The 57,671-nt window shown below is 43.6% G+C and carries 51 protein-coding genes and 2 pseudogenes (1 of these 53 running past the window's edge); 43 read left to right on the top strand and 10 right to left on the bottom strand.

Annotation, left to right across the window (positions count from 1 at the left end; translation table 11 throughout):
- The 5 genes from pulA to J7E78_RS00720 all read left to right on the top strand — a co-directional run.
- A protein-coding gene (gene pulA, locus J7E78_RS00740; protein ID WP_215074486.1) for a type I pullulanase crosses the window boundary here: on the top strand, positions 1–1,224 show its end. 1,653 nt of this gene lie to the left of the window's left edge; the window shows 1,224 of its 2,877 coding nt (coding positions 1,654–2,877); its start codon lies beyond the left edge, outside the window; the stop codon is at positions 1,222–1,224.
- Positions 1,225–1,503: 279 nt separating this feature from the next.
- On the top strand, positions 1,504–2,133 hold the full coding sequence (locus J7E78_RS00735; protein WP_211082555.1) for a 50S ribosomal protein L25: 630 nt from the start codon (positions 1,504–1,506) through the stop codon (positions 2,131–2,133).
- A 158-nt stretch (positions 2,134–2,291) separates the two neighbouring features.
- Positions 2,292–2,810 (top strand): hypothetical protein, encoded by a 519-nt coding sequence (locus J7E78_RS00730; protein WP_215074485.1) that lies wholly within the window; start codon positions 2,292–2,294, stop codon positions 2,808–2,810.
- A 276-nt stretch (positions 2,811–3,086) separates the two neighbouring features.
- On the top strand, positions 3,087–4,067 hold the full coding sequence (locus J7E78_RS00725) for a helix-turn-helix transcriptional regulator (protein ID WP_215074484.1): 981 nt from the start codon (positions 3,087–3,089) through the stop codon (positions 4,065–4,067).
- Between the two features lie 33 nt (positions 4,068–4,100).
- Positions 4,101–4,463, top strand: coding sequence for an HIRAN domain-containing protein (locus tag J7E78_RS00720; RefSeq protein WP_215074483.1), 363 nt, complete (start codon positions 4,101–4,103; stop codon positions 4,461–4,463).
- 56 nt (positions 4,464–4,519) lie between these two features.
- Here J7E78_RS00720 and J7E78_RS00715 read toward each other — a convergent pair whose 3' ends face one another.
- On the bottom strand, positions 4,520–5,623 hold the full coding sequence (locus J7E78_RS00715) for a glycosyltransferase family 4 protein (RefSeq protein ID WP_215074482.1): 1,104 nt from the start codon (positions 5,621–5,623) through the stop codon (positions 4,520–4,522).
- A gap of 211 nt (positions 5,624–5,834) precedes the next feature.
- Between J7E78_RS00715 and J7E78_RS00710 the strand changes: the two genes are divergently transcribed.
- From J7E78_RS00710 to msrA, 6 genes are all read left to right on the top strand, one after another.
- Positions 5,835–6,146, top strand: coding sequence for a DUF3817 domain-containing protein (locus J7E78_RS00710; RefSeq protein ID WP_215074481.1), 312 nt, complete (start codon positions 5,835–5,837; stop codon positions 6,144–6,146).
- A 276-nt stretch (positions 6,147–6,422) separates the two neighbouring features.
- Positions 6,423–7,241 carry a TerC family protein gene (locus J7E78_RS00705; RefSeq protein ID WP_215074559.1) on the top strand — a complete coding sequence of 273 codons (819 nt, stop codon included), beginning with the start codon at positions 6,423–6,425 and terminating at the stop codon, positions 7,239–7,241.
- A gap of 502 nt (positions 7,242–7,743) precedes the next feature.
- A complete protein-coding gene (locus J7E78_RS00700) occupies positions 7,744–9,207 on the top strand; it encodes an RtcB family protein (protein WP_215074480.1) in 1,464 nt (487 codons plus the stop codon).
- Entirely contained in the window at positions 9,207–10,511 is a 1,305-nt protein-coding gene (locus J7E78_RS00695) for an AAA family ATPase (RefSeq protein ID WP_215074479.1), read from the top strand. The genes J7E78_RS00700 and J7E78_RS00695 overlap by 1 nt, the downstream gene beginning before the upstream one ends.
- Positions 10,512–10,846: 335 nt before the next feature.
- Complete coding sequence (locus tag J7E78_RS00690; protein WP_017686880.1) at positions 10,847–11,104, top strand: GlsB/YeaQ/YmgE family stress response membrane protein; 258 nt, start codon at positions 10,847–10,849, stop codon at positions 11,102–11,104.
- Positions 11,105–11,478: 374 nt separating this feature from the next.
- Positions 11,479–11,994, top strand: coding sequence for a peptide-methionine (S)-S-oxide reductase MsrA (gene msrA / locus J7E78_RS00685; protein WP_215074478.1), 516 nt, complete (start codon positions 11,479–11,481; stop codon positions 11,992–11,994).
- 78 nt (positions 11,995–12,072) lie between these two features.
- Here msrA and J7E78_RS00680 read toward each other — a convergent pair whose 3' ends face one another.
- Positions 12,073–13,344 carry an outer membrane protein assembly factor BamB family protein gene (locus tag J7E78_RS00680; protein ID WP_215074477.1) on the bottom strand — a complete coding sequence of 424 codons (1,272 nt, stop codon included), beginning with the start codon at positions 13,342–13,344 and terminating at the stop codon, positions 12,073–12,075.
- Positions 13,345–13,605: 261 nt separating this feature from the next.
- On the opposite strand from J7E78_RS00680, the gene J7E78_RS00675 reads away from it, so the two are divergent.
- The 3 genes from J7E78_RS00675 (at position 13,606) to J7E78_RS00665 (ending at position 14,773) form a co-directional block, all read left to right on the top strand.
- A complete protein-coding gene (locus J7E78_RS00675) occupies positions 13,606–14,202 on the top strand; it encodes a restriction endonuclease (protein ID WP_215074476.1) in 597 nt (198 codons plus the stop codon).
- Between the two features lie 119 nt (positions 14,203–14,321).
- Positions 14,322–14,543, top strand: a complete 222-nt coding sequence (locus J7E78_RS00670; protein ID WP_215074475.1) for a hypothetical protein — start codon at positions 14,322–14,324, stop codon at positions 14,541–14,543.
- A complete protein-coding gene (locus J7E78_RS00665) occupies positions 14,540–14,773 on the top strand; it encodes a hypothetical protein (RefSeq protein ID WP_215074474.1) in 234 nt (77 codons plus the stop codon). Before J7E78_RS00670 ends, J7E78_RS00665 begins: the two co-directional genes overlap by 4 nt.
- Positions 14,774–14,964: 191 nt before the next feature.
- On the opposite strand, the gene fabV is transcribed toward J7E78_RS00665, so the two are convergent.
- Positions 14,965–16,158 carry an enoyl-ACP reductase FabV gene (gene fabV, locus J7E78_RS00660; protein WP_215074473.1) on the bottom strand — a complete coding sequence of 398 codons (1,194 nt, stop codon included), beginning with the start codon at positions 16,156–16,158 and terminating at the stop codon, positions 14,965–14,967.
- A 263-nt stretch (positions 16,159–16,421) separates the two neighbouring features.
- On the opposite strand from fabV, the gene J7E78_RS00655 reads away from it, so the two are divergent.
- Positions 16,422–17,642, top strand: a complete 1,221-nt coding sequence (locus J7E78_RS00655; protein WP_251034734.1) for an XRE family transcriptional regulator — start codon at positions 16,422–16,424, stop codon at positions 17,640–17,642.
- A 277-nt stretch (positions 17,643–17,919) separates the two neighbouring features.
- The gene (locus tag J7E78_RS00650) at positions 17,920–18,714 is read left to right on the top strand and encodes a hypothetical protein (protein WP_215074472.1); all 795 of its coding nucleotides are present in this window, start codon (positions 17,920–17,922) and stop codon (positions 18,712–18,714) included.
- Positions 18,715–18,813: 99 nt separating this feature from the next.
- Here J7E78_RS00650 and J7E78_RS00645 read toward each other — a convergent pair whose 3' ends face one another.
- Positions 18,814–19,629, bottom strand: a complete 816-nt coding sequence (locus J7E78_RS00645; protein WP_215074471.1) for a class I SAM-dependent methyltransferase — start codon at positions 19,627–19,629, stop codon at positions 18,814–18,816.
- 73 nt (positions 19,630–19,702) lie between these two features.
- A complete protein-coding gene (locus tag J7E78_RS00640; RefSeq protein ID WP_251034733.1) occupies positions 19,703–20,644 on the bottom strand; it encodes a helix-turn-helix transcriptional regulator in 942 nt (313 codons plus the stop codon).
- 88 nt (positions 20,645–20,732) lie between these two features.
- On the opposite strand from J7E78_RS00640, the gene J7E78_RS00635 reads away from it, so the two are divergent.
- Both J7E78_RS00635 and J7E78_RS00630 read left to right on the top strand, forming a co-directional pair.
- Positions 20,733–22,166: a glycoside hydrolase family 1 protein gene (locus tag J7E78_RS00635; protein ID WP_285229336.1), complete on the top strand. Its 1,434-nt coding sequence runs from the start codon at positions 20,733–20,735 to the stop codon at positions 22,164–22,166.
- Positions 22,167–22,511: 345 nt separating this feature from the next.
- Positions 22,512–23,084 (top strand): hypothetical protein, encoded by a 573-nt coding sequence (locus J7E78_RS00630; protein ID WP_215074469.1) that lies wholly within the window; start codon positions 22,512–22,514, stop codon positions 23,082–23,084.
- Between the two features lie 118 nt (positions 23,085–23,202).
- Here the strand turns inward: J7E78_RS00630 and J7E78_RS00625 are convergent, their stop codons facing one another.
- The gene (locus tag J7E78_RS00625; protein ID WP_215074468.1) at positions 23,203–23,433 is read right to left on the bottom strand and encodes a LysE family translocator; all 231 of its coding nucleotides are present in this window, start codon (positions 23,431–23,433) and stop codon (positions 23,203–23,205) included.
- 345 nt (positions 23,434–23,778) lie between these two features.
- Here J7E78_RS00625 and J7E78_RS00620 point away from each other — a divergent pair, with 345 nt between their 5' ends.
- The 6 genes from J7E78_RS00620 (at position 23,779) to mmsB (ending at position 32,175) form a co-directional block, all read left to right on the top strand.
- Positions 23,779–24,786, top strand: coding sequence for a substrate-binding domain-containing protein (locus tag J7E78_RS00620; protein ID WP_215074467.1), 1,008 nt, complete (start codon positions 23,779–23,781; stop codon positions 24,784–24,786).
- 91 nt (positions 24,787–24,877) lie between these two features.
- A complete protein-coding gene (locus J7E78_RS00615) occupies positions 24,878–26,746 on the top strand; it encodes a cache domain-containing sensor histidine kinase (RefSeq protein ID WP_215074557.1) in 1,869 nt (622 codons plus the stop codon).
- Positions 26,731–28,053, top strand: a complete 1,323-nt coding sequence (locus J7E78_RS00610) for a response regulator (protein WP_251034732.1) — start codon at positions 26,731–26,733, stop codon at positions 28,051–28,053. The genes J7E78_RS00615 and J7E78_RS00610 overlap by 16 nt, the downstream gene beginning before the upstream one ends.
- Before the next feature lie 317 nt (positions 28,054–28,370).
- Positions 28,371–29,456, top strand: coding sequence for a multiple monosaccharide ABC transporter substrate-binding protein (gene chvE, locus J7E78_RS00605; protein WP_215074466.1), 1,086 nt, complete (start codon positions 28,371–28,373; stop codon positions 29,454–29,456).
- Between the two features lie 21 nt (positions 29,457–29,477).
- Positions 29,478–31,043 (top strand): multiple monosaccharide ABC transporter ATP-binding protein, encoded by a 1,566-nt coding sequence (gene mmsA, locus J7E78_RS00600; protein ID WP_215074465.1) that lies wholly within the window; start codon positions 29,478–29,480, stop codon positions 31,041–31,043.
- Positions 31,012–32,175, top strand: coding sequence for a multiple monosaccharide ABC transporter permease (gene mmsB / locus J7E78_RS00595; protein ID WP_036674453.1), 1,164 nt, complete (start codon positions 31,012–31,014; stop codon positions 32,173–32,175). Before mmsA ends, mmsB begins: the two co-directional genes overlap by 32 nt.
- 69 nt (positions 32,176–32,244) lie before the next feature.
- On the opposite strand, the pseudogene J7E78_RS29940 reads toward mmsB, so the two are convergent.
- Positions 32,245–32,421, bottom strand: a pseudogene (locus J7E78_RS29940) (magnesium transporter); the annotation flags it as partial.
- On the bottom strand, positions 32,391–33,050 hold the full coding sequence (locus tag J7E78_RS00585) for a magnesium transporter MgtE N-terminal domain-containing protein (RefSeq protein ID WP_215074464.1): 660 nt from the start codon (positions 33,048–33,050) through the stop codon (positions 32,391–32,393). The gene J7E78_RS00585 and the pseudogene J7E78_RS29940, both read right to left, overlap by 31 nt.
- Before the next feature lie 189 nt (positions 33,051–33,239).
- Here J7E78_RS00585 and J7E78_RS00580 point away from each other — a divergent pair, with 189 nt between their 5' ends.
- From J7E78_RS00580 to J7E78_RS00545, 8 genes are all read left to right on the top strand, one after another.
- The gene (locus J7E78_RS00580) at positions 33,240–33,944 is read left to right on the top strand and encodes a DNA alkylation repair protein (protein WP_215074463.1); all 705 of its coding nucleotides are present in this window, start codon (positions 33,240–33,242) and stop codon (positions 33,942–33,944) included.
- 42 nt (positions 33,945–33,986) lie between these two features.
- Complete coding sequence (locus tag J7E78_RS00575; RefSeq protein ID WP_215074462.1) at positions 33,987–34,541, top strand: methylated-DNA--[protein]-cysteine S-methyltransferase; 555 nt, start codon at positions 33,987–33,989, stop codon at positions 34,539–34,541.
- A 219-nt stretch (positions 34,542–34,760) separates the two neighbouring features.
- The gene (locus J7E78_RS00570; protein WP_215074554.1) at positions 34,761–35,987 is read left to right on the top strand and encodes an amidohydrolase; all 1,227 of its coding nucleotides are present in this window, start codon (positions 34,761–34,763) and stop codon (positions 35,985–35,987) included.
- Positions 35,988–36,116: 129 nt separating this feature from the next.
- The gene (locus tag J7E78_RS00565) at positions 36,117–36,527 is read left to right on the top strand and encodes a GNAT family N-acetyltransferase (RefSeq protein WP_215074461.1); all 411 of its coding nucleotides are present in this window, start codon (positions 36,117–36,119) and stop codon (positions 36,525–36,527) included.
- Positions 36,528–36,555: 28 nt separating this feature from the next.
- Complete coding sequence (locus tag J7E78_RS00560) at positions 36,556–36,984, top strand: GNAT family N-acetyltransferase (protein ID WP_215074460.1); 429 nt, start codon at positions 36,556–36,558, stop codon at positions 36,982–36,984.
- 41 nt (positions 36,985–37,025) lie between these two features.
- Positions 37,026–37,727, top strand: coding sequence for a DUF1361 domain-containing protein (locus J7E78_RS00555; protein ID WP_215074459.1), 702 nt, complete (start codon positions 37,026–37,028; stop codon positions 37,725–37,727).
- A gap of 118 nt (positions 37,728–37,845) precedes the next feature.
- Complete coding sequence (locus tag J7E78_RS00550; RefSeq protein ID WP_215074458.1) at positions 37,846–38,790, top strand: GNAT family N-acetyltransferase; 945 nt, start codon at positions 37,846–37,848, stop codon at positions 38,788–38,790.
- Positions 38,787–39,518, top strand: a complete 732-nt coding sequence (locus tag J7E78_RS00545) for a metallophosphoesterase family protein (protein ID WP_215074457.1) — start codon at positions 38,787–38,789, stop codon at positions 39,516–39,518. Before J7E78_RS00550 ends, J7E78_RS00545 begins: the two co-directional genes overlap by 4 nt.
- Before the next feature lie 200 nt (positions 39,519–39,718).
- Here the strand turns inward: J7E78_RS00545 and J7E78_RS29935 are convergent.
- A pseudogene (locus J7E78_RS29935) lies at positions 39,719–39,841 on the bottom strand (transposase); the annotation flags it as partial.
- Positions 39,842–40,149: 308 nt separating this feature from the next.
- On the opposite strand from J7E78_RS29935, the gene J7E78_RS00540 reads away from it, so the two are divergent.
- The 7 genes from J7E78_RS00540 to J7E78_RS00510 all read left to right on the top strand — a co-directional run bounded on the left by J7E78_RS00540 (position 40,150) and on the right by J7E78_RS00510 (position 52,767).
- Positions 40,150–40,845, top strand: coding sequence for an S-layer homology domain-containing protein (locus J7E78_RS00540; RefSeq protein WP_215074456.1), 696 nt, complete (start codon positions 40,150–40,152; stop codon positions 40,843–40,845).
- A gap of 68 nt (positions 40,846–40,913) precedes the next feature.
- Positions 40,914–43,844 (top strand): glycosyltransferase, encoded by a 2,931-nt coding sequence (locus J7E78_RS00535; protein ID WP_215074455.1) that lies wholly within the window; start codon positions 40,914–40,916, stop codon positions 43,842–43,844.
- 17 nt (positions 43,845–43,861) lie between these two features.
- Entirely contained in the window at positions 43,862–44,725 is an 864-nt protein-coding gene (locus J7E78_RS00530) for a hypothetical protein (protein ID WP_215074454.1), read from the top strand.
- The gene (locus tag J7E78_RS00525) at positions 44,712–47,468 is read left to right on the top strand and encodes a glycosyltransferase (RefSeq protein ID WP_215074453.1); all 2,757 of its coding nucleotides are present in this window, start codon (positions 44,712–44,714) and stop codon (positions 47,466–47,468) included. Before J7E78_RS00530 ends, J7E78_RS00525 begins: the two co-directional genes overlap by 14 nt.
- A 108-nt stretch (positions 47,469–47,576) precedes the next feature.
- Positions 47,577–50,153, top strand: a complete 2,577-nt coding sequence (locus J7E78_RS00520; protein ID WP_215074452.1) for a sulfatase-like hydrolase/transferase — start codon at positions 47,577–47,579, stop codon at positions 50,151–50,153.
- A gap of 11 nt (positions 50,154–50,164) precedes the next feature.
- Positions 50,165–51,088, top strand: a complete 924-nt coding sequence (locus J7E78_RS00515; protein ID WP_311516901.1) for an interleukin-like EMT inducer domain-containing protein — start codon at positions 50,165–50,167, stop codon at positions 51,086–51,088.
- Positions 51,085–52,767 carry an interleukin-like EMT inducer domain-containing protein gene (locus J7E78_RS00510; protein ID WP_215074450.1) on the top strand — a complete coding sequence of 561 codons (1,683 nt, stop codon included), beginning with the start codon at positions 51,085–51,087 and terminating at the stop codon, positions 52,765–52,767. Before J7E78_RS00515 ends, J7E78_RS00510 begins: the two co-directional genes overlap by 4 nt.
- 170 nt (positions 52,768–52,937) lie before the next feature.
- Here the strand turns inward: J7E78_RS00510 and J7E78_RS00505 are convergent, their stop codons facing one another.
- Entirely contained in the window at positions 52,938–53,840 is a 903-nt protein-coding gene (locus J7E78_RS00505) for an ArsR/SmtB family transcription factor (RefSeq protein WP_215074449.1), read from the bottom strand.
- A 181-nt stretch (positions 53,841–54,021) separates the two neighbouring features.
- Between J7E78_RS00505 and J7E78_RS00500 the strand changes: the two genes are divergently transcribed.
- The 4 genes from J7E78_RS00500 (at position 54,022) to J7E78_RS00485 (ending at position 57,296) form a co-directional block, all read left to right on the top strand.
- A complete protein-coding gene (locus tag J7E78_RS00500; RefSeq protein WP_215074448.1) occupies positions 54,022–55,512 on the top strand; it encodes a glycoside hydrolase family 43 protein in 1,491 nt (496 codons plus the stop codon).
- A 104-nt stretch (positions 55,513–55,616) separates the two neighbouring features.
- A complete protein-coding gene (locus tag J7E78_RS00495; RefSeq protein WP_215074447.1) occupies positions 55,617–56,189 on the top strand; it encodes a hypothetical protein in 573 nt (190 codons plus the stop codon).
- Between the two features lie 99 nt (positions 56,190–56,288).
- Positions 56,289–56,834 (top strand): GrpB family protein, encoded by a 546-nt coding sequence (locus tag J7E78_RS00490; RefSeq protein WP_215074446.1) that lies wholly within the window; start codon positions 56,289–56,291, stop codon positions 56,832–56,834.
- 45 nt (positions 56,835–56,879) lie between these two features.
- Positions 56,880–57,296, top strand: a complete 417-nt coding sequence (locus J7E78_RS00485; RefSeq protein WP_215074445.1) for a hypothetical protein — start codon at positions 56,880–56,882, stop codon at positions 57,294–57,296.
- Positions 57,297–57,671: the final 375 nt, after the last annotated feature.

Genomic DNA, 57,671 nt, shown 5'->3' with positions numbered 1-57,671 from the left:
GCCATCACATGGGCCAACAAATCACGCTTCAAACCGGTGTTCGACTACTATCGTGGTCTTATTCATTTGCGGCGAACACATCCCGCTTTTCGTATGATTGATGCTGAACAAGTAAGAAATCACCTTCGTGTTATTCGTGCGGATGGTAATGTAGTTGCCTTTATACTTCAGGATGGTGCGAATCAGGACACCTGGAATCAGATTATGGTTATCTATAACGGAACGGAACATGAGCAGCATGTGGACCTGGGGGAAGGGGACTGGCATGTTGTAGTCAATGATCATCAGGCAGGCACAGACCTGATTGAGACTGTTCGTGGTACTGTTCAGGTAGAACGATGGTCCTTAATGGTACTGTATGACACAGAGCATGCTGGAGGCGCTAAACCATCAACAGTGGAGATCAGTTTTCCTCGCCAGGTATATAGTCCAAAGGAAACCACTCAACTGCGAGCGATCGTACGGGACAGCATTGGCAATGTGGTAGTAAAAGCTCCAGTTACCTGGACTTCTTCTGATCCGGATATTATTCAGATCCAGCCTGATGGAACAATCCATGCACTGGAACGAGGGGAAGCTACAATTACAGTCCACTGTGGGGACATAACGGCAAGCTGTATGTTACAAGTGGATTATCGTCATGCTGAACGAATCGAAATTGTGGGCGAACCTGTCATGTACATGACTCGAATCAGTCGCTTCCGTGCCTTGGTTCTGGATCAATTTGGTCAGCCACTTCAGGATTCGAATATACGCTGGAGCTCTTCTCATCCGGAACTTGCAGCGGTGAGTGCAGCAGGGATCGTACGTGCGATGACACCTGGAGCAACCCATATTATTGCTGAAGCTGGAGGAATCCGGGCAACGCTTGGCGTAACGATTCATAAACAGATTTCGCGAACCGTCACGCTTCGATACGAACGGGAAGACCGGCATTATGAAGGTTGGGATGTCTGGGTATGGGGCACAGGTATGGAGGACGGAGCAGTACGGCTGGAACAAGTCGGAAATGCCGCCGAAGCCCGCTTCCGCGTTGCTCCGGGTCTGCATCACCTGGGATTGATCATTCGATTGAACGAATGGGAAGCGAAAGATACGTGCGGAGACCGTTACGTGGACATTGTACCTGAAGACGGGGATGTACACATTATTGTCCGTAGCGGATCAGACGAGATGGAGATCATTCGTGAAAGCGAAAAAACAGAGGATCGTAATAGCGCATAGTTTCTTTATTTATAACGTCGAATGTAGTTCGTCAAAACCTTGTTAAACCAGCAGTTGGAAGAGATTCCGACTGCTTTTTTGGTCTGATTATACGCCGCATAACTTGCCAGAAAATAAAGAATTGTCCTGTTGTGTGTTTGAGATCCCCTATCATTGGGGTAAATATAGATATGGCCCACGATTCGGCCAAAGGAAAAAGACCACTATGGTCTATAAGCTAAGCTTTAGCGCTTTCCTACAAATATAATGTAGTGATCCCTTGAAGGAGGATGTTCAATCATGAAATCCAACGGAAAAATGGCTCAACTTACAGCAACGCCAAGAACGGAAAAGAAAGGTGCAGCACTGCGCCTGTTAAGACAAGGCGGACGAGTTCCCGCAGTTGTTTACGGCCCGGGACTTGAAGGTGCTTCAATACATGTAGATGAAAAAGAAATGCTGAAAGTGGCACGCACAGGCCGCTCCGAAATGTTCAACCTGAATGTTGAGGGCGGTAAAACGGTTCCCGTGCTGATCAAGGATCAGCAAGAGCGTAACGGACGTTTGCTGCATGTAGACTTCCTGCAAATTTCCAAGAACAAGCCGATCAGTGTAAGTGTATCGATCGACTTCCAGGGTACAGCGGCCGGCTCGAAAGCTGGCGGTGTATTCCAGACACAAGAAACACAATTGGAAGTAGAAGGATTGCCTGCGGATCTGCCAACGTCCATTGAAGTTGATGTCAGCGGGTTGGACATTGGTGATCGCTTGACTGCTGCGGATATCAAACTGGATAAAGGTTTGACACTCATAACATCACCTGAGTCCATCATCGCGTCCGTCATGCCGCCACAAGCGGCTGAGGAAGAGCCAACGGCTTCTGCTGAGGAAGCTGAACCGGCAGCTGAAGAAAAAGCTGCAGAAGAATAAGCGAAGCTCAGGGATCTCATCAGATCCCATGCTTAGCCGAAGCCCAGTCCTATTGACTGGGCTTTTTATACTTTCAGGACAAGAGATTGTGCTAGTCGCATGAAAAATGAGAATGTACTACAATACATGTTAAAGGGTTAGAAAGTAGGTTTATTTCAATGTTTGATCCAACGGTGTATGACAATCTGAAAGTCGGGTTTGAGAATTATCTCTATGACTTGGATAACCTGGATGAACGTATTCAGATTACGGGGCGGAAAGATCGGCTGGAGATGGCAGTGGTGTCCAGAGAGTTCACATTACAATTCTGTCTCAGGGATCGCCTGGAAGTAACAGGGGAAGTCGTATTAAACAGTTCTCTTGAGGAGCTTGCAGCGGAGATCCTGGAGACGCCTGGTGCGAATCCGGGTTGCCGCTTGGAACTACGGTTTAGTATGGTTGTGAAGGAGCCTGAGAAGCAGTGTCCGGCTATTCGTCGAATATTACAGAAGAGCTGGCCTGAGCAGAGGATGTGCCAGAACATCCGATATATCTTTGATGACCAGCCAATCATGTATAACGTTACGGCTCACGTTTATTTTGACCGCAGTGTGAATGAAGACCAGATGGGGGACATTGCTGAACTCTGTGAGCATATGGCGAATGTGATGAATCAATTATTACAGTTGCATAACTAGTAATTTTCGAGAAAAGCCTTGTCTCTTTGTAGAGATCAGGGCTTTTTTTGTATTATTTTTAGAAAATTGTATAGGCTTTCAGGCTTAGGTTTGAAGCCTTTTGGGTTTATGTTTTACGCAAGCAAGTAAGAGAATGTATATTAAAAGGGGGTAAAAGTGCAATTGGACTATACGAAAATGGTGAAATTGCGAAAATAAAATTGGGACTAAAGATTTAGTTCTGTACTAAAGGAACTAGTTTTCCTTGCCGATAAAATATCGAAGGGGAGAGACTACATGACAGAGAAATTAATTCGTCTGCTGCGTATACTTCAGGCTATACAAGCGAATCCTGGAATTTCGGCCAAGGAATTGGCGCTGAAATGCGGTACGACTGTACGCACGATTTATCGTGATCTCCGGATTTTGGATAGGGTCGCCCCGATTATGAATGAAGGATACGGCAAAGGTTACCGATTTATTGGTGAGTTTGCGATGTATCCATTAGATTTTACTGAACAGGAAGCAATGGTCTTCTCCTTGCTCCCGTCCGTAGTTGATACCTCTAAGTTACCTGCTGAGTTCGATTCAGCTTTTGACAAGGTTATGTCGGCTCATACCAAATTAAAATCAAGAAACAGTGACATTGTAGAGAATATTGCGGGAATCATTCGGATGGGCACGCCAGCTTATCGTGAGGAAGGAAAAGACCCGAATTTGCTGATTCCCATCATCGAAGCTATTCTAAGCCAGCAAACCATTCGTACTGAATATCATACGCTGACAAGAAATGAGATTACAGTTCGCGATATCGATCCCTATTATCTCATTCCACGTGATCAACGTTTTTATTTGATCGGATACTGTCATTTGCTGCAAAAAGTTCGATTGTTTCGAATTAGCCGTTTTTTGGATGTAACACGAACAAATGCCGGTTTCGACAAGGGTGATTTCAACATAACGCAGTACATGAAGAACACATGGTCCATTGACCGTGGAGACGAAAATATCCATTTCAAGGTAAGATTCTCTGAGAAAATAGCCCCCTACATAAAAGAAGAAGAAATGTTTGTTCGCCCGCGAATGACGAATATGTCGGATGGGGGATTGTTATTTGAAGTGACGCTGAATAGCAGCAGAGAATTTTTGAAATGGTTGTATCAATTTGGGCCAGAGGCAGAGGTACTTGAACCTCGTGAGTTTCGTAGAGAGATACGCAGGCAACTTGTCGAGTGGTTGGAACAATATGAAACGGATGTACCTTTGTTAAAATTTTAAACATGGAGATATACAGGAAAAGGAGAAGGTAATATGAGCACCAAATTATTCGCAGCTATGCATGGGATGGACCACTACCATGGAGTACAGGCTCTAAATGTGGGGGATACCGTGTATCTCGTCAAAGATCCAGATAATCGTTTGGATCGTCAAGCGATTAAGGTTGTTATTCCCCCGATTGGAGCTGTAGGTTATATCGTTAATGATCCGCATGTCGTACCTCATGGATGTTGGACCGGGACGGCATTCTACGATGTATTTCATCAACTAACATGTGCCAAAGTACGGTTCATGATGAGAGATATGGTTATTATGGAGTTAGTTGAGATGAGTCACATGCTTGTTCCGCAGATGGATACTTTGATTAAGGGATGGCAATTTCGTGAAAAAGCTTGATCTTCTTAAAGAGCTTGTTCATTTTTGTCAAAATGATCATCCTAGTAGAAGAAGGCTCATTTACGGATGAGCCTGGTATAGGTCGATTCCAGATGCATGGCTGTTCTTGCCCAACTGAAATGTGCCCTTGCGCTGTCTCGGCCAGCCTTCCCTAACATCTCGGCAAAAGTGGGATTGCTTGCAAGTTTGTACAGGCAAGAGGCGAAACGTTGGGGACGCTTATAAGCGGTGACAAGGTATCCATTGATACCTGATTCAATAATCTCGCGAATACCTCCATTATCCGAAGCAATGACGGGTAATCCTGAAGCCATCGCCTCAACATTAACCAGGCCAAAAGCTTCATGTTCTTGAGATGGACAGACCAGGCAATCGACGGCCCGATACAACTGATCGATATGCTCATGGTTTATCTGACCACGGAAGGAAACATGGACTTTTTGTTTATGGGCAAGCTCGCGAAGTTTACGCATGTAAGACGGAGGACCTTTGCCTGCCACAACCAGTTGAACAGGCGTCTGTCGCTGAAGGAGGGCAGTCGCACGAATTAATACGTCTACACCTTTTCCAGGGATGAGCCTGCCGACATACAGAATAGAGAATGGTTTAGTTATTCCAAATTGTGTACGCAGATGAATCTGTTCTTCGCTAGATTCAACAGGCCTGAAGCGGCTTAGATCTGCACCTAATGGAACTACACTCATCCGGCGTTTTACCAGCGGAAATCTACGGCCTAGCCTTTGTCGCAGGGAATGACTGTTGACGGCAATCCAATCAGCTTTTTTCATCAATGTGAGTCTGGAAGGTCCGGGCTGAGCGAACGTTAACGAGTGAAGATAGAGTACAACAGGTGTGCGTGGAAAAGCTCGTTTGATGGTAGCCATACTTCGTGGTCTGTTATCCACTTGAATTACATCGTAGATTTGTTTGGATAACAGACGTATGATTGCTTTGGTGTACATGACAGGATTCGATGCAGGGACACGTTGAATAGTGATACCGTCGATCTGTTCTGTGGCGGCGAGACCTTCCATTTGACGACTTATAATGGTCACCTGATGGCGATGGGCAAGTTCACGGGCGATGCCCAGGATACAGATTTCCACGGAACCATTACCGGGCAAAGGCAATTTCTCGGGTGCAACCATAGCTATTTTCATGATCAGGCTCCTCCTTGTCCGACATCTGTAACAATCTTTGTCATATATCTTATGAGAAGCTGAGGCATTTGGCTCCTGAAAAAAGGTAGGTGAACCCCCATATGAGCGTGCAGGAATAATCTGCTGCATGGAATGAAGCGGAGATATTCAGCTTTTGTGGTATACTGTACGGGAACAATTGAATTCGTTACATAAAAGCAGGAGGAAAATAATGTTACATTCTATGCTGGGGCGCTTCCGGCTGATGTTGTGGTTGCAGGGAATTTCGTACGTGTTGCTACTGTTTGTTGCTTTTCCGTTGAGAGATGCCGGGGTTATGCCGCAGGCTGTCACATGGTTTGGAAATCTGTACGGTTTTTTGTTTTTAATGTATTTGTTATTTATGGTGAGTCTGTACACCTCACAGAAGTGGCGTCTGCGCCGTCCAATTGCTCTGTTCTTTGTTTCTTTCATTCCACTGGGGAATATGATCTACGATGTTGTCGTATTCCGTAAGCTGTATCGTCAACTAAATAAAGCTTGACTTTATTTAACGTTATGAAATATGATGAGTACAGGTTAAACGACCCGTTCCAACTAAAACTACATATTCCTGTTAAAGGGGAGTAGCTTTTACAGTAAAGTCGTCAGTTCGGGATCATATCCCCGGCTTTATTGGCAGCAATTTTGTTGTTAGCGAGACCTTTACCAAGTTTTTATGCTCGGTAAAGATCTCTTTTTGTGGATATAAAAGGACCTTACCAGTATGGTAAAGGTCCTTTTTTTTGTACATCATAAGAATATTAAGGAGGAGTCAATGTTGGATGTTACATTATTATTAGAATACGGGTGGGTGCTGGCTGTCTTAGTGGTCCTAGAAGGATTACTCGCAGCAGATAATGCATTGGTACTCGCAATTATGGTTAAACACTTGCCTGAAGATAAGCGCAAAAAAGCGTTGTTCTATGGTCTGATGGGTGCATTTGTGTTCCGTTTAGGCTCGTTGTTCCTGATCTCTTTCCTGGTCGATGTATGGCAAGTACAAGCGATCGGTGCCCTGTATCTCCTGTACATTTCGATTAACCACATCGTTAAAAAGATACTTGGTAGTCGAAATAAAACAGATGAAGCAGCTGATTCGACTTCTAAGAAACCGAGAAAAAAATCTGGTTTCTGGATGACCGTATTCAAAGTCGAAGTAGCGGATATCGCATTTGCAGTTGATTCCATTCTGGCTGCTGTTGCTTTGGCCGTGGCGTTGCCGCCAAGTGGATTGCCTGCAATTGGGGGACTTGACGGTGGACAGTTTATCGTTATCTTCCTCGGTGGATTCATCGGGCTTGTGATCATGCGTTTTGCAGCCACATACTTTGTAAAATTGCTTCATTCCCGTCCGGGGCTTGAAGTTGCGGCTTTTGTGATCGTAGGTTGGGTAGGGGTTAAGTTGGCAGTTATTACACTTGCACACCCTTCATTGGGTGTTCTGGATGAGCATTTCCCGGAAAATAAAATTTGGAAATTCGGATTCTATATTGTACTGATTACCATTGCGGTATGTGGTTGGTTGCTGTCTTCCAAAGTTCCTGAAAAAGAAGATGAAAACCCGGTTGAAGAGTTGGATAAACAAGCAGGATTGTAATAATCATGTTACGCTAACAACATCATTATTAGCTGCAAAACAGGAGACTGTCCTAGGACAGTCTCCTGTTTTTGTTTACATATGAAATATGCATCATGGATCAATTTCCAAGAAAAGGGTTGACACATGAATTCTAGTCCCCTTAATATAAGACTAACATTAACGAAGGGAGGCCGAGAGACATGATGCTTGGTTATGGTTGGATTCAAACAGGGCGCAACGTAGATACAATAGCATATCCGGCTCATCGTTTCATTGGCCTCATACGGTCGACATAGGGGATAGGCATATCGTTTAGCAGGTTTATAATCGATATGTGTTCTTCGCTTATATTATAGCGATGGATGACAGACACACAGCATGTTTATGCTGTCCTGTTCTCCGTTATTGTCATTCAGTAGAAGTCATGGGCGATTAGCCTATGGCTTTTTTTAGTTTTATTTTACAATAGGAATCAGCAAACCGAATTTGCTGAACGTACAGGAAGGAATAATACACTTTTATGAATACAGAATTTAATTTATTTGCTAATCCAAATGAAGTCGCAGGTGGCTACCGGCATGAAGTAAAATTGCCTGCAGGCGACCTAACCGTATATGCGGCGCAACAGCTATTCTCTTCGCTCGATTACAAGGTGTTCGAGATGGCAAACAATAATCTGCAGATTCCGGGAATCTCTTATATGAGTTACACGCCAGACGTACACGTCGGTGTAGGTACGTGCATTGGAACGACGGCCGTATGGGATGCGCAGAGCGGATATGTTTCTCCCTCCATCGTGGGCAGTGACATTGGCTGTGGCATGCGAGTGCATATGACGAACTTGCACAAGGACGAATTGAAAGACATCAAGCTCCGTCGCAAACTCGTCAAGGCCATTGAGAAAGTATTGCCGATGGAAGCGAACCAGAGAGGTCATTACTCGGATATAAGACTGGAGCATATCGTTCGTAAAGGGCTGCATGGTTTACCCAAAAAGTATATTCCGGACAGCTATACACCGAAAAAATCAACCGCGATGACACATGTGGAAAGCAGCAAATTCAGATACGATGAGGATGTGTTAAACCACGTTCCTGATATGACGTGGCATCGTTCGCATCGTCAGCTCGGAACACTGGGTGGGGGGAATCATTTTGCCGAGATCCAGGCGATTGAGATCGCTGAAGAGAATCGTGAAATCGCCGAAGCTTGGGGGCTGTATGATGGACAGGTCGTGGTCATGATTCATTCCGGCTCTCGTGCATGGGGGGGTTATGTAAGTCAGGCGAGTTCATCAGCGATTGCCCAAGTCATGCAGCGGCTTAACCTGGGTACATCCGATCCCAGACTGGTATTTGCTCCACTGGAGCATGCGGAAGGTCGTCATTATGTGAACATGATGTATTCTGCATTGAATTACGCTGTTGTCAATCGGCACCTGATTGCGTATGCTATTCGCGAAGCATTCCGGGATGTGTTTGGCTCCAAATGTGAATTCCGTACGTTATACGATCTGATGCACAACTATGCCTGGGAGGAATCTAACGCAGACCAAGGTTCCGTTTTTGTACATCGTAAAGGTGCGACACGTGCGTTGCCAGCAGGTCACCCGGACAATCCAAAGCCTTATCTGGCAACAGGACATCCGGCGCTTATTCCGGGGTCCATGGGAACTGCTTCATATATCATGGTGGGTCAGCCGCAGGGTGTTGATAATTATTATTCAATATGTCACGGTGCGGGTCGCATCCGTTCACGGACGGCAACAAAACGATTGATTAGCGTGGAAGATTTTGCTGCGGCATTAGGTGTGGGTACAGAAGATGAGATCGTGGTAAACCAACGCTCACTTGCATCCATTATTGATGAATCTCCTCAGGCTTATAAAAATGTAGATGAAATTATAGACAGTGTTACCGGCGCAGGCCTGGCTCAAGTTGTAGCCAAATGCAAACCGCTTGTAGCGGTAAAGGGAGCGAAATAATGACAATAAACGAAAAACAAACAGATCCAACTCAAGCGATCTATACCTATGACGAACAACATGATACCCGAATTCGAGTGGAAGGGTACGCCATCTACTCAAGGCTGATTCGTGGAATCAGTGAGGCGCTCCATCAGCGCTATGGAGTTGAGTACAAGCTTTATGCCAGTTCTGACCCGAACAATGAATACTGGGAGTTACTCCGGGAAGACTTGCAAAATGGCAGTGCCGAAGTGGAATTGGTAGCCCGCATATTCGAGGATCTGGAGCTTCAGACGTTGCATTACGATGATGATGGCGATGTGCCCACTTATGGTGTGCATTACTCCATTCGTAATAACGTATTTGCCTATCCGAAATGGGGCGTTGCGCTTGTACGTGTTCCATTTTTCCGAGAGAACGGAATCTACAGTGAAGACTTTGTCTTTGCTGTCGGTGATGAGGAGATGAAGCAATTTCTGGGAAGTGTCCGCGAACGGGAACGTCAGCAAAATATGAAAAAAGTAACGGTATACACCGATGCCCGGAATGGCAGCGATCGCCATGTTGAATCCATCACTCGCTCCGTGGGAAGAGAAGATGTCGTTCTCTCAGCTCATATCAAACAGGATATTTTCCGCTCGCTGGATCAGTTCTTCGAAGCAGATCGTTCTTTTTACAGAGATTATGATATCCCGTACAAACGGGGCATTCTATTGTATGGACATCCGGGGAATGGCAAGACCACGTTGGTGAAATCCATTGCTGGAAGTATCCCGGGACCTGCTGCGTATTGGCAGATTACGGAGTATACCAATAGTGAATCGGTGCGTGAAGTGTTCGAGGCAGCCAAGCGTCTCGCACCGATGGTACTGATCATTGAGGACATCGATTCGATGCCGGATGAAGTCCGTTCCTTTTTCCTGAATACACTGGATGGAGCTACGTCGAAAGAAGGTATTTTCCTGATCGGTACAACGAATTATCCGGAAAAAATAGACCCGGGCCTTATGAACCGTGCTGGACGGTTCGACCGGGCTTATGAAATCCCGCTGCCAGATGAAGAGCTTCGCCTGCAATATTTGCGGCAACGAGGCTTCACCGTCTTTGCGGGTGAAGAAGGCACGGTAGAGGCAGCTCGCCTGACCGACACCTTCTCTCTTGCGCAGCTGGGTGAGTTGTATGTCAGCGCTGCGCTGGAATGGCATCAGAATGGACAGACAGACATTGTGAAAGTCATTCAGTCGATGCGTGGCGAATTGGACAAGAGCCATAAACATACCTGGCTAGCGCAGCCAGGTAAGGGACGTGCAGGCTTTTATTGATCGGTAAGAACGATTCGTAAGCGGAACGGCTACTTTGATGTACGTTAAGTTTTAGAATAGGCCTATAAATAATCCTACCTCAATTGGTGATACTAACCTTGTCTGCTGTAACATACAATGACTTTCGGGAGGTACATAACGCAGCCTTGAGCTGATGAGATGCCGGAAAGTAACGCGATCTGTTTCCATACCTGACTATGGCTTGTTTTGCAGAGGAAGATGCATGGGGACAAAAGGTAATATGCAAAAATTTTTATGCCAATTGTTTAAATGCTTCTGTAGCGGTTAATAGTAGACAGACAACAACAAAAAAACTTTAATTAGAGGTGAATGATATGGGTTGGTTATGGTCATTAATTATCGGTGGTATCATTGGATGGTTGGCAGGTTTGATCGTTGGTCGTGACATTCCAGGTGGTGTTATTGGTAACATCATTGCTGGTTTTATCGGTGGATGGTTAGGTGGAGTAATCTTGGGCGATATGGGTCCTGAGATGGGCGGATTCTACATTGTACCTGCATTGATTGGTGCGATTGTTCTTGTAGCGATCGTAAGCTTGATCTTCCGTTCGATGGGACGTAGTCGCGGGTAACTTAATCAAGATAATTTCTTGAATTAGTTGTCAGCTAAATGCATTACCAATGAAGAGGTTGATTGAGAGCCATAACGATGGCTTTCAATCAACCTCTCGTTGTTTTAAAATATATAAAGATATGCGTAATAGCTATCTATATAAATTGGACTAAACATTTACACGAGAACGTAGAAGACAGAAATAACCTGAAGAAGTGGAGCTAAAAGCTTTCTGCAAGAAAGCTGCTTCGAAAGCATACACTTGCCTTTATCCCCAGATTTTCTCCTTGTAAAGCCAAATATAAAAAATCTGGGATAACAGCGATCAGAAGGTTGTTCTGTCATCGGAGTGGTAAGTGTAAAAGGTAGTTTAGATAAGAGGGGATGAACGGAATGGAAAAAGCTACATTTGCCGGCGGATGTTTCTGGTGTATGGTTACACCGTTTGAAGAACAACCGGGCATTCATGGCATTATATCAGGTTATGCCGGCGGTCACGTCGAGAATCCAACATATGAGCAGGTCAAAACAGGGAAGACCGGTCATGTTGAGGTGGTTGAAATTACATTTGATCCGGATGTATTCCCTTATGAACGACTGCTGGAACTGTACTGGCCACAGATTGATCCGACGGATGACGGAGGTCAGTTCCAGGATCGGGGGACACAGTATCGTACGGCGATCTTTGTGCATAATGAACGTCAACGTGAGCTTGCTGAACAGTCCAAACAGGAACTGGCAGCCAGCGGACGATTCACTCAACCGATTGTTACGGAAATTCGGGATGCAGCTATATTCTATCCTGCTGAAGACTACCATCAGGATTACCACAAGAAAAATGAGAAGCATTACAAGGAAGACCGCGCAATCTCCGGACGGGACGAATTTATAGACAATAACTGGAAATAGGATGATTCTATCCTGCCAATGCAATAAGCCGGGAGAGCTCCTTATGGAACTTTCCCGGCTTATTATTAAATTGAGTATTTATTTTGCAGAATTGGACTTCAGTACATATTTGGACAATGTCTCATCGTTTATGGAATAGATGATATCATCCATGTAAGTAGAGACATTTTCTAATGAAGGAACTGAGGAACTGGTCGTGTAGATATGCACGTCTTCCAGCGTTTGTGGATCAAGAATGTATCCTTTTTTGGCAAAATCAAGCTGGTACTGACCATCCTGTGTCTGGTCGACATGCATCAATGCAGGCTGTGCGTCCTTGAATGTACGCTCAGTCACTTTGCCTTTCATCGTGTACAGTTCCAGCTTCTGCCCTGTAAAGACTGTGTAGCTGTTGCCAGCCGTCTGAATGTAAGCATCACCAGCAATGGCACGTCCCCAAGCAAGCTTGCCATCGGTGCCAAAACCCATTAGTCGGTTACCGGTGTTCTCGAAATTGGCACGCATAATAATGGAACCATCATCCAGAATGGCCAGCGATTCACCGCCGCCATCCCCTAGTGTATTTGCATTGGCAGGGAATTGGTAGAAGGACAGACGAGTCAACGTACGATCATAGATCTCTACTTTGGGATTCGCAGCTTGCTGCCAGAAGTTGCCTACCTTGGTTTGTTTACTGGCATCCACTACAATTCGACCGTGATCAGCCTTAAGCACGTTGCCGTTAATGGTCTTTTCGGTAATCAGCTTGCCCTTCTTGTCATATAACGAGATGGCGGAGCGAACCGAACCATTCGATTGCACGCCCTGACTCGAAGCAACCATCAGCATATCATTATCCAATAGGGATATGCTTGCAGGTGAATTCACCGTTTTGACCCAGTTGGTTTTACCGGATGTATTGAATGAGTACAATTTTTTGGTTTTGTCCGAATATTCCATATACACATAAGCTGTACCATTGCTGGCATATACCGAATCGGAGTAGGTGGTATAAGGACCACTTTTCTCATGGAATATCGTATTCCACTTCAATTGTCCAGTTGTAGCATCGAATGCTTGGAGAGAGTCCAGTTGCCAGTCGAGTGTTGTTTTGCTGCTTGTTTTCGTTACGGCCTGTGAGGCATGTACATATACAAGATTTTTGGATGGCACAGCATGGATTCCCTTGATCAGGACATCTTTCTCTGTATTAGCCTCAGATAACATCATGGAAGATGACGTCCACGCCGGTTTGGGCATGGATTCGGTTGAGGCAGCGGCGTAACCTGTTGTATTCATGGTGAAGAGGAGCATGCCGCTAAGAATGAGGGCAGCACATGTTTTGGACTTGTGTTTGGTCAATGTATGCAAGTGATAAACCACCTTTCTTCTTCGGTTCAAAATAGAACCGATTGTTGAATTTTACCATTGATGTCATATGGAATTCAACCGAACACACTGTAACCTTTTATCATTAATTTATCGAATTAACGATGTTTGGAGAAGAGTGAGGGTTACAGGGAATTCATCTTCTTTCGATGAAGGTGGAAGTCTGATATATTTAGTGCGGTGACAAGCCATATCTGCGTAAGACGTTGGATAGAACATAGGAAATGAACAAGGAGAACAACTATGAACTGGAGTGAAAATATGACCCTATGGGTCATTGGATGTATCATCATATTGTTGCTGCTGGCCTGGATTATTCGGCGGGTTATCGGGCGCGGGCAGCGGATCCGAAGTGAAGCCAATCCTCGTAAGATCACAATAAAGGACATCGACAAGATGGAGGATGGTTCGGAATTTGAATTATATCTCTATCATCTATTCGAAGAGCTCGGGTACGATGAGGTGCATAAGACAACAAGCAGCCGGGATTTTGGGGCAGATCTGGTGTTTGTTGATCGACTTGGCAGACGAAGTGTGATACAAGCGAAGCGATATGGTGCGAACCATCCCGTAGGGTTAAGTGCTGTGCAGGAGATATATACATCCATGCGTTATTATGAAGCCGACCGGTCAATTGTATTAACGTCCGCTCGTTACACCGAAGCCTGCCGGACGCTTGCAGCGGTTAATGGAGTGAAACTGCTGGACCGGGAAGACCTGATGGAATTAATTCTGTTATTCAAAGCCAGAAGAGTAGAGGAAGCATTGGAACTGATCGAAGAAGATGATCATGAACCAATCGAGACGTGGCAGTCCCGGCGAAAGCGGCAATCCCGCTAAGTACTTGGGTGGAAGCCTTTTTGATTATGTACATCTCATTCCAGTAGGAAGCACCTTCACTTGTGTAGCTGCACATGATATATTGAGTGTATATCAACCAAAGGAGTGTGTGATCCATTATGGCACGTACACAAACACAAAAAGTATTACGCAAAGCAGAGCGGTCAGGCAAGTGGTGCTCGGAACAGAGCCGAAGAGTTAACGGAGATTATGGTGCGTTATCCCAGCATGTACGGCTCATGCCTACGAAGCAGGAAAAATTGCAAAAGGTCAAACACAAGAAGCAGATCATCCAAGATGGTGGTGCTTCTTTTTATTTTGGGAAGACCCTATACATATGACAACAGCGTTGCACATGAATAAAAAAATCGTTCGCCGTTTTTTGCTGCAAACGCAAGCTTTACTGGAACGTTGGCCCGCAGTTTCCTCACCTTCGGGACCCGATCAAGTTTTGAGTTTGGGAATGGCTTACGGATTTTCGGGAGGGACTTCAATTCTTCGCGTCCATGCATGGAGCACGTTCCATTACTATCGAGAAGACGGTACCAAAAGAGCTGAAAAAGCTGCTTAAATCGATTTGATTAGGGGATATACGAAAGAGTGTATGGATACGGGAATTGGAATCAGTGTGTGGAATTAAAAAGGACAAAGAAAGGGGAGCCAGATGGCTCCTCCTTTATTGGTTTTAAAATCATATCTTTAGCATGACATCCGCAGCTAGCTCTAACAAAAACCTAGGTTCACGTCCACGCCCAAACTTCTTTAGTTCACCAGATGAGGCATTTCAACGTTGGGATCAACATCTGCTTCATAATCCACACCCTCGGTTTCAAAACCAAACAGCTGGAAGAATTCGCGACGATAACCTTCCAGATCGGACAGATCGTAGATGTTTTCTGTGGTCAACTCATTCCAGAGCTTCGCCACTTCTTCCTGAACGTCAGCTCTCATCTCCCAATCGTCAATGCGAATGCGACCTTTTTCATCGGTTGGAACTTCTCCCCCCGCATACAAGCGATCAGCGAACAGACGTTGCAATTGCTCGATGCATCCTTCATGCAAGCCTTTTTCTTTCATGACTTTGTACAATGCTGAGATGTACAGTGGCACCACTGGAATCGCAGAACTGGATTGAGTCACCAGCGCCTTGGCTACAGTTAAGTACGCACGTCCACCTTTTGCACTTAGACGATCATTCAGCTTGTGTGCAGTCGCTTCCAGATGATTCTTGGCTTGACCAATGGAACCATCACGATAAATGGCATGCGTAAGTTCAGGACCGATATAGGAGAAAGCGATCGTTGTTGCATCATCGGCAAGCACGCCGCCTTGTTGCAGGGCATCCATCCATAGTTCCCAATCATCTCCACCCATAACAGTTACCGTCTGACGAATTTCCTCTTCGTTTGCCGGTTCAAGGGTAACGGAGCTAATTTCGCCTGTGTGGAAGTTTACCGTTTTGTTCGTGTAGGATTGTCCGATAGGCTTCAGCACAGAGTTAAATACTTCACCCGTGTTCGGATCGGTACGGCGTGCCGAGGCTACGCTGTATACGACCAGATCGACTTGACCGAGTTCACTGCGAATCAGTTCAACGGCTTTGTCTCGTGTTTCGTTTGCGAATGCATCACCTGTAACGCTGTACGATTTCAGGCCTGCTTCCTCAGCGGCTTTTTCGAATGCAGCGGAGTTGTACCATCCTGCAGAAGCTGTACGTTTCTCTGTGGAACTGCTTGGACGATAAATGCCGACTGTATTCGCTCCAGCTCCAAAAGCAGAAACTACGCGTGACGCCAGACCGTATCCGGTGGAAGCACCGATCACGAGCACATTACGCGGTCCTTTCAGCTGAGGCTGGGATTTCACATAATCAATCTGTTCCTGCACTTGCGCAGCGCAACCTACAGGATGGGAAGTGGTACAAATAAAACCACGTGTTCTTGGTTTAATAATCATTTATTTGCATCCTTTCATATTCAGCTCATGTTTCAGCATTTCGATAAAATGCTCTTACACATACTTTCTTATTGTAAAACAATTACCTCGGAAACGGAAACCGTTTCGTTTGATTTCGCCGGAAGGGTGGCGTTATATCTCTAATTTTGCGATGATGTGAATAGAATGTACTCGCTTGTTAGGATAGAAAGGACAGGGATACCATGCTGAAGGAACGCATTGAACTGCTAAGCAAAAGAAAATAAATCTCCCGTAAAGACCTTGTGGAAGGTCTGGTCACGCAGGCCCACTTTGCCAATATCCTGGCGGATCGTTATCCGCTACCTGAGGACTTGGCAGAAGCCATCGCCGGGCGTCTTGGGGTATCCCCTTCCTATATCCTAAAGGCTGCGGCTCAGGACGAGGAAACACTCGAACGGGCAGAGGTCGTTTTCGAACAAATGTCTGTTCCAGCGTCGGCGATATCCGAAGATATGGTGCATGCACTGGCAGATCGGGATGACACGCTGACCGTAGAGTTGACAACAGCTTTGATGAAGGCGGTCTATTATCAGCAATTAAACGATGCAACGGCTCATGAGTATATACATACGTCCTACCTCAATTTTTACCTGGAGAAATACGGTCGTCCAGACGATATCGATTTGCCGCGTCCGTTAGTCAAAGCACTTTTATTCTATAAAATACAATATTATCGCTCCAAAATGGCCTTTGTAGATGTACTAACTCATGCAACCAGGCTCAGTGAGCTGGCGCTTCCTGGCAGTGAATTCTGGCTGTCTGTGCAAAATATCAAGATGGAAGCCTACATCCAGGTCAAACAGTATGAAGAGGCAAAACAGGTATTTGAGCTTACGATGCGTCATGTATATGATCAGCGGATGTTCCATCGGTTGTCCGGGTTATATGTGGCATATAGTGGCTATTGCTTCGCAATGGGGCTGGTTCAGGAGGCACTCTCTGCATTAACAATGGCAGAGGCAAACCTCGTGTATGCGGGGAACCAAGGCGATCTGGTGACCGCAATTGCCAACAATCGGATTGTCATGCTGACGATGACAGGTGAACTGGATCAGGCACAGACGGAGATTGAACGATTTGAATCGCTATTGCAGCAGGAAACGGATGAAACACAGCAGGCCATGCAGCCGCTCGTCAGTGTGTATCGATGCGAAGTAGCTCTGGCACGGAAGAACTGGGGCGTGCTCGCGCAGAGTGTAGATCAACTCTTAAAATGTGCAACAACACAGGACCAACAGATGAGCGCAACCTTCTACGAGAGCCATCTGGCTCTTGCGCATGGAGATCGCGAAGTTTTCATGGAGCGGGCGCTTGCGTGTCTGCCCTATTTTGAATCCGCGCAGCATATCATGCGGCTTGAACCGTTATATGAAGGGATGGCCGTGGTGTCTGAAGATCAGCGGAAATACAAGGAAGCAGCAATGTATTATCGGAAGCTTGTCTATCTGTTACGCAAAAAATAGAGTGGAAATCGGCTTGGAAGAGCCTGATTATGGCATGATTTTGTGCATTGCCGGAGTACTTGGCACAAAATATGGCCGCCAATCGTGAAATGAAGATCAGATTAGCAGATCTTTTTTTTGCGAAATTGGCTTAATCCTTACCAAAGAAACGATAATCCTGTGATTCAGTTGCCGGATTTTTCGTTTTTTTTGTATGCCGCCAGAAGGGTATTCAAGGACAAGCCGTGGTGTTTATAATTTAAGAGATAAATAGAGATAAAAGGAGAGGGTGGATCATATGGTGAGATTTCTGAGATTTATTGGAGTATTAATGGTATTCGGTGTGGGATTCTCCCCATTTCTGGCGCAGCAACTGTGGAATGATCCATTTATCATCATGCAAGCTTGGTGGTATAAACCGGCGATCTTTGCCGGGTTCGGGCTGATCTTTGTTCCTGCGATTTTGAGTAGCATCTTCGGCGTAGGTCGAGTGAAGACAGGTTTACCAGCAGTTGGGGTCATTAAGAGCATACAACAGACAGGCACGTATATTAATGAGCAGCCTGAGGTTCGATTGAGTCTGACGGTGTCGCGTAAGGGGCGCGAGAAATACGATACGGAGATGAAAACGGTCATTCCGTTGATCTCCATGGCACAGTTTCAGCCGGGCAGTTTCATTCCGTTAGTGGTCTCCGTAAAGGATGAGCGCAAGGTAGGGCTTGATCTGAAAGGGCAACTGTCACAGGAAGATATGCAGCAATTGTTGGATGAAAAGATGGTACAACAAGGGGTATCACCTGAAATGATGGATATTGCAAGAACAGGGGAAAAAGCGATGGCCAAGATTCTCGATGTCACTCCACTTGGAAATGGAGGCAGTAATAAGATCAAGCTTCAGCTCAAACTCAGCATAACAAAAACGAACGGTGAAACCTTCAATGTGACCACGCAAAAAGAAATTTTGTCATCTGCGCTGCCGCAGGTACAGCAAGGTCATATCATTAACGTCATCTACTCAAGACAAGACCCAACAAAATTGGTGTTGGCATTAAGTGTACAAGAACGACAATTAAGTGACTTGTTCTCTTCCTGAGGATGTAGACAAAAGGAGGTCCTACAGATCATGTTTATGACGTGTAGGACCTTCTTTTTCATTTTGGTATGTACGAGAGATGCAAGCAACGGAATGTTTTCAGACAATACCAAGGCGCATGCGATAAGAAAAGAGTACTCTTCTGGATTCTCCGTCAAATACACGATTAGCCAGCGCTCTGAACTCGTCAGCAGCTGTTAATAGATCATCCGCACCGAGCTTCAATGCCGTCTGCAGGCCGCCTTGGCTCAGGGCGAGATTGACGTAACGATCGGCCGTGAATGTCTCGTGGTGATGAAACACAATTTCCCGAACATAGCGGAACAGCCCAGATTGCTGAATCTGCTGCAGATGTCCATCCTTGCTCCATTTGTGTGCCTGGCTATCCTGGGGAGCCAGACTGGCTGCTCGTTGATCTGCTTCCTTATTCAGCTGCAGGTAGGCCTGTTCCAACTGCCAGTCCAGCATTGGTGGCCAGTCGCAGTCGTAGGCAGCAAATATACCCCCTGTGCAAAGTACACGTGCAAACTCGCGTAGTGTGGGTTGCGGCTCCATCCAGTGAAACGATTGGGAGCAGGTCAGCACATCAACACTGCCATCTGGTAGTCCGAGGTCGTGAGACAAGCCGGACACAAACCGCAAGTTATCCGGCTTCCCGGCAGATTCCCACTTGGATTCTGCTACAGACCTCATGTCATCGCTGGGTTCGAAGCCGATGATACGTTCTGCCTCATTAAGCCAGATCCACGAAGATAAGCCGGTGCCACAGCCAACATCTGCGACCATGCGCGGTGTGCTGCCAAGATATGTCGTTAGAATATCCACCACTTCAGTGGGAGCAGCTGGTCGGTTCTGATCGTATAACGTACCAAAACCTTTGAAACGTTCCACATTGTTGCGTCTAATGTCTTGCATGGATAAACCTCCTTCGGTCAGGTGGATGACGGAGAGTCAGCTGTGATCAAAAGTTGTATAGGCCTATATTATATCATTCATTGTCAGGTAGTTTGTTCATGACGTTCTGCAAATGTTCAACGGCTTTGATGTGACGTCTGAGCAATTCCTGTCCAACATGAACAGGCTCGATTACGGTCAGCTCCGAACCAAACGACAGCAGGAAGGAGTAAAGCCATTCCCCTACATTCAATTCGAGAGACACACGGAGCCTGCCAGCAGGCTCTTTTTTAATGAGGGACGGTTCGAAAAAATCATACACTCGGTATGCAATGTTGCTGGAGAACGAGAGTGTCAGAGGAGTCAGGACAAGAACTGCTTCTGATTCAGGGTGGGTTGACCCCGCATGAACAGGGTGATCGTGTTTTCTCGTTAGAAAAGTCAATTGGGTGATCCGTTTCATCTTAAATGTCTCGAATTCTTTCCGATCAGGATCATTATGAATATACCCTTTGAAGTACCATGTACTGTTTTTGAATATAAGCTTCTGTGGTTCCACAGTCGGAATGCTTTTCTCACCATCCGAATTAACATAATGAAACGTAATCAGTTGATTCGTTAATATGGCTTGTTTCACCTGATTGAACAATTCTCTCTCTTGCAGGGGGATGCTGCCCCATGGTGAGAAATTGAATTCGATCCAATCCAGCTTGTGATCAAACAGGGCGGTCAGCCGTTGCAGCATATGAGCACTATTAAGGTGTGGGATCGCACTGATGCTGTATAGTCCCATCAAAATTTCGTTCTGGTCTTCTTCCGACAACAGGGACTTGTCCATGACATAGTTGTCCATCAGATGGATACCGCCATGCTTGCCGGTCGTCGTATAGACGGGGATGCCCGCAGCGCTCAGCCGGTCGATATCGCGGTACACCGTACGTACAGAAATTTCGAACATACGGGCGAGTTCGGGTGCGGTGGCTTTCTTTTTCTCCAATAACAAAAGCAATATTCGAAATAGTCGGTTATTTTCCATGCTCTGATTATACCATGACAATAGGTGTCAGGGTATGGATGGTACACTGGTTATATAGTCTTTTTGAGATATGAAGGAGGAAATGCTCATGACAATGAAAGAAGGATTCTACTGGGGTGGCGCAACGGCTGCCAATCAATTCGAGGGTGGATGGAACCAGGGTGGCAAGGGGCCAAGCACGTCTGACATGATGACAGGGGGAACCCACACGATTCCACGCCGGATTACGCCTGTATTGGAAGAGGGCACGTATTATCCGAGCCATGAAGCGGTTGATTTTTACAGACATTACAAAGAAGATATCGCCATGATGGCAGAGATGGGCTTCAAAATGTTCCGCATGTCCATCAACTGGTCCCGCATCTATCCGAACGGTTACGATCTGGAGCCAAACGAAGAGGGATTGCAGTTCTACGATAATGTTTTTGCCGAGTTGAAAAAATACAATATTGAGCCGCTCGTAACGATCTCCCATTATGAAACGCCGTTCGGTCTGACACAGAAATATAACGGCTGGGCTTCCCGTGAAGTTATCGACTGTTATATCCGTTATTGTACAACTCTCTTCAACCGCTACAAAGATCAAGTGAAATACTGGCTGACGTTCAACGAAATCAACATTTTGACAATGCCGATGGGGGCTTATATGGGTGCCGGTATCTTGTTGGAAGGCAAAGAGGCGTTGACGGATGGAATTGATAACCCACAGACTCGTTTCCAGGCACTGCATCACCAATTTGTTGCAAGTGCTAAAGCGGTAAAACTGGGACATGAGATCAACCCTGAGTTCAAAATTGGCTGTATGGTTGCGTTCATGACAACGTATCCAAATACATGTAACCCGGACGACATGCTGCTTGCACAGAAGAAAGACCAACTGTCCAACATGATCTGTGGTGATGTTCAAGTTCGTGGTGCGTATCCTGGATTCGCTAAACGTTTCTTCGCCGAAGAAGGTATTCAGATCGAGATGCAACCGGGAGACGAGCAGACTTTGCGTGACGGCTGCGTAGACTTCTATTCCTTCAGTTATTATATGTCTTTGGTTGAAAGTGCGGACGAGTCCCTCGAGAGAGCAGAAGGTAATTTGCTGGGCGGTATCAAAAACCCATATCTCGAAGCTTCCGACTGGGGCTGGCAGATCGATCCCAAAGGACTGCGTTACACGCTGAATCATCTGTATGATCGGTATCAGATTCCATTGATGGTGGTTGAGAACGGTCTGGGCGCTGTTGATGTGGTAGAGGAAGATGGCTCTATTCAGGATGACTATCGCATTGATTATCTGAAAGGTCACATTGAACAAATGAAAGAAGCTGTAGCTGATGGCGTAGACCTCATTGCCTACACGATGTGGGGATGTATCGACCTAGTTAGTGCCTCCACTGGAGAGATGAAGAAGCGTTATGGCTTCATTCATGTTAACAAGGACAACGACGGTAACGGAGATTTGAGCAGAACACCGAAGAAGAGCTTCCACTGGTACAAAAAAGTCATCGAATCCAATGGTGAAGAGTTGTAATTTGGTGTAAAAAAAACCAGATCCGCCTGTTCCCTTAAATGGGACAAGCGGTCCATGTGGTCCTGAACGAATTCATGAATACTATATATGAATATAAAAATACCCGGCTATCCTTCAGTGAAGGATAGCCGGGTATTTCTTTGTATAACAAAGTGGTGGCGCCTATGCCAATCTTCTGGATGGCAGTTGGGATATGCGTTCCAAATGACGCCGGTTGACTTGCGAATGTCGGACACAACGATATTTGTATTGTGCTATAATTTTACAATAAATATAGCAGCAATAAAAATATGTAACCTTTACCACGTTTGTTCAAGCAGAAGATGTAGGAGGGGAGGCGTCGGAATGAAACCACGGTTGGTGATGTTTATGTCGATCTTACTGTTAGTTACGTCCGGGTTAGCTTTATTTCCCGGAGAGAGAGTGTATGCTTGCAGTTGTGTCGAGAGTGATGCTCAAAAGAGGTTGGAAACGTATACCACGGTATTTACAGGAGAAGTGGTGAAAAAAGGCGAGTCTCAGCAAACGAAACATGACGGCTTATTAAGAGAGTATACCTTTGATGTAGATACTGCATGGAAGGGGGTTAATGCCAAAAAGATGAAAATCATAGGGAGTGACGGTGGGTCTGAATCCTGTGGCATTCAATTTGAAAAGAATCAGTTCTACCTGATCTTTGCCAGTCTGGATGAACGAGACAACAGGCTGCATACGAATCTGTGCAGTGGCAATGTTCCTGTCGAACAAGCCGGAGACGATTTGAAATTGCTGGGCGCGGGAAAGGTTGTAAGTATAGAAGATTTTGGGGAAACCAATGATGGGCGAAGCGGGTCTTTCTATCTCATCTTATACGGTACAGTCATTTTATTAGGAGTGTTGGCAGTCGTGTGGGTCTGGAGACGACAGAGAAGAATCTGATTGCCCAATGAAAAAAGAAGCCAATCCCCGTACAGATCGTTAAGAAACATTGACGTTCCATACGGGGATTTTCAGGATTGGTGTCAAAAATGTATCCAATTGGAGAGCGATCAAAAGGTTATTCTGTCATCGGGGTGGCGACCACCGTTGGGTTCACAAATTGCATGATGAAACCGTTCCAGAATCCGGTAACTTGTTTCGGTGCATCCTCGGTGGTACCCATTTTGTAGATCTGATAGGCCAGATATACCATATAGATGCCGCCGACAATCTGCATCACCTTCAGAATTCCGGGCCACTCCCGCAAGAAGCTGATTAAGAAAAGCTGATGCGGTAAGCAGCAGGCCAAATGCCAGCGTAGCTCCCCACACATAGTTCATCGTTTTTCGCGCGCCTACTTTCTGAGTAGACGATAGAATGACGATATTGCTAGGCCCGGGGGTGAATGTAACAACGATGCAGTATATTAAAAAAGATGCAAGATTCATAATGATGCTGCTTTCCTCTGGTTGTAGTCTAGTTCCATGATCATACGTCCAGAGGGAGAAACCATATAGTACATTATTGCAGCAGGTACACGGTTAGCAACAGGAGCTTCCTTTTAAAAGATAAGGGGGAGTTTTCTTTTTGAATGATTGCGTTTACAATTTAAACGAAGTATAAGGTGATCAGACGACTTGAGGAAGTGAACGGAATGAAAAAAATGCTGCTGGTATACATTTTACTAATCTCAGCATTTGCGTTGTATGTGTTGAGATTCGAATACACTAGTCAGGTAAACAGTTCATGGGAGGACCGGGGGCTGCGTGGTGATATCGGAGAGACGTATATTATGATTACATTCCAGTCCGGGCTGGAGTATTGGAAGAGCCCGCTTAAAGGCTTCGAGGATGCCGGGGATGCACTTGGCGTGACCGTAGAATATCGCGGGGCTACCCGGTATGATGCGAAGGAGCAGACCATGGTAATCGAGCAGGCCATCGCTCGTAAACCCGCAGGCATTGCCATATCTGCAATCGATCCACAATCGCTAGTACCAGCGATCAACAAGGCAATCGACGCAGATATCCCTGTAGTATTATTTGACGCGGATGCACCTGGTAGCCAGGCCTATTCTTTTCTTGGGACAGATAATTACAAGTCAGGTGTAATGGCTGCCGATAAAATGGCTGAACTGCTGGGGCGTGAGGGAGAGGTCGCGGTATTAACCCTGCCTGGGCAACAAAATCATGAAGAGCGGACGAAGGGCTTCCGCGATACGATCAAGGAGAGATACCCTTCCATGCAGATCGTTGAAGTTGCAGACGGACATGGTGATGCCATGGTATCCAGAGACGAAACACAGAGAATGATGAAGGAACATCCCAAGCTGGCGGGGATTTTTGTGACTGAAGCCACCGGAGGAGCAGGAGCGGGGGAAGCCGTTCAAACTGCCGGGGACAGACATCCATTGCAGATTATTTCGTTTGATACAAATAAGGCTACATTGGACATGATCAAGAACGGTACGATCTCGGCTACAATTGCACAGGGAACCTGGAACATGGGATATTGGTCTCTCCAATATTTGTTCCATCTGCATCACGAGTTAACAGTTCCTGCCCCCTCCTCATCCGGTGAAAATGCACCGCTTCCCGTGATGGTGGACACAGGGATCTCTGTGGTGACACGCTCGGATGTGGATGATTACTATGCCAAATAACAAGGAATATTTCAAGAGTCCAAGGCCTTGGAGCAGGAGAGCGATTCTCTCCGCTTTCAGGAACGGGATTCGGCGTTTACGCTTGCGTAATATGCCTCTTCGCTACCAGCTGATGCTGCTATTTCTGTTATTCGCCATTGTACCTTCCGTAGGACTCGGGATACTTGTGAACTGGACGGTGGAACGCGTAGTTGAGCGACAGGTTGAAGGTCATACCATGCAACTGATTGGCAAAGTGAATGAAGCTCTTAACAGCAAGATGGAGAATTTGCAAAACATGACGTATCTGATTGCATTTGACCCGGATATTGATACTTTTATGGACGACAAAATGCCACCGAAAGATGATGCAGGCATCCAACCGATGATCATGGACGCAAATGCCGAAACGGAGCAAAATCGGTTATATGGCATCAAACAAACCTTGCAGGGGTTCACAACGTTGTATCCTGAAATCGCCGGGATTGTTCTCGTCAATGCAAGTGGTGACTATATTAGCAACGAGATGTATCCCCGAACGGAACAGAGCCTGATCCAGGAAAATTGGTACCAAAAAGCTTCGGCCAATCCGGGCATCTTCATGGTATTGGGTCAGCCGAAAGAGCGTAATCTCACGACACATGTACGGTACAAGGATGATGAGATTGTATCGGTTGCACGTTCCATAACGGATGAAGCGTCAGGACGTGTGCGAGGCGTTATTATGATTGATCTTAAACTAAGGTCCGTCTCTCAGGCTGCCCGTAATGTAACCTTGGGCAAATCCGGTTATGTGATGGTGACGGATGCAGAAGGTCAAAGTGTATACAAGCCGGAGCACCCGCTAATAGAACACATTCCCACAGACTGGTTCCCCTCCGGTGAGAGTGGAACATTTACCGCCGAAACAGAGGGTGGAACGTTATTATTCATGTACCAGTCGTCTACCTTTACGGGGTGGAGAACGGTAGGGGTATTTCCCACAAGAGACTCGATATCCGAAGTGCGCCAAATCCAGTTTTACGTGGTTAGCTTTGTATTTGTGGTGTGTTTGTTTGGCCTGAGCGCCTCTTTATGGTTCTCCCGTTCCATTGCTCAGCCCATTTTCCGGCTCATGTCCTACATGCGCAGGGCGGAGACCGGCAATCTCAGACCAGGCCGCTGGAGCGATCGCGCTGACGAGATTGGCATGCTTGGCAACAGTTATAACCGAATGCTGGCACAGATTCGACAATTGATATCACTAAATGAATTGCGGGAGCGGCAGAAGCGTGACGCTGAAATGCGAAGTTTGCAGGAGCATATCAAACCACACTTTTTGTACAATACCTTGGATACGATTCATTGGATGGCACGCAAAGAGGGTGCAGAAGATGTGTCCGGCATGGTTGGTGCGTTATCTCGATTATTTCGCATAGGGCTTAGTAAAGGACAGGATTACATTCCGCTGCATTCCGAGATTGAGCATATGACCAGCTATCTGCAAATTCAGCAGACACGATACCGCGATCGTCTTCAGTATACATTGAATATTCCAGAGGAACTGCGGGACCTTTTTGTGTTAAAGCTGCTGCTTCAGCCGCTAATAGAGAATGCAATCTATCATGGAATCAAGGGCAGGCGTGGGCCTGGACACATTCGGGTGGAGGCCAGATTGGAACATAACAGACTGCTGCTGACCGTTCAGGATAATGGAGCAGGAATGTCCAACGAACGGCTTGCCGAGATGCAGCATCTGCTCAAAGCTCCTTTGGCCAGTTTGGAAGCGTCTTCGCCTGGGATGACAGGCAAAAGTTATGGAATGTTGAACGTGCAAGCCCGTCTCCGGCTGTCCTTTGGCGATGAGTACGGTATTGAACTGGAGAGCCAGGAAGGTGAAGGAACTCGTGTGACCATCATTCATCCGTTGATGCGAGAGCTCCCGCCAACCAAGCAAATCAATAATGAAGAGAGGCAGGAGAGTGAATGGGAAAATTCATGAAGTCGACCGCGACAATTTCCACTGAAACAGATGAGACATCCGCATCGACCACAGTACTGGAGATTACGCCGGATAGCCATGAGGCGAAGAAATACCGCGTGCTCATCGCTGATGATGAACCGATCATTCGTGAGGGGATTCGGGATGCAATTGACTGGACGACTCTCGGGATGGAGGTTGTAGGTGAAGCGGAAGATGGCGAGGAAGCGCTGGAACGGGCGGCTGACTTGGGTGTGGATATTGTTCTCGTGGATATGAATATGCCATTCCTGAACGGAATCGAACTCATCCGTGCCCTTCAACAGAAGTGCCCGGATTGTCGTTACCTGATCATCTCGGGACATGATGAATTTGCATATGCGCAGGAGGCGGTTCGTCTCGGCGTAGAGGATTACATCTTAAAACCTGTGCAAGCAGAACAATTATATGCTGCGCTTGAGCGATTGCATCAGCGACTAACTGAAGAGCACCAGAGGACGGCATATGTCCAACAGGCAGCTCATCAGATTGAACGTAATATCCCGCTGCTTCGCCAGCGATTTATGCTGGAGTGGCTGGAAGAGCAGGCTGAGGGGAGGGATCTGACGGAGCAGCTTGTGTTTTTGCGGTTGCCCGCCGTTCCACCTGTGCAGATCGGGGTCGTACGCTGGCCTGCCGCTGAAGCGCGTCAGACGATACTGAGAGAGAATGATCGTCAGTTGTTTCTGTTTGCAGTGGAAAATATAATTAGTGAACTGCTGGGGGATGTGCCACATGTCCTGTTTCGGGATGCAAGCGGGTTGATTGGCATGTGTCTGTGGCAGGAAGCTCCTGAAGAAATAGAGTCCCATCTGGAACAGCAGATCAGTTCTTGCCTGAATATTGCCATTCATGCTCATGTGGAGACACATGCAGGGACACTGGAAGAAACGCCGGATACGTACCGTCATTGCCGTGAACGGGTGTACGGGGAAGTGCAGTTGTCCCCTCTGGTTCGCCGGGCAAGACAACTTATTCATGAAGAGTATGCCGAGCGGGAACTGACCCTGGAATCGCTCGCTTCCCGTCTTCAAGTATCTGCCGTATATCTTAGTCGTGTGCTGAAGAAAGAGCTGAATGATTCCTTTGTCACGCTTGTCACGCATGCTCGCATTCGCAAGTCTATACAGCTGTTGGACTCAACAACACTGCCAATCCACACCATAGCTGAGCGTGTAGGTTATGATACCCAGCATTATTTCAGCACTGCATTTAAGAAAACAATGGGCATTTCACCTGTGCAGTATCGAAAGAACGGGGGAACGGCTTATCATCCTTCCGCGAATTAAATAGCGTATTACAGTTGTTCATTCAGACGTGTGATAAATGAGATGGATGTGTTCTACTTCGTGTGAAGCGAAGTGGAGCATGTCCTTTTTTTGACTCTGGTATGGTATCTCATGGATCACACTTGTACTTTAAGCGTTTCCATCAAAAGTTAAATTTTTATAAAAAAGGTTCAAAACGTGCAAAGACCTTGCGGCATCTCGAATGCTACCATTGGTCTCAGACAGGAACAGCCAGCAACAGGATACACTGCATGAATTGTAAGCGTTATCTTATAACTCATTCAGAACCGTATGACGTGAGGAAAGGGGAACTTCATATGAAAAAAGGAGCAATGCTCATCTGGCTTCTGGTGATGACCTTGATGCTCTCGGCCTGCAATCTGGCAGAGAGTGGCCCAGGCAGCAAGGAAAAGGGATATGTCGGTATATCGATGCCAACCAAATCATCAGAGCGATGGGTGGGAGACGGGGAGAACATGGTCCGTCTGTTTCAGGAGCAGGGGTACAAAACCGATCTTCAGTATGCTGAGGATGTGGTCGAGAATCAGATTTCACAGATTGAGAACATGATCACCAAAGGTGTGGATGTGATGGTCATCGCGTCTGTGGATGGCAACACATTAACGGATGTAATCAAGAAAGCGCATGACGAAGGGATACAAGTGATCTCGTATGATCGCCTCATTCGTAATACGCCTTACTTGACCTATTACGCCACGTTCGACAATTTTAAGGTGGGTGTGCTTCAAGCCTCCTACATCGAACAAAAGCTTGGGCTCAAGGATGGAAAAGGACCGTATAACATTGAGCTGTTTGGTGGCTCTCCAGATGATAATAATGCCTATTTCTTCTTCGACGGTGCCATGTCTGTCCTGAAGCCATACATCGATTCCGGCAAGCTGGTGGTACGCAGCAAGCAGATGACGATGGCCCAGATTGCAACCTTGCGCTGGGACGGAGCACTGGCCCAGTCACGGATGGATAACCTGCTGAGCGCGTATTACTCGGGTGATCATCTGGATGCAGTATTATCTCCCTATGATGGAATCAGTATTGGTATCATCTCATCCTTGAAAGGGATTGGTTACGGTACTTCGAACAAACCGCTGCCCGTTATTACAGGACAGGATGCTGAACTTGCCTCAATCAAGTCGATTGTAGCCGGGGAACAGACGCAGACGGTGTTCAAGGATACGCGGAAGCTAGCGGAGAAAACGGTAGAGATGGCCAATAGTATTTTGCAAGGAAAACAGGCGGAAGTTAATGATAAAAAATCATATAACAACGGAATTGAGGTTGTTCCGGCATATCTCTTGGACCCGATCTCCGTGGACCGTACAAATGTAGAGCAGGATATCGTGGGTACCCAGTATTACACGAAGGAAGAAATCGGACTGAAATAATAAATGAAAGGAGCACATCCCATGGCCGGAATCATTCTGGAAATGAAGAACATCACCAAAACCTTTCCTGGCGTCAAAGCGCTGGAGAATGTCAATCTGAAAGTACGGGAAGGCGAAATTCATTCCATATGTGGTGAAAATGGCGCAGGTAAATCTACGTTGATGAAGGTGCTGAGCGGTGTATATCCACATGGCACGTATGAAGGCGACATTTTATTTCAGGGCAAAAATTGTGAGTTCAAGGATATTAAGCAGAGCGAGGATCTGGGAATCGTCATTATCCATCAGGAGTTGGCCCTGATTCCCTACCTTTCGATTGCGGAAAATATATATCTGGGCAATGAGCGTGCCAGCAGAGGAATTGTCAACTGGAAGGAAACTTTTGTAGGTACACGAGAACTGCTCTCGAAGGTGGGACTGAGCGAAAATCCAAACACGCTGGTATCCAGCATCGGGGTAGGCAAGCAGCAACTGGTCGAAATTGCGAAAGCGCTCTCCAAAAAGGTGCGGCTGCTTATTCTGGATGAACCAACTGCTGCGCTGAACGAGGACGACAGTGAAAATCTGCTGCAATTGATGCTGGAATTCAAGAAACAGGGTATTGCCTGTATCCTGATCTCGCACAAACTGAATGAGGTATCCAAGGTATCCGATTCCGTGACCATTTTACGGGACGGCAAGACGATTGAGACGTTGGATATGAAGAAGGAAAAAGTGACGGAGGACCGGATTATTAGCGGGATGGTAGGACGTGATCTAACCAGCCGATATCCGGAGCGTCATGCCACCATAGGTGAGATTATCCTTGAGGTAAAGGACTGGACGGTATATCACGAACATCATGCCGAGCGGAAAGTACTGGATCAGATCCATATGAATATCAGACGTGGTGAGATTGTAGGGATTGCCGGGCTGATGGGCGCTGGGCGTACGGAGCTTGCCATGAGTATCTTTGGCAAATCCTATGGCCGGAATATATCGGGGCAACTCATTAAGGATGGCAAACCCATTCAGAATAACAGCGTCACCGAGGCCATTCAGAATGGATTTGCTTATGTGACAGAAGACCGCAAGGAATACGGACTCATTCTGATGGATGACATCAAGCGCAATATTTCCTTAACGGGTCTCAGCAAGCTGACGCGAAACGCGGTAGTGAACGAGCGCGAAGAAGTGCTGGTAGCGGAAGAGATGAAGAAAAGCATGAATATCAAGGCACCAAGTATTTTGCAGAAGACCGGCAATCTGAGTGGTGGCAACCAGCAAAAAGTGGTACTCAGCAAATGGATTTTTGCCGGACCGGATATTCTCATTCTGGATGAACCCACCCGCGGTATTGATGTGGGAGCCAAGTTCGAAATCTATACGATCATTCATCGGCTTGCCGCTGAGGGCAAGGGTGTACTGGTAATCTCATCCGAGCTTCCGGAGGTTCTTGGCCTGTGTGACCGGATCTATGTGATGAATGCCGGGCGAATCACCGGTGAAGTCAGCCGGGAGCAAGCATCGCAGGAAACGTTGATGAGATATATGACCAAGTCTGGAGGCGGCAAGCATGGAAATGATAACAAAACTGTTCAAAAATAATATTCGTCAATACGGCATGATTATTGCCTTGGTAGTGATTATGCTCTTGTTCGAGGTACTGACAGGCGGGCTGTTGCTCAAGCCGATTAATATTACAAATCTGATCTTGCAGAACAGTTACATTTTGGTGCTGGCGATCGGAATGGTGCTGGTCATCATTACCGGGCATATTGACCTGTCTGTTGGTTCCATTGCAGCCTTTGTTGGTGCCGTTGCCGCGATTATGATGGTGGATTGGCAGCTTCCGGCTTGGCTTGCGGTCATCGCTTCCTTGCTGGTTGGTGCTCTGATCGGTGCATGGCAAGGCTTCTGGATCGCCTATGTGCGGATTCCGGCATTTATCGTGACGCTGGCAGGCATGCTGCTGTTCCGCGGTTTGACGATGATTGTGCTGGAGGGGCAATCCATCTCTCCTTTCCCGGGTGGATTCCAGAAAATAAGCTCGGGCTTTCTGGCGGACATTCAATTCTCAGGTTTCGGTCTGGTATCTATCATTGTGGGTCTTGTGCTCACTGTCTGGTACATCGTCAATGAACTTCGGGAACGCCGTTCCCAGCGAAAATATGGATTCGAGGTCGTGTCACAGGGACTGTTTCTGCTCAAGCTGATTGTGGTGGCTGTCGTGACAAATCTGTTTACGTTTGTACTCGCAAGTTATGCAGGTATTCCGAATATCTTGGTCCTGCTGTTTGTCCTGATCGTTGTGTATTCCTTCGTTATGAATCGTACTGTCATGGGACGGCATGTGTATGCACTTGGAGGTAATGAGAAGGCCGCAGGTCTGTCCGGAGTCAAAACAAAAAAGGTAACCTTCTGGGTTTTCGTGAACATGGGTACACTTGCCGCGGTATCCGGGTTGATCTTCGCCGCACGTCTGAATGCAGCTACGCCAAGAGCGGGTACCAACTTCGAGCTGGATGCCATTGCGGCCTGCTTCATCGGTGGTGCTTCCGCTTCAGGGGGCATAGGTACGGTATTTGGTGCCATCATCGGTGGTTTGGTTATGGGTGTACTGAATAACGGGATGTCCCTGATTGGTCTCGGTATTGACTGGCAGCAGGGGATTAAGGGATTGGTACTGCTGCTCGCTGTAGCGTTTGATATCTATAATAAAAATAAAAGATCGGCGTAACACTGGATAAACTGAAAAAACAGACCTTGATCTCAGGATCAGGTCTGTTTTGCTGTATGCACCACTTAATTACATCAAGGCATCGAGGAAACGCGCGGCGATTCCAAAATAGATAAACAGGGACAAAATATCATTCAATGTGGTGATTAATGGGCCAGAGGCGACAGCCGGATCGACTTTGAAACGACTAAGCAGAAGAGGGATGCATGTACCGGTCAGTGTACCAATGACAAGAGTTGAACAGAGATAGTCATCAGTTCTTCAACCTGGGTCTTATCGTCAGCCAAGGCAAGGGATCGATAACTCACGACACCGACCAGTTTGCCTTCATTATCGGTTACATAGAGATAACTGGAGGCGGAGATATGCATGGTACCTTGTGATTGTCGTAAGGATTCCTTGGCTGTCTCATGAGCGAGCAGGGTCCGATATTGATCTGGCATGATGCGTCCTGCCGTCTCCGGCGGGTAATTAAGCACGGATCGGATAATGGCAGAGTGATCCAGATTCATGTTGGACAGCAATTCTTCTCTGCGTTTGGCAGGCAAATCGTGCATGAACCGGATCAAATCACTTTTGTCCATCTGCTGCATGACTTCAAGTGTTCGTTCCGGCCCAAGTCGTTCAAACAGTTGAATCTGTTCGTGCAGCTTCAAGGTCTCGGCGAGATCCGCCAGAGCATCGGGTTTGAACAGGAGCAGAAACCGATTGGTTTCTTCTTCAGGGAACTTTTTATATACAAGTGAGAGGTCGTAGGGATGCAGTTCTTTCACCAATTTATAGAAATCGGGAAGGTTCCGGGATTGTACATGTTGCACGAGTTGTTCGGTGATCTCCTCCACGGAGAAATCTTTCTTGGTATGAGGTCCGTTCATATCGACACTCCTTTCTATTCGGTGAGCTTCATATTTTTAAACGAAATAGGTTGGCGGTTAAACAAATTGAGAAAAAGAGAGCACCCAAAATGATATTGTAATCTTGCTCAAACATTCGATATGGGCTTACAAACAGCCGCTGCAAGGATATACTTGTTGTACAGCAACAGACGAGGAGGACATGCGCTAGTGGAAGCAGATATCAGAACACAATTGCTCAGCATGGTTGAGCCGGAGTATCAGAAATTCTCGGCTGGACTTATTCCCAACATCACGAATGTACTAGGTGTAAGATTGCCAGCCATACGAAAAATTGCCAAGCAGCTTGCCGCCGGGGACTGGCGCACGTATCTGGAAACGGCAGAGGATGAATATTTTGAAGAAGTGATGTTGCAAGCAATGGTCATTGGACATGTACAGGCTGATCTGGACGAGCTGTTAAAGGCTATTGAAACATTTGTACCGAAGATTGACAACTGGTCGGTGTGCGACAGCTTCTGTGCGGGACTGAAATATACGAAGGTCCATTCGGAGCCTATGTGGGCGTTCTTGCAGCCCTACCTGAGATCAGAGCAGGAATATGAAATCCGGTTTGGTGTGGTCATGCTGTTGAATTTTTATCTGAATGAGAGATATATCGATCAGGTTTTATCCGCATTGGATCAGATTAGGCACGAAGCGTATTATGTGAAAATGGCAGTTGCTTGGGCCATCTCAATGGCTTATGTGAAACAACCTGAAGTGACCATGCGTTATCTAAAGGATAATACCTTGGACGATTTTACGTATAATAAGGCACTTCAGAAAATCACAGAATCTTGTCGCGTGGATCCGGAGAGCAAGCAGATCATCCGCAGTATGAAACGTAAGGTGAAGAAGCAGGTTACCTCCTAGTTCTAGCATTAAGCATTCCACCAGGGAGAGGGCGGTAAATGTATGAGAAAAAAGTTGATGTACACGACAATGCAGTTGGACGGTCGTCCATGGGTGCTGCTCGCTACGGAACAGGGATTGTGCCGAGTGGTCATGCCCAACGAAACACTGGAGGACTGGAACGGCTGGATACAGAAAGTTGCACCTGGCGTGGAACTGGAAGAGAACGAGCATGCTCTGAAACAAACAGGTATGATGGACTGGTTGCAGTCCTATTTTGCAGGAGAACCCATGGTTTATACAGATGCGATCCCACTGGACTTGATCGGAACGAACTTCCAGCAGGAGGTATGGAGAGAGCTAGGGCGTGTGCCTTACGGTGAAATTCGGACCTATGGTGATATAGCTGCTGCGATTGGAAGACCTTCGGCTGTGCGAGCAGTTGGGGCTGCAAATGGGGCCAATCCAATTCCGGTTCTGCTACCATGTCACCGCATTATCGGGGCTAATCGCAAGCTGACCGGGTTCCGTGGAGGTTTGGAGATGAAGCGCAGGCTGCTGGATATCGAACAGATTGAAGGCGTGACCGATGGAGGGCATGCGCGATTTCATTTCTAATAGACTCACGTAATCAAGAAAATTAAGGTGATTGGACAGGGCAGGCACGTATTGTGCCTGTTTTTTTGCATGTATTAAGGTAGAGTAATACAAACGTTCCCCATATGGAACACCAACGTTTTACGTATTTTTGCCCTGTGAAACCGTATGGTACCATGGATCATAGATCAATCGGTATCCGGGGGACGTAATGCCGGGTAAGAAAAGAGGGATAACATGATGAAGCAGGCTTATTGGTTAACTAACGTGACTTTGGAGCGGAGTTATATTCGGGAAGGGCAACAGGTGATGGGGACACGGACAAGCCCCGCTCATCTGTGGATTGAAGATGGAGTGATCGCGGAGATTGTGGAAGGAAACAACCCGCTGTCTAGCGATCTACCACAAGTAGATGGCAAGGGACTTCTGTTGTTGCCTTCGTTCGAGGAGGCACATATTCATCTGGATAAAACCTACTACGATGGGCCGTGGACAGCCGTTAAACGAATCTCTAGCATTTTTGATCGTATTGAAGAAGAGAAGGTATTGTTGCCTAAGCTGCTACCAGATGCGAGGCGTCAAGCGGAGAGTATTCTGGCCTTGATCCAGGGGTACGGCTCCACTCATGTACGTAGTCATTGCAATATTGAACCTGTCAGTGGCTTGAACAGACTGGAAGCGACGCGGCAGGCTCTGGAATCATTTTCGGGTAAAATCTCTTCGGAAATCGTGGCTTTCCCGCAGCATGGACTGCTTCGCTCCCATTCAGTGGAGCTTATGGGCCAAGCGATGAAGGAAGGGGCAACACATGTGGGCGGACTTGATCCTCATACGGTGGACGAACAGATCGAGAAATCACTGAACGCCATGGTTGAACTGGCTGTTCAGTACCAGGCGGGCATTGACATACATCTGCATGATGGAGGGCAGGCCGGCAAACAAACGCTGCAGGAGCTCGCTAATCTGACCGAAGCAGCAGGGCTTCAGGGTAAAGTTACGGTAAGTCATGCGTTCTGGTTCGCCCGTGCAGAGCAGCAGGAAGCAGAAGATATGGCGCAGCGAATGGCCTCGCATGGGATGAGCATTGCTTCCACGGTGCCCATTGGCAGAACGATGATGCCTCTTTCCATGCTCCGCCGTATGGGCGTGAACGTGAAGCTGGCAACAGACAGCCTGACAGATCATTGGTCTCCTTTTGGCAATGGGGATCTGCTTGAGAAAGCGGGACGCTTTGCAGAACTGTACGGATATAATGACGAACTGTCCTTGTCTCAATCTTTGGCATGGGTAACAGGCGGTATTACACCGCTGGATTCACAAGGGGAACAGGTCTGGCCAAAGGTAGGCGATTCCGCGAGTTTTGTATTGGTGCATGCGAGTTGTTCGGCGGAAGCCGTTGCGCGGCGATCTGCGCGGCAGGCCGTATGGTACAAGGGGCAATTGGTGAGTGGATCAACAGCGGATTGAGGAAAATAGAGCGGGTGCAGCCACGGGAAACCGTGGTTTTTTGGCATGGGAGAAAAAGAGGAAAGAACTGTTCGCAACTACCACATTTTGGGTTATGATGGACATAGTTATATGGAGGGAGAAATACGAATGAAGATTGAATATGCAACGGAAGCTGACTATGACTATATTATTGATAGAGATCGGCATATCCATCAGCCACTTGTGATAACGAAGATTCGTAAGAAAGAGATATTCATCCTGTGGGACGAGGACGAGGGATCTAGAGTTGGATGGATGAGGTACGGTTACTTTTGGGACAACCTTCCCTTCATGAATATGATCTGGATTGATGAACCCTATCGGAACGGCGGATATGGCAGAAAAGTGGTGCATCACTGGGAAAATCTAATGAAGCAACAAGGCTTTGATACCGTGATGACTTCAACGCAATCAGACGAACATGCCCAACATTTCTATCGAAAGCTGGGGTATGTTGATGCAGGGGCTCTGTTGCTGGATACACAACCTTTGGAAATTATATTGATCAAAAAAATCTAGTAAATAAGCTGCAGGGAGGGCAAGCTTGATGATAAGAGAGGCAGAAGCTAGAGATGCGGCGGTGATCGAAAGACTGTATAAAGAATTATTGCCGAACAACTTAAACACGAAGGTACTGGCAGAACGGATTGAAGAGGTTCGGAATAACCCAAACAGTTTCTTGTTTGTGTATGAACTGGGTGATCAGGTGATCGGCACGGCTCATTTACATATTTGTCTGGATGCTTTGGTGGAAAATAGACCATTCGGCGTAGTTGAGCGGGTTATCATTACGGAACATGTGCAGAGCAAGGGATATGGATCTGAATTGATGAAACATATAGAGCATGTATGTGTGCAGAAAAATTGTGTGAAGGTGTTTCTTACCAGCGGATCATCCAGAAACGAAGCACATCACTTTTATACGAAATTGGGGTACAACGAAGAATCCAGCAAGGCATTTAAAAAGTATTTATAACTTATAACATTCATCACGGAAAAGGAAGTAGAAGCAAAGAAATGAAAGATAACAAACATCTGGTTCAAGATCTCCGACTCATCGTTACCTTGCTTGTGGCTACTCTTTGTTGTCTAGGTGTTGTGATGTATTTACGTGCCCAAACAGATACGAATATGTATCGCTTTTTAAGCTGGGATATGTTCCTGGCATGGGTACCCTTCATCATCTCATCCTGCATTAGATACATATTCAATAAGAAATTAACCACAACGAGTATGATATGTATGGGGCTGATGTGTGGAGTATGGCTCTTTTTTCTGCCCAATGCGGCCTACCTTTTTACGGAAATTCTGCATTCATTCAGATATTTTGAAGCTCAAGGGGAGGTTAGATTTTGGGTTAATATTGATTTTTGGTATGGACTCACTCTGACGTTTGCCGTAGCGATCATCGGATTGCTGCTCTCGACTTGTTCAATCATTCAAATCCACGGCATGTTAAACCAATTATTAAATAAGTACATTAGTATGATGGTTGTCGGTGTTATTTTGCTATTGAGCAGTATAGGGGTCTACATTGGTCGATTTAATCGGTGGAATTCGTGGGATGTATTATCCAGGCCCGGGAAGATCTTCGTGGATCTTGTGAATGATTTTAATGCAGCGAACAGTATAATGGTTGAGTTTGTCACCATTGTATTTACGGTTCAACTTTTTGGATACGTTATCGTGTCCTTGCTAACCGTAAGGTCTGGCAACTAATCTCCGTTTGAAAGGGTAAGGAGCTGAAGGACATGTTGGATTTCTTCGAACGTTTGGAGGCACAGCAGGTGTTAATTCATGTTCATGGGGTGGCGTATAGACTGAGGAGGAATGAAGTATGGGTTTAACTGAGTGGTCTACAGATATTCTTCAATACGATCTGTCGGATGAATATTCGATTCGCAAAGCAGATTTTGCCGAATGGGGATTATATTGTACGGTTTATTATGATATGCGTTATGTCGGATTTTTCAGGGAAGAAGAGTTCAGTTCTTCCAAGATCAGTGCGTACTGGATTTACAAGGGAGACAGCAAAATAGGTGGCGTGAGAATGGAGCCTAACCGGATGTATCATTTGTTTTTTATCCCGCCATTCCAGCAGTACTTTGAGGTATTGAAGCTTCTGAAGCATACATTAATACAGTGGTCCGATCGTACCAAACGCATTCTGACCTTTGAGATTCTGCCGGACCAAGTCGATCTGTTCGCCAGAGCCGGGTTCTGGCCAATGGAGTTCAGATGTCGCTGGATGCAGCGGCCTACTGATCATTTTGACATCGAATGGGACAGCAGGGTAACTGTGAAGAGTCCAGAGATTATCGAGAGCGAAACTGGCAACAGAAGATATGTGAATGAAGCTGAGATTGCCAGATGTGACATGGAGAGTTTTGCAGGAAGTCTGGAAGCGACACGAAGAAATAAAACCTCCCTTGCAGACTTTATACCAAGCGATGATCCTAATTATACGAATGAAATGCTGACCCAAGCTTCCACGCTTGTATACGACAAGGAAACAGGGCAGCTTATTGCCAATTGTCGCTTGTGCTTGCAGGATAATCAGGCGGCTGTATACAGTATCGGAGTACTCCCCGCCTATAGGGGAAGAGGTCTGGCAACGCTGATGTTACAAAGGGCATTAAATGAACTTAAGGGTAAGTATCCTGTTCTGCGATTGTATGTGATGCAAGGGAATGATGCCGAGTCTGTGTATCTGAATCTTGGCTTTATTCCGGGTGTGCAGGAGGTTCAGACGATGTACATTCCAGAGGAGGAATCACAATGAAGGTTGCCATCTTAACCGATATTCATGGCAATGTTCCTGCGCTTCAAGAGGTATTGGCTGATATGGATTCCAGAGGGGATGTTGAGCATACATTTTGCTTGGGGGATATGATCGGTATTGGCCCTTACTCCAATGAAGTGATCGAGATGTTGTACACACGTAAAAATATAATAGCGATTTCAGGGAATCACGAAGAGGCTGTATTGAGTTTGCTCCAAAATAAGGGACCATTGGAAGGACATAAAGGCTTAGCTGAACACCATGAATGGATAGGTCAACATCTAAGTGCAGAGTCGATTAAGAGAATTCAGGCTCTACCGAAATTTGTTGAAAAAGAGGTCGAAGGGCGTCGGTTCCTTTTGACTCACTATCATATGAGCAACGACAAGCTGGATGACATCGATAAAGAATCATCCGGAACCAAATTAGACGCGAAGTATCAGGGGACGGCCCATGATTTGGTTTGTTTTGGTCATCATCACATTCTTCATTATTATAGGACAGATCAACGAATCTATATGAACCCGGGAGCTTTAGGCTGTAACGATCTTGGGATTGCCAGATATGGCATCGTGGATTTTCAAGAGGGCAAAGTGGACGTGAAATTCATTGGCGTTTCATATGACAACAGGGAGTATCTGAAATCGTATGAACGGTTGAACGTTCCGGATCGGGCTTTTCTTTTGAAGGCATTCCATGGAAATCAGTTGGAAAAGGAATCTGGATGAGAGCTGCGATCTAGGTCGTGTTCTCTTGTTCAGGAAGGGGATGAAGTACTTATGACTCGTGTACCATTTCAAATATTAGTGTTTCCTTATACTATTACTATAATAGTTGAAGCGTTTGGAAGATAGTGACCAGTAATTAATTCTGTATCTCTCCATTTGCAGAAACGACTGTAGGCCATTCTCCACGAACCATAACGTTCTTATAGCAGGTCACGCCAAGCAGAACCACTTCGAGTGCTCCAAAGAAAAGCATTAAACATCGTGCGATTACTTAATTTAGACGTGTTATATGATGGGAATAAAATTTTATTTTGTTCCCATTGTTCATCACTTAGTTAATACCGTCTTTAAATCATGACTCATGCTCCAATCATTTTTCTCAAATCATATCACATGGCAAACTTTTTAGTTCTCAGACACGTCCTAATTTGCTGGACGTTCATTTCAAACCCGCTCCCGATTCTTTTACAGAGAAAATGTGGCACTTGACTTGACATATCATTTTCTTTTTAAAATATGGAAATAAATATATTTTTCTAATTTTAATTTACAGGAATTAATTGGATTAGTATGATAATATGTTGGAGGTGTTTCAATAAGCATACATAGTAAATACTAGGAGGATGGCATTTTGGAAAGAAAAAAGGATAAAATCACTAAATATGTACTATCATCAACTCTTCTGGCGACTTCTCTCGCTGGGCAAGCATCTGTATATGCTGCAGATGAGAAAGTAACACCTGATGCAACTCAGGCTATAGTTAAGGAACTCATGGAAAAGGGTGTTTTAACAGGTAACCAAAATGGAGATATGAATCTGGATGGCAAACTGACGCGGATTCAGGTAGCAGCGATTTTAGCTAGATCTTTAAATCTTAAATTGGCGGATAACCCAAGCGTTAATTTCAAGGATGTAAGTACTGATAGTTGGGGATTGAAGTATATTGATGCTCTGGAAAAACTGGGAGTAATTACAGGTTCTGCTGGTAAATTCAGACCAAATGATGTAATTACCAAAGAAGAACTTGCAGTAATTCTGGTTCGTGTTACTCAAACAAGCATTATTGGTAAAGGAGACAATCTGACGATCTCAGATAAAGATAGCATTAGCCCTTGGGCAAAAGCATACGTTCAAGCAGCTATCGATGCTAAATTGCTGTCTTCAGATAACGGTCGATTCAACCCAAAAAATCAGGTGACTCGTAAAGAGGTAGCAATAGTTACAGATAGTTTCATTAAAAATGAAAAATATGAAACTTTCAAACAAGTGGCTAATAATTTACTAGACAAAGGTGAAAAAATCTCCAATAGTGACCCGTCTATTTAACTTAATCCACCCCAAAGTTGCTACAACATGTAGTGACTTTGGGGTGTCCTGAAATTTAGGGGGAACAGATGTTTATTTCTGCGTGTATACTTACGAAAAATAACGAAGATACAATAGGCTTAGCTATAAGTAGTTTGAAAAATCATGTAGATAGAGTAATTGTCATAGATACAGGATCGGATGACTCTACGGTTTTTATTGCTTCAGAGTTGGGAGCAGAGATTCATTCATTTTCTTGGTGTAACGATTTTTCGAAGGCGAGAAATTTTTGTCTTGAAATCGTTCAAAATGACAACTGGGTCTTATGGTTGGACTCGGATGAAGCGTTTGTTTGGTCAAATGAAGTTAGTTTTAGAGACTGGGTACAGAAAAAAAACTTTAATCATACCGATGTGCTTGTGCTTGAAATAAGACATATAAGAACTGGAGAGACCAAGGAACTGATCGCTCTTACACATGCGGAAAGATTGTTTACCCCTAAATTTTTTCGATACACTGGAATCGTTCATGAGAGTTTAAGTGATTCTTCTACTAGTGGTTTTCAGAAAACAATTCAAAGCTGTCCATTTGCTTGGATAATACATTCTGGATACTCCCCCGAATTTCAAGAACGCAAGCATCGAAGAAACATGGAACTTTTAACTAGGGAATTAACGGTGACCCCCTCTAACCCATTAACTTTCAGATACATAGCCAATGAGGCTTACAATTGTGGTGATTACAATGAGAGTCTTCTGAACGCTGCGAAAGCCTTGGATAATATTCCATTGACTGGAAGGTATAGTAGGGCGCAAGCCTATTATTATAGCATCATGTCCAATGTACAATTGAAAAAAATCGATGAGGCTCAATTACTGATACAGCGTTCTGTGGCAGAATTACCTCATTACTCAGATCCATATTGCATCGCTGGGGAATTATGCTTTAGTCAATCGCTTTGGGAAGAATCGCTAAGGTGGTTTGATGCATGGTTTGATTCAATTAGGCAGGAAAATGGATTGTTTCCTGATTATTTCATATCCTCAAGGAAACAAATTTATAATCGAAGACAAGAATCATATAAAAATTTACATGGGAACATTTCAATGAAAGAGGTAAAAGAGATGAATCTGGCAGTTTTGGTTACTTATCCTGATCTTGAATCCGATTGGGAAGAGTTAGTCCTTCACATTAAAGAGAAGTTAAAAGATATAAATTACAATATTGGAGTATGGTGTGACAAGAACTTTCCAGTTGAGCAACAGCTTAAAATATTGTGGAATAAAAATAAAATACAACCCATTTATGAAGCAGATTGGCAAAAAGCAGTTCTCAGTTTCACAAAGCAAAATAAAACCGATTACCTATGGAAATGGGAAGCTAATGAACGTTTAACTTCAGAATTTGGTGTGGACACGTTTACTAATTTTATTAATCATTTCAAAAATGAAATTGTTATTAACAGATTTTCTGAACGGGTAGGTTGTTCGTGGCATGAAACACGGATATGGGATGTACGACATGCAGCATATAATGATTCCAAGATGGAAATTAACTACTTGAACAGTGGTGATAACTATCAAGAAAACATGATTATGTTAGAAAAACCTCTTATGGTTCCGAAGGAGCGACAGAAGGATCATATAAAGAGAATCTCATTTTTTCCAGAGTTCAATAAGATGTTAACGAATTTTGGGTGTCAGAGGTATGAAGAAGTAATTAAACAATCAACTTCAATTGAAGATACCTTCTGGCAAACATCTCAATTTTTCAAAGCACTTGCTTATATTTGCCTCGAGAAAATTGACGAAGCAGCTAATATTGTTTATGACATGATAGATAGTGATTCAAATGACAAAGATATTTTTGATTTTATTTACGTACACAGCAAGCTGGCACAGAATGTAACTGTTGATGAAATGAAAAACGATTCCATACAATTATTGAATGAAGTGCTTGAAGCAAATCCTATTATTGAAACAAAACACCTGAAAATTCAGGAGACTCACTGGTGGACGCAGATCGGAGAGTTACAGTGGCAACTAGGCGATGCAGATCAAGCTATTAGAAGTATGCGTCATGGTCTGGAAGTATCTTCATATAAAAATCTGGATTGTGCTTTTCGTTTGGTTGAGATCATTCATGCTCAGTTCAAAGATGATGGTGTTGATAAGGTAATACGTACCATACTGAGTATATTCCAAGATTCAGCTAATGGTAAATCCATTTTGGGTCTGATGTTTGAACATTTGAATCTACAAGATTGGGCTTTATTGTTTAAGAGGGAAGATATTACAGCTGATCTGGATATCTCCGCTGTTGAAAAAGATAACTTGGTGAGTATCATTCTACCTGTCTACAATGATACCCAATACTTGTCTGAAAGTATTAGAAGTATCCTCACGCAAAGTTATGTTAATTTGGAGTTAATCATTATTGATGATGGTTCAACCGTTGATATTAAGCAATATGTAGATAGATACAAATTTGATAGTAGAATTAAATATTTTAGAAGCAAGGAAAATCTAGGAATTCCTAGTGCATTGAATTATGGGGTTACTAAAGCTACAGGGTCCATTATGGCCTGGACATCAGCCGACAATTTTACTCACTCCAAATGGATTGAGAAAATGGTTTTGAAACTAGAGAGTGATCCAACAGCCGTAGCTGCATATTCATCATATTATCACGTGGATGAAGACGGGATTATCATAGGTACTAAAAGAGAACTCAACTATAAACTTAATGGATTACAGAACAGTGGACCTTCATTTTTTTGGAGAACGAATATATTACGTAAATCGGGAGTATTTGACGAATCATTATTTGGAATAGAGGATAGAGATTTTGCCATTCGGATTGCACTGCAAGGTAAGATCGTTTATCTTTCGGAACCTCTCTATTACTATCGGATTCATGAAAAATCACTTTCGTCAAAAATTGAGTTGGGCAGTCATGGTGGTTGGAATGAGTTGCATGGGAAATTGAAGAAGAAATGGATGTATCTGAGTTTTGTTTAACCAGGGGGTAAGGTAGCTTGATTAATCAAATGAATATGGATTCCAGTGGAGATAAACGTTTAGATCAGGAACATTTGGAAATTCAATTAGATAAGTTGAAGTCTGTATATAAAAAAAAGACACTTGAAATTATTAACTTAGAAAAAGAAACCGAAACCATCTCAAAGAAATTAACAAGTGTGGATCTTCAAATTAATGATTATATGGAAAAACTACAAATATTACAAATCCAGATTGATAGTTTGGAAATATCTTTGAATAATGCTAGATTACAAGTTCCTTATGAAAATGATTATACAAATAGGAAACATTATTACCAAGCAACGTATGATTCTGTTGATACTCAGTGCTTCAGTCGTATCCCATTAAAAATTGGCCAACTCAAGCAGGTGATCATCTCATTAGATGGGATGGATTTTCAGATTAAGCGGGCTAATGAATTATTAGGTGATTTGGCTGACAGAGATTACGTGTGTTTTCATTTTGAAAGGGATATAGAAAAAGATGTTGAGTGTATTTCAGAAAACAACTATGTATATAAAAGTGAAGTTCAACTATTAAGCTGGTTAAAGTCTGTAAATATCGTACCTGTAATATTGGTGAATTCTGTACAACAAACAGCACTTTTAGATTTAATTGAAGAAAAGTATATTTGGTATGATGTGTGCAATAATAGCGACCTAATGTGGGGCGAGCAGGCAGCCTCGAAATTAAAGCATTTTGAGTTGCTCGAAGCTGCGGATCTAGTTACGTATTCCGATCGGAAGTGGAAGAGGTACACGCTTTTAAGACATGATTCAATGATATGGAAACCCTATGAAGGATGTTATGAAGCATTAATTAAAATGATTTTTGGGGAGTCTCTCAATGACGATAACTAACAACACAGCTAAACCATATTCAATTGTTCCTCAGGAAATTAAAAATGTACGAGCGGCAACAAATCAGATGCAACTGATTAAAGAAGATTTGCAAATGAAGTTGGAGAGCTTGAATGCAGAATTATCTAAACGTGAAATAGTGGCCATCGAAAAAAATGAAGCTATAAAGCAGCTTAATGAAAGAGTGGTTACTCAAAATTATGAATTAGCTAAATATGATTTATTATATTCTACAGAGTATAGCGCTCAGAATAGATATTATAAAACGGTTGTGGAGTCTCCTATCACTGAAGAAGCAATCCGTATTGTGAACATTATTCAGGAAAATGAATATATTGGAATTGTAGTGTATCCTAATGCTGTACATTGGAATCCAGTACAAAGACCACAACAAATGATGTTAGATTTGGCTAAAAGAGGATACCTTTGTTTCTTTTGCGATACTTCACAAAGTATGAATATACATAAGGAACAAGATCGAATGTACATCATATCCAATCAGAGTCATCTACTCCAAGCACTTCAGACGTATCATGTGCTGGTTCTAAATTCTTGGTTAATGCAAAATGCCTGGATTGAACACTTGCCACATAAAACAATTTGGTATGATGTTTTAGATCGGGTTGATTTTTTCTCGTTCTATGATAAAGGTATGTTAGCAGCACATTATCAAAATTTATATGAAGCCGATCTTGTTACGTATTCCGCACATGCACTATCAGAATACGTCTCTAAACGTAAGGATGCAGTGTACTTACCAAACGCTGTGAAAATTGAAGATTTTGTTATGAATAACCAAATAATCAGTATGCCAGAGGATTTATCTCCTTTCATAAAGCGAGGAAAGAAGACTATTGGTTATTATGGAGCAATTGAAGAATGGTTCGACGTGGATCTTATTTCAAAATTGGCGAAACAGAAAGATATAATAATTATTTTAATAGGTCATTGTGGTCTTTCTGATGTAAAATTCCCGGGAAATGTACATCTTCTGGGACCTAAACCGTATTCAGAATTGAAGAATTATACTGCATTTTTTGATGCAATGATTATTCCTTTTTTGGTGAATGATCTAACAAACGCAGTTTCTCCTGTGAAGTTTTTTGAATACTGTGCAATAGGTAAACCCATTATAACTACCCCCATTGCGGAAGTGGTACAGTATATGGGTCCTGGTATCACTTTAGTCAATACAGATGAGTTTACATCCTTAAATTCATCATTTTGGCGAATGGATTCAAGAGCAGTCCAACACCTTCATAAGATTGCTAATGAAAATCAGTGGAACCGTAGAACATCCACTATTTTGGAACTCTCAGAAAATATCCCTTCATTCTTACCTGTTCTTGCTAATAAAGCTGCTGATCGAGCACAAGTCAATGTATTTGCAGCTACATTCTTAGATTATGAAGGAGAAAATTATTATTCTGGTGGTGCAGAGCGTTATCTTGTAGATCTTCACGAGGTGTGTGCGGACTTGGGGATGAACCTGAATATTTACCAATACGGTCACTATTCGTGGTATCGCAAATATAAAGATATAGATGTCTACAGTTTAGGTCATGAGAAGCTTGATATGGAAGAGTTCACTATGGAGAATCTCTTATCTTTTAGCCGGAGATTCGATTACATGGTTAAAGGGCACTCCATGCTGAACATCTATTCTGCATTTTTTCAATCCTATCCTAACGTGGCACACCCTAGTATAGGGATAAGTCATGGAGTTGCGTGGGATTCGCCACATAGCCAGTTTGAGAATGGTGATCAGTTCTGGAATGTTAACGATAGATACATCCAGAGCGCAGACGATCTCCAAAGGGTTGTATCCGTAGACACGAACACCGCCAATTGGTTCCAAACCGTATCCTATAGCACATCTTTAAAAATAGAAACGATTCCTAATTATGTAGATCGGAATGAATTTTTCCCAGTGAAGAGAAAAAAAGATGGAAAAATAAGAATTGTATACCCACGAAGATTGTATAGGCCACGGGGATTATATATTACTCTTGCAATAGTTGATAGCATATTAAATGATTATCCTGATGTGGAATTCCATTTCGTGGGAAAAGGGTTCCCAGAGGATTTGCAAGCCATATATAACAAGATGGAGCAATGGAAAGGAAGAATATATTGTTACCACAGTGAGCCAGAAGATATGCATGCTGTGTATAAAAGTGCAGATATTGTATTAATTCCAACACTTTACAGTGAAGGAACTAGTCTCTCTTGTTTAGAGGCTTGTGCTACGGGGAATGCCGTAATTGCGACCCGGGTAGGTGGACTTACTGATATTATCATTGACAATCATAATGGATTGTTAATTCATCCGAATGAAGCTTCACTTGAGAAAGCAGTAAGAACTTGCTTGGATAACCCGGAATTGATGAAGAAGTTTGGGGAGAATGCTATTGAAGTTTCTAAGGCGTTCAATAAAGAAATTTGGAAAGAAAGATGGAAAAATGTCATAAAAACTTTGCTTCAGGAACAAGCAATGACAGGGGAAAGCAAGCCTGATTCTATACAATATTCAAAAGCGGAGACCATTGAAATTATAGTTGGGTCAAATGCAGAAAAAAGTAAATGGTTACCCTATGTATCAAGTTGCCTGAAGCAAGGGATGACAGTCTTTATAAGATCGGAACAAGAACCGGATATTTACCTTAGTTTTGCAAGAATTCAGTGGTTGTCATTAGATGCAGAAGTTTATTTTGCTCCGGACACAGTGAAGAAGTTTGTTTAAAGAAAGGGAATGCATATGTCCTCTTTGATCATTTCTGTTTTTGTGTTGATTTGGCACTTTTCATGGAACATAGCGATAAATAAAGCGTTCGGTAGCAGAACTCTACCTATGGCTCATATACTACTTATGAGCCTGCTGGTAGGGCTTTTGTCTGAAAAGGTATATCATCTAAATACGGTGTTTCTTGTTATGATGATTACATTTTTTGGTTTACTTTATTATATCAGTTTAATTCATATTCGATTTTTCGGATATTTGGTACCTTGGGTACAGATCAAAGAATTTTTTTCGAAGAAGAAGACTACTGCCGCAGGCGGAGATATGTTAATGCAGGCGCTTAAGGGACTAGTCAGACCTGCTGATTTAATTTTTTTATTTATTTACATGTTCACTTCTGCAGGTATCCTGCTTGTTCAAGTAGAGGTGCCTAATGTAGTGATGGCTAGTATACTACTAAATTTGGTGTTGGTTTCACTAATCATCGTCACATGCATAAAGTATAAAGCGATCAAGACAGGCAGTGCCAATCCTTATTTATTTGGAATTTTCATTTCTTATTATTTTATATATATGAATGATCTGTTGAGAAAAATACAAAATAAAGAAGTATTTGAACGACTTCAGGAAGAACTGAGTGACAATAAAGAAAGAGAAGACTCTGAAAAAAAGAGTAGACCAAACGATGAATTTTTCGGGAAATGGAAGGGTAAGAATGTGATTCTTATTCAATTAGAATCATTCCAACAATTTCTAATTGGACACAAAGTTAACGGTCAAGAGGTGACGCCGTTTCTTAATCGTATGGCTCGTGAAAATATTGAATTTACAGAAATCTATAGTCAGTTCGCTATGGGACATACTGTCGATGCAGAGTTTGCGGCATTACATTCGCTGTATCCATTAAAGAATGAAATTATCAATTTTAAACATTTTGATAAGCATTTTCGTGGTTTAGCACATATTTTCAAAGAAAATCATTATGAGACCGGGGCCTTCCATGGATATAAGGGGGATTTTTACAATCGGAGAATCATGATGAAGTCTCACGGATTTGATTCCTTCTATGCAGAGGAAGATTTCAATTCCTCCGAGCGGGCTTCCAACTGGATGTCAGATCGATCATTCTTCAAGCAAGCCATTCATAAAATGAAGAATATGAAAGAGCCGTTTTTTTCATTTATGATAACCCTGACATCGCACTTTCCATTTGAATTGGAGCAGAAGTACTGGGGGCTGGACTTAGTGAAGGATCAGACTGATTTTATGTTTGGATACTATCAAAGTGCTAACTACACTGACCGTGCACTGGAGTACTTTTATAACCAATTAATAGAAGAAGGTTTGCACCAAAACACGGTTCTTGCATTCTATGGAGATCATGAAGGAGTCACACTGGAGAATCTGCCGAAGTTGTTCGATATTTTAGGTCTTGAACAAGCCAATATTCTTAAATCCATTAATCAGCAGAGGGTAGCAAAAATTCCATTTATTTTGGCTGCGGCTGATGGGGAACAGGCTGTTCATTTCTCCTCGTCTCATGTTGGCAGTACATTAGATATAAGTGAAACTTTACTGCATTTAATGGGTATTCCAGGAATTTCTTATGCGATGGGGGAAAGTTTATTTACATCCTCGCCGAATAGAACCGTACCTCTAACGCAGTATCCATTGGGTTCATTTGTGTCCAATGATATGTTTTGTTATGCCTCTGTGACGGGGAATTATAGTGAAAGTACTTTTTTTGATCGCAAAAAAAACAGAATGATATTACCGATATCTGGAGAAAACAAGCACCGTTTTAATTACAGCAAGCAACAAATTACTAAATCAGAGTATTTAATAACAGGTAATCATCTTATTAATAGTAGAGAAGAGAAAGTAAACGATTACCCCGAACTAATAGATATTAATCCAAAGTTGGAAGAACTCATTTCTGTTGCTGAACATGATGCTATCATCATACCAATAGGAAAAGGTTTTGAGGATGAGTATAAGAGGCAGACACTAAATAATCCTTTGATTTTAGAAAATCTTCAGAGGTTCTATTGTTTGCAGACGAACCGGAATATCCAATTTTATTCTTTAATTGATTTTGATATGAATCAACAAAAGATTTATTTTGAAGATCCACAATATATCGATGGTATTCGTGATAGAGGCTATCTTGTTTCTGATGCGATAGCTGACTCACTAGAAAATTTCCTGAATAGTTTGCCAGATGATGTATGTATTGTAGTTACTGCCAAGGACGATGCGTCAAGCAAGATTGACGATCTATACTATAACACAATTCAAACGTATGGATTTAGCCAACTGAAGGCAGGATCTAATTACCGCTGTAGTTATATTAATTTAATTTATAAAAATAAGGAATTCGCTTCATTTTATGAAATGGTTTCAACTGAGCCGATCCAACTTCACTTGGACAAAAACCAGTTCTTTAATGGAGTGTACATTCCGTTTAAACTCAGTGCGATGAGCATGGGTGCACTTGTCGGGAATCATTCTGAGATCAATATTAATGGTTCTTCCCATAGTTTAAATCATCGTGGGCTTAATATTGTTGTAGTCGATATGAAGACATCAAAGGTATTGCAATCGGTTTGGACAGATACGTATATTAGTACAATTGTCAATAATGGAATGTATAAAGCTGTAAAAAGTGATGCTATAAATGGGGGGTAAGTATTTTGTTTGTGCTTAGTTTAAATATAGCTGCAACAACACTTGCTCTCTTGTGGATTTCCATACTTGCTTCTTTTTCACTAAAGAGAGGACAAGGGCATATTAAGATACAGTCAGAGGAAGAAGAAGTAGAAGTGGTAAAGTCGTTCATTGTGCAAGAAGAACCTGAGCAATCCAATGCTGTTATTTTTTCGGAGTGGTATAAATTATTGGAGAAAGATCTTGAGACTCCTATTAAGATTGTCTATAACCCACAGTGGTATCGAGCATCGGAGGAGTACAATAAATTCAAGGACTTTTATAGAAGTAAAGCTGTAACTTTGGTTAAGGAACGAAATCTTGATTTTCAAGTAGAGCGACCTATAGTACATTTTGATGATCCGCTCCTCATGCCATTATTATGGAACAAAGGATACAATATCAAAGTTGTCCAGGGGAAAAGCTTTGCGGATTTGTTAAATGAAGTCAATCCATTTACATTAATTTTACTTTCTGTGAAGGATGATGGTTCTCAAGCACTAAATCATAAATGGCAAGAGAAACTTGCAGATTACGGTGTGCAGAAGTTGACTCGTGAATATTTGCGTTCAAGTTACATGAATGTAATTTGGAAAAAGGGGCAACGAGAGTATATCAGCCTGTATGAAGACGTTTCTGACAAAGCATTATCTAAGGAGATTAAATCGGGTTATAAAATTAATGATTTTGTCATGCCAATTCATCTGGAAATGAAGAGCGCAGGCTATAACAGTGGCAATATTTCGAGTGTGAAAATAGGAGGAGAAGAATATTCTCCTAATTTACGAGGCATGAATATTGTGTTGTATGATTTAATGGAATCAAAAGTGAAAAGTGTTCACAGAGTGGATACGTTTGTGAGTATTTTTGAAGATAATACGATATATTGTGCATATCCTGAGGAGGAACAAATGTGAATGCCGAACTAGATCTCACACTATTGGATCGTGGAGCCATTTACATTCCACTTTCTAGTTTTCCTAAAAGTCAGATTGGCTTGGCTTACGCTGCATATTGTAGTAATTTTTATCGAGAGAACAAAATACGAATTGAAGACTTTACTAAGCTGAATTTGGAATTAAATCGAAAAATAGTATACTTTCATCCAAGTATCTATATACCTCAATTACGTCGATATAATTATTCTGTAGAAGTTGCACAGGGGAAATCCCTGGTTCAGTATCTGATGGAAATGGAAGTAAGATCTTATGTTGTAATCTCCATTAAAGATGATGGAAGTCAACAAATCAAGGATGACATCCTGGAATCAGTCAAGACTCTCGGTATTACAATGTTGGATAGAAGAAAACTCCGTTGTAGTTATATTTGGCTGGCACGAAAAACAGATGAGAATAATTATGAAGTAATACATCAAGATTGTTCAGCGGAAGAATTGTGTTGGGAAGGAATGTTAGACGGTAACCAGTTACTCATAAAAAGTAGCGGAGCAACCTCAGGAAATTATAGCAGCGTAATCTTAAATGGCGTTGAGAGAAGTCTGAATTCCCGAGGAATGAACATTGTAAGTTGGACGGAATCTCATCAGGTAAACACAACTAATTTTGACACGTTCTCTACAGTTTACATCCAAGGTAGTTTATTCAAGGCTACACCTCCTTCCTCTTCCTTAAAAAGAGATGACACTCAATTTAGTGTTGTTAGTCATGCTGGGGGCATGTTTCAGGGTGTTACTTATACGAACTGCAGAGAAGCGATTGAATGGAATTACAGGGTCAAAGGGCATCGCATTTTTGAAATCGATTTTGAGTTAACCACTGATGGTGAAATGGTTGCTAGACATGATTGGCAAGCATATTTATACGATCACTTAGAGCAGAAACGCCCCGAAGGAATAGAAGAAGATGAGCCTCTTTCTCTGGAGAGATTTAAGGAACTTAGAGTTTTAAATAGGTTTACACCACTTACAATTACAGATATCTACGAGCTGATGGCTAATTATCCCGATTTATATATCGTAACAGATACTAAATATCTGGAAGCTGACATTATAAAGGCTCAATTCAATAGAATCATATCAGCAGTTGAACCTTATGGTTATGATTTACTTATGCGCATCGTGCCGCAGATCTACTCGGAAGAAATGTATTCAATTCTGGAGGAGTTATTCCCATTTTCAAGTTATATATATACACTATATGCAACGAACTCTACTGATGAACAGGTGATTCAATTTGTTCAAGACAAATCCATTGATGTAGTGACTACATATCCAGAGCGATACCGCTCTGATTTTGGGTTAAAATTAAAATCACTCGGCGTGGAAGTTGTACTGCATACAATTAACGATCTGGAGCAGGTTAAAAAATACGTCAATATGAATGTTAATGGTTTTTATACAGACATCTTATCCTTCACAGATATAACGACTGAAATTACGAGATATCAATCCGAGGCTAGGGCTATCAGAGATATGTTGCTACTATACATTGAAAAAAGATTTGAGAAGTCTTCAAATGTAGGAAAAATATTCGAGGGATATAGCAAACAAACCCTTGAAGAGATTGCTCCAAAGCTTTTTCTAATAAATACGTTGGAGGAATTTAATCTATTTTACGACGAGATTAAGTCTAACTAGAGAATCTAGCCGAGATAGTACAGCGATTGGTTCTATAGCGACCAACTAGACAGCCGTATTGAGGTGTCTAGTTGGTCGGTGATAAAAGTATGTGCTCATTTTGTTGTATAGGGCTAGCTCTGGATGTTCTCCTCTCTAGTATGAGAGGGATATCCTATTGTAACTAAAAATTAACTCAGTACACGAATAACAATATCCTGATCATGATTACCAAAACCGGCACCATAGATCGTTAATCCGCCTACGTTGGAGCTTTTCTCGTCAACTGTGAAGCGAAGCGTCCAGAACGGTTCGCTAAGCTTAATATCCGCGAGTGTGATGTCTGAAATCCGCTCACCATCCATATAGGCACCGGACGCATCAATACGGATGGTCTTCAATAATCCATACTGATTCACATTGCGATGCCACCATTCTGGTGTATACTTGCCGCGTGCTGCTCTGCCAAAGTCGGCAGGGCTTGTCCACGTTCCAAGAGAAATGCCATTGAAGGTGAAACGAATATCGGAAGGCCAATGGTCCCGTAATCCCGGAGCCTCAGAGGCTAGTTCCATTGAAATTTCGATAGCCTCGGTAGTCTGATTCGGTAGTACAAAGTTAGGTGTTTTATATTCAACATAGCCCTTCCCAAACCACAGGATAGCAGCGTGTACCCGCTCGGGATCAAGGAAGTAACGCGGATCGTCCCATACGCCGATTTCTTTCTCAAGTGTCCCTAGCCCACAAGTAGGGTGGATATCAAAAGCAGTATAGTGCCCGATGGATATCGTCTGCTCTCTGGTTCGTGAAGTTCGGCTTGCGGATGGCAGCTCGATCTCAATCTGATTTTGCTTGAGGTAACATAATTTGTGTGTTCCTCCGTTGATGCGAACTCGTTTGCTCTCAATTAGACCCGCATCCTCCAGTTTGCGAATATGCATCGTGACAATGGAGGGGCTGAGCTCTAATGCTGCGGCAATATCCTTCACATTCTTTTCGCGATCTGCAATCATATCCATGATTCTCCATCTGACTTCGCTTGCCAGCGCCTCATATAAAGGAAGGAACTGGAGCTCCCCATTTGCTTTGATCATCTGTACAACTCCCTACCCTCAATCTTCTAAAATCACATATATATTAATTTAATAAAATTAAACTCCAAGATGCAATCTAGATTCATTGCAAGTTTACACCTAATGGTGTTTAATTTTTTTAGTTGTTACGAAGTTGAATTCTTATATTTGTGAATTTTATAATAAGAGGTGGAATGGAGTAATGAAATACAATAACCCTGTTGTAAAAGGTTTCTATCCAGACCCTAGTGTGATCAAAGTCAATGATACGTACTATATGGTGTGCAGTTCCTTTCAATACTTTCCTGGCGTACCGCTCTTTGAGAGTAAGGATTTGCTGAATTGGAGGCAGATTGGTCACTGCCTCACTCGTAAAAATCAGATTGATTTGGAAACCGTGAACAGCTCCGGGGGTGTATTTGCCCCAACGATCAGGCATAATGACGGACGTTTTTACATGGTGACAACAAATGATACGACGCATCAGAATTTCTATGTCTGGACGGACGATATCTACGGAGAATGGTCTGAGCCTATCGATGTGGATCAAGGTGGGATTGATCCGGATTTGTATTTTGAAGATGGGAAGACCTTGTTTATGAGTAACGGGGTAGATGATGAGGGTGTTGGCGGAATTGTCCAGTGTGAGCTTGAGATTGAAACTGGTCGCAAAACGACCCCGAGTCGTTCGATATGGAACGGAACAGGTGGACGATATCTGGAAAGCCCGCATCTTTATAAAATGAACGGTTACTATTACCTGCTTGCAGCTGAGGGCGGCACGGAGTATGGTCACATGGTTACGTATGCTCGGGGAACTTCTTCTTCAGGTCCATTTGAAGCCTATGCGCACAATCCGGTTCTGACCAACCGCAATCTGGGAGGTTATGAGTTGCAGGGTGTGGGGCATGGTGATCTGGTTCAGGATGATTGGGGAAACTGGTGGCTCTTTCACCTGGGATTCCGACAGATCGGTAGATGGGCTACGTACCATCATCTGGGCCGTGAAGTGTTCCTGACTCCGATTACGTTTGATGAAGACGGATGGTTTACAGCCGGGCATGAAGGCACAACACTGACGAGTTTTGAGACCAATCGTATCCCGGGCACGGTGATCCAGCAGGATAAGAAGAATTATACGTTTGAAAATACAGATTGGAACCTCGACTGGTGTTACCTTCGTCATCCAAATACAGAGCATTATCAGCTTGAATCGGACAAGCTTACGCTAAGAGGAACTGAAGTGACACTGGACGTTCCAGCATCCCCGACGTTCATCGGGTTACGTCAACAAGACTTTAATGCTATGATCTCTGTCGATGTCAGTCTAACGAACGGCGAAGCTGGTATCACGATCTATATGGATGAGAATCATCATTATGAAGTGGCTATTCGTCAGGAGCAGGACGGCTATAAGTTGATCGAGCGTCTGAATATCGGTGATATCAAAACCATTGAACACGAAGTGGATCTGGGAAATAAACAGTATGCAACGCTGGTCATCCGCTCAAGTCAAGAACGCTACAGCTTCATTCTTCAAGCAGATGGTGAAGAGATTCTGCTGGGCACGGCACAGACGAGATACCTTTCCTCGGAGGTGGCAGGAGGTTTTACAGGCGTACTTATTGGTTTATACGCGACTGGGCAAGATGCTACGGCTAAGTTTACAAATTTTAAATGTGAATATCATTAAGAAGTGAAGAGGAGGGCCTAAGGGTCCTTCTCTTTTTTGAAATTTGTGTCAAAATAAAGAAATAGATCTATTAATAAATGCCAATAGAAGAGAGGTATGTAAACATGGAAGTACATTATAAAATGCCAGAATCCTTAGAAGGCATCGTTCGAATAGATAAAGAATTACGTAAAAAACATGATGGAACCCTTCAAGATTATATGGGTTTTTATATTAGTTTTAACAATGATGAGGATAGATACTACTGTACGCCAGATGATGCCATTATATTTGGAAGAACAGGGGCAGATGGTGACCATTTTGCTTTTTTCACGTTTAACAGATCCATTAGTGATTTGGAAGAAGCTCCGGTTATCTTTATCCAACCTACGGCGTTTGGTAATCAAGTAACTTTAGTGGCCAGAAACTTTAAGGATTTTGTAGCATTATTTATTAATCTTAAGGAAGTATATGTTTTGGAGAGATTTCGATTTTATAAGAACAAATTAGATTTTATGAATGACTATAACGATAACTATTTGAAAGATATAAGAATGAGAGAGAGTGATTATAATTTAATTATCGAACTGTTAAAAGAGAATATTAAAGGGATAACAGAAATTGATGATGTGTACGAATACATGATTGAATTCAAAAAACAAATAGAACTAGGGATAAACAATGATGATTTTGCATGATATCAATATGGCATCACTAAATAATCTACATGTAACAAAAGGTTAAAAGAACGTGTTATTTAATTATATAGCTTGATTGAATAACCAAGGAGGAGTTGTATGGAGGATCAATGGAGAATTGCAAAGTATGATCCGGCATGGCGTGATTTGTTTCTCGAAACGGGTTCGAAATTAAGAGAAGCGTTAGGAGAAAAGGCCGTGCGAATTGATCATGTTGGGTCCACTTCAATTGTCGGAATAGATGCCAAACCCATCATAGATATACAAATATCTGTTTCCCAGTATGAAAATTTGTTGGACTACAAACATGAGATCGAAACAGTCGGATTTGTATTCAGAGCAGAAAATCCAGATAAGTCTAAACGTTACTTTCGTGAAGAACCCGGAAACAGAAGGATACATATACACGTTAGACAAGTAGGCAGTTTCTCCGAGCAGATGACCTTGCTGTTCAGAGACTATTTAAGGGAGCATCCAGAAGATTGTTTGAAATATGCAGAAGAAAAGCACAGACTCATGTCATTGTATAAAGATCAGCGTCCCAAATATGTTGAAGGAAAAGGACCAATGGTGTGGAGCATATTACAGAGAGCACATCGTTGGTCTCAAGAAATCGGATGGCAACCGGCAAAATCTGACGCATGAGCACATCCAATGATAGAGATAACTGTATTGGAGGATGAGATGAACATGGGAAGAAAGCTGATGACAACCGTTCTAACCATCATTTGTTTTACTTTGGCTGCAAGTCTCATATCGATGAATGAATCCTACAGTTTTGATTTTTACATTCTTATTTATCTGGTATACGCGACTCCCTTGATCCTGTTGATCGGGCTACCTTTATCGATATTGCTAGACTATCTGCTCAGCCGAATACAATTCCCCAATCATGTGTTGTATCTAAGTACTAGGATATTAGGCTATGCATGTGCTGGAGTTTTAGGCATGTATATTTATTATCTGGTCATGGGCGCAGGAGAAGCAATCTTGGATTTCAAAGAGACGTTAGTTCTGACCTTATTTGGCGTTCTTGCCGCTATTCTATTTGTACTGATCGATATGGGATTGGAAGTTCTGTTAAAAATGCGAAGCAGAAAGAGTTGAGTTGAATTGAGTTAAATGGATTCGTCAGGAGGAGATGTATTGAGGATAAACAAAAGAGTAATGAATCTATCAGCCTGGCTTGCTGTATTAGCCGTCCTATGTATTCCTGGAACTTTACATACTGAAGATGGACCGCTCCGAACAGATTATGGTTTCCCGCTCCGATTCTTTACGGATTATCATTATGCTAATTCTGAGGGAACAATCTGGTTTATATCTGGCATCTATTTAAATGTACTTCTATATTTGTTTAATGTCCTGTTTATTTATGCAGGTATTCATGTAATTTTGTATATAAAAAAGCACGCGTGTTGAATAACCAATAAAAGGTAGAAAAAGAACCGCAACCTCGGTAAATGTTTGTACCCCTACAAA

It is taken from the genome of Paenibacillus polymyxa (assembly GCF_018614975.1).
GTDB classification, from domain to species: Bacteria; Bacillota; Bacilli; order Paenibacillales; family Paenibacillaceae; genus Paenibacillus; species Paenibacillus polymyxa_E.
This window is presented reverse-complemented; position numbering and strand designations above follow the sequence as displayed.

Coding starts and splice junctions, on each gene's coding strand:
- J7E78_RS00520 (WP_215074452.1), top strand. CDS start 47,577: ATGGCTCATATACTACTTATGAGCCTGCTGGTAGGGCTTTTGTCTGAA.
- J7E78_RS00610 (WP_251034732.1), top strand. CDS start 26,731: ATGGGAAAATTCATGAAGTCGACCGCGACAATTTCCACTGAAACAGAT.
- J7E78_RS00570 (WP_215074554.1), top strand. CDS start 34,761: ATGAAGCAGGCTTATTGGTTAACTAACGTGACTTTGGAGCGGAGTTAT.
- J7E78_RS00695 (WP_215074479.1), top strand. CDS start 9,207: ATGACAATAAACGAAAAACAAACAGATCCAACTCAAGCGATCTATACC.
- J7E78_RS00560 (WP_215074460.1), top strand. CDS start 36,556: ATGATAAGAGAGGCAGAAGCTAGAGATGCGGCGGTGATCGAAAGACTG.
- J7E78_RS00585 (WP_215074464.1), bottom strand. CDS start 33,050: ATGAACGGACCTCATACCAAGAAAGATTTCTCCGTGGAGGAGATCACC.
- J7E78_RS00620 (WP_215074467.1), top strand. CDS start 23,779: ATGAAAAAAATGCTGCTGGTATACATTTTACTAATCTCAGCATTTGCG.
- J7E78_RS00490 (WP_215074446.1), top strand. CDS start 56,289: ATGGAGGATCAATGGAGAATTGCAAAGTATGATCCGGCATGGCGTGAT.
- J7E78_RS00645 (WP_215074471.1), bottom strand. CDS start 19,629: ATGCAAGACATTAGACGCAACAATGTGGAACGTTTCAAAGGTTTTGGT.
- mmsB (WP_036674453.1), top strand. CDS start 31,012: ATGGAAATGATAACAAAACTGTTCAAAAATAATATTCGTCAATACGGC.
- J7E78_RS00615 (WP_215074557.1), top strand. CDS start 24,878: ATGCCTCTTCGCTACCAGCTGATGCTGCTATTTCTGTTATTCGCCATT.
- fabV (WP_215074473.1), bottom strand. CDS start 16,158: ATGATTATTAAACCAAGAACACGTGGTTTTATTTGTACCACTTCCCAT.
- J7E78_RS00555 (WP_215074459.1), top strand. CDS start 37,026: ATGAAAGATAACAAACATCTGGTTCAAGATCTCCGACTCATCGTTACC.
- J7E78_RS00715 (WP_215074482.1), bottom strand. CDS start 5,623: ATGAAAATAGCTATGGTTGCACCCGAGAAATTGCCTTTGCCCGGTAAT.
- J7E78_RS00725 (WP_215074484.1), top strand. CDS start 3,087: ATGACAGAGAAATTAATTCGTCTGCTGCGTATACTTCAGGCTATACAA.
- J7E78_RS00650 (WP_215074472.1), top strand. CDS start 17,920: ATGGTGAGATTTCTGAGATTTATTGGAGTATTAATGGTATTCGGTGTG.
- J7E78_RS00525 (WP_215074453.1), top strand. CDS start 44,712: ATGACGATAACTAACAACACAGCTAAACCATATTCAATTGTTCCTCAG.
- chvE (WP_215074466.1), top strand. CDS start 28,371: ATGAAAAAAGGAGCAATGCTCATCTGGCTTCTGGTGATGACCTTGATG.
- J7E78_RS00630 (WP_215074469.1), top strand. CDS start 22,512: ATGAAACCACGGTTGGTGATGTTTATGTCGATCTTACTGTTAGTTACG.
- J7E78_RS00575 (WP_215074462.1), top strand. CDS start 33,987: ATGAGAAAAAAGTTGATGTACACGACAATGCAGTTGGACGGTCGTCCA.
- J7E78_RS00505 (WP_215074449.1), bottom strand. CDS start 53,840: ATGATCAAAGCAAATGGGGAGCTCCAGTTCCTTCCTTTATATGAGGCG.
- J7E78_RS00545 (WP_215074457.1), top strand. CDS start 38,787: ATGAAGGTTGCCATCTTAACCGATATTCATGGCAATGTTCCTGCGCTT.
- J7E78_RS00495 (WP_215074447.1), top strand. CDS start 55,617: ATGGAAGTACATTATAAAATGCCAGAATCCTTAGAAGGCATCGTTCGA.
- J7E78_RS00710 (WP_215074481.1), top strand. CDS start 5,835: ATGTTACATTCTATGCTGGGGCGCTTCCGGCTGATGTTGTGGTTGCAG.
- mmsA (WP_215074465.1), top strand. CDS start 29,478: ATGGCCGGAATCATTCTGGAAATGAAGAACATCACCAAAACCTTTCCT.
- J7E78_RS00565 (WP_215074461.1), top strand. CDS start 36,117: ATGAAGATTGAATATGCAACGGAAGCTGACTATGACTATATTATTGAT.
- msrA (WP_215074478.1), top strand. CDS start 11,479: ATGGAAAAAGCTACATTTGCCGGCGGATGTTTCTGGTGTATGGTTACA.
- J7E78_RS00485 (WP_215074445.1), top strand. CDS start 56,880: ATGGGAAGAAAGCTGATGACAACCGTTCTAACCATCATTTGTTTTACT.
- J7E78_RS00730 (WP_215074485.1), top strand. CDS start 2,292: ATGTTTGATCCAACGGTGTATGACAATCTGAAAGTCGGGTTTGAGAAT.
- J7E78_RS00670 (WP_215074475.1), top strand. CDS start 14,322: ATGGCACGTACACAAACACAAAAAGTATTACGCAAAGCAGAGCGGTCA.
- J7E78_RS00700 (WP_215074480.1), top strand. CDS start 7,744: ATGAATACAGAATTTAATTTATTTGCTAATCCAAATGAAGTCGCAGGT.
- J7E78_RS00635 (WP_285229336.1), top strand. CDS start 20,733: ATGACAATGAAAGAAGGATTCTACTGGGGTGGCGCAACGGCTGCCAAT.
- J7E78_RS00550 (WP_215074458.1), top strand. CDS start 37,846: ATGGGTTTAACTGAGTGGTCTACAGATATTCTTCAATACGATCTGTCG.
- J7E78_RS00690 (WP_017686880.1), top strand. CDS start 10,847: ATGGGTTGGTTATGGTCATTAATTATCGGTGGTATCATTGGATGGTTG.
- J7E78_RS00640 (WP_251034733.1), bottom strand. CDS start 20,644: ATGGAAAATAACCGACTATTTCGAATATTGCTTTTGTTATTGGAGAAA.
- J7E78_RS00720 (WP_215074483.1), top strand. CDS start 4,101: ATGAGCACCAAATTATTCGCAGCTATGCATGGGATGGACCACTACCAT.
- J7E78_RS00500 (WP_215074448.1), top strand. CDS start 54,022: ATGAAATACAATAACCCTGTTGTAAAAGGTTTCTATCCAGACCCTAGT.
- J7E78_RS00665 (WP_215074474.1), top strand. CDS start 14,540: ATGACAACAGCGTTGCACATGAATAAAAAAATCGTTCGCCGTTTTTTG.
- J7E78_RS00735 (WP_211082555.1), top strand. CDS start 1,504: ATGAAATCCAACGGAAAAATGGCTCAACTTACAGCAACGCCAAGAACG.
- J7E78_RS00675 (WP_215074476.1), top strand. CDS start 13,606: ATGAACTGGAGTGAAAATATGACCCTATGGGTCATTGGATGTATCATC.
- J7E78_RS00535 (WP_215074455.1), top strand. CDS start 40,914: ATGTTTATTTCTGCGTGTATACTTACGAAAAATAACGAAGATACAATA.